We start from the raw sequence: 56,175 nt of genomic DNA, 5'->3' as shown, positions 1-56,175 counted from the left end.
TCGTGGACGACGCGGAGCTGACGCCCGAGTGGGTGCTGAACCAGATCCTCCCGGTGCTGTCCGACCCGCACCGTCTGTACGAGATGTCCCGTGCGGCCGGTGAGTTCGGCCGCCGCGACGCCGACGACCTGCTGGTCGGCATGGTGCACGAGGCGATTGCTGCACACCGGTCCCGCTGAGGCGGGAGAGCACAGACGCAGGAGGCAGGAGTGGCCGGAGCGACGACCGCACAGCGCGGCAGCCCGGGTTCCGACCGGTCTGCCCGCAAGGGCTCCGGCTCGCCCAAGCCGCCCAAGCCTCCGAAGTCGTCGAAGCCGTGGAGGAGATCCGGCCCGAAGGGGCCCGGCGCGCGGCTGCGCCGGGCCCCCGTGCTGGCCTCCCTGGCCGCGGGGGTGCTCCTCGCCGCGGGCGGCACCTGGGCGCTCTACGGCTCCTCCTGGCTCCGCATCGAGAAGGTCACCGCGACCGGCACCGAGGTGCTCATCCCCGAGCAGGTGCTCGCCGCGGCGGCCGTTCCGGTCGGCGCCCCTCTGGTGAGCGTCGACACCGACGAGATTGAGGAGCGCGTCCGGGGCCGCCTGCCGCGCATCGATTCGGTCGATGTGGTGCGTGCATGGCCGCACGGAATCGGGCTGAAAGTGACGGAACGCAAACCCGTCCTGCTCATCAAAAAGGACACCAACTTCGTCGAAGTGGACGCTTCAGGTGTGCGATTCGACACTGTCCCGAAAGCACCCGCCGGCGTTCCGGTCCTCGAATTGACCGAGGGACGCTCTCCGAGCGCCCGCCGCTTCGACGAGGAACGGCTGCTGCACGAGGCCGTTCTCGTCGCCGGCTCCCTCCCGGAGCCGGTCGCCAAGGAGACCGTGCAGGTCAAGGTGGGTTCGTACGATTCGGTCGTCCTGGAGCTCACGCGGGGCCGGACCGTGGTGTGGGGGAGCGGCGAACAGAGCGACGCGAAGGGGCGGGCGCTGATCGCTCTGCTGAAGGCCGCACCCAAGGCCGGACACTTCGACGTGAGCGTCCCCACCGCCCCTGCGGTGTCCGGGAGTTGACGTCGGGTCGAACAGCGGCGCACCCTGGTTGGCCAGCGATACGGGTGATCACATAGGGTGAAAAGAAAAACGGGAGGTTCGGCGTGTTCGTTGAACACGCACTACTTGTCGACTTAGTGTCCTGTTCGGAAGAGTCCAAGGAACAGACATACCCCTCACCCTAAACTTTAGGGTGAGGGTTCGGGTCGGCGCGTTCGGACCGTCCCCATTTCGGCATCAGTCGTCGCACCGCAGACCGCGAGGCGACGACACGTAATCGAGGCGAGAGGCCTTCGACGTGGCAGCACCGCAGAACTACCTCGCAGTCATCAAGGTCATCGGTGTCGGCGGCGGTGGTGTCAATGCCATCAACCGAATGATCGAGGTCGGTCTCAAGGGCGTCGAGTTCATCGCCATCAACACGGACGCCCAGGCGCTGTTGATGAGCGACGCCGACGTCAAGCTCGACGTCGGCCGTGAACTCACCCGGGGCCTCGGCGCCGGCGCCAACCCGGATGTCGGCCGCAAGGCGGCAGAGGACCACCGCGAGGAGATCGAGGAGGTCCTCAAGGGGGCCGACATGGTCTTCGTCACCGCCGGTGAGGGCGGCGGCACCGGAACGGGCGGCGCACCTGTCGTCGCCAACATCGCCCGCTCGCTGGGCGCCCTGACGATCGGTGTGGTCACCCGGCCGTTCACCTTCGAGGGCCGGCGCCGCGCGAACCAGGCCGAGGACGGCATCGCCCAGCTCCGCGAGCAGGTCGACACCCTCATCGTCATCCCCAACGACCGGCTGCTGTCCATCTCGGACCGCCAGGTCAGCGTGCTCGACGCCTTCAAGTCGGCCGACCAGGTCCTGCTCTCCGGCGTCCAGGGCATCACCGACCTCATCACCACCCCGGGTCTGATCAACCTCGACTTCGCCGACGTCAAGTCCGTGATGTCCGAGGCCGGCTCGGCCCTGATGGGCATCGGCTCGGCCCGCGGCGACGACCGCGCGGTGGCCGCCGCCGAGATGGCGATCTCCTCGCCGCTGCTGGAGGCGTCCATCGACGGCGCGCGCGGCGTGCTGCTCTCCATCTCCGGTGGCTCGGACCTCGGTCTCTTCGAGATCAACGAGGCCGCGCAGCTGGTGAGCGAGGCCGCGCACCCCGAGGCGAACATCATCTTCGGCGCCGTCATCGACGACGCCCTCGGCGACGAGGTGCGGGTCACCGTCATCGCGGCCGGGTTCGACGGCGGACAGCCCCCGGCCCGCCGGGACAACGTCATCGGCGCCGCGTCCACCAAGCGCGAGGAGCCGGCCCCGGCTCCGGTCCGCGCGCCGGAGCCGGTCCGGCCGGCCTTCGGCGGACTCGGCTCGGTCACCCCGCGCGAGGAGCCCCCGGCTCCCGTCGAGGCGGCCCCGGCCGAGGCCCAGGCCCCCGCGCCGCAGGTCCCGACGGCCCGGCCGTACCAGGACAGCCCGGCCGAAGAGCTGGATGTCCCGGACTTCTTGAAGTGACACCGGAGCAGCACCACGTGGGCGGCGCCCACTTCGCCTTCACCGACCGGTGGGGTGGAGTGAGCGCCGTTCCGTACGAAGAGCTCAACCTCGGCGGCGCGGTCGGAGACGACCCGGCCGCCGTTCGCGCGAACCGGGCGCTCGCGGCGGAGTCCCTGGGACTCGACCCGGACCTGGTGGTCTGGATGAACCAGGTGCACGGCCGGGACGTGGCGGCGGTCGACGGACCATGGCCGCTCGGTGACGAGGTTCCCGCGGTCGACGCGGTGGTGACCGCCCGCCGGGGGCTCGCCCTCGCCGTGCTCACCGCCGACTGCACGCCGGTCCTGCTCGCCGACCCCGCCGCCGGGATCGCCGGCGCCGCCCACGCCGGGCGGCCGGGGCTGGTGGCCGGAGTGGTCCCCGCGGCCGTCGAGGCGATGGTCGCCCTCGGGGCCGAGCCCGGGCGGATCGTCGCCCGGACCGGACCCGCGGTCTGCGGACGCTGTTACGAGGTGCCCGCCGAGATGCGGGAGGCGGTGGCCGAAGTGGTGCCGGCCGCCTGGGGCGAGACCGGCTGGGGGACACCGGCCGTCGACGTGGTCGCCGGGGTGCACGCGCAGCTCGCGGAGGCGGGGGTGGTGGAGGTTCACCGATCCCCGGTCTGCACACTGGAGTCGCGGGACCACTTCTCGTACCGCCGCGACCGGGTGACCGGGCGGCTTGCCGGATATGTCTGGTTGGAATAGGAAATGACGGACCGTAAGTCGGAAGTCGCGGCGAACCTGGCGCGGGTGGAGGAGCGTATCTCGTCCGCCTGCGCTGCCGCGGGACGCAAGCGGGAAGAGGTGACGCTCATCGTGGTCACCAAGACCTACCCCGCGAGCGACGTACGACTGCTGGCGGAGCTGGGTGTCCGTCATGTTGCGGAGAATCGCGACCAGGATGCCGCCCCCAAGGCGGCGGCCTGCGCGGATCTGCCCCTCAGCTGGCACTTCGTCGGCCAGTTGCAGACGAACAAAGTCCGTTCCGTGGCGGGATACGCGCATGTGGTGCAGTCGGTCGACCGCTCCAGGCTCGTGACCGCCCTCTCGGCCGCCGCCTCGAACGCCGGCCGGGAACTCGGCTGCCTCGTGCAGATCGCCCTCGACGCCGAGTCGGGCGGGCGGGGAGCCCGGGGCGGCGCGGCACCCGAGCAGCTCGCGGAGTTGGCGGACCTCGTCGCCGCGGCGCCCGGGCTGCGGATCGACGGGCTGATGACCGTGGCGCCGCTGGCCGGTCCCTACGCGGGACGCGAACAGGCCGCTTTCGAGCGGCTGGTGGAATTGTCATCCCGCCTGCGCGCGGACCATCCGGCTGCCACGATGGTGTCGGCCGGGATGAGCTCGGATCTGGAACAGGCCGTTGGGGCCGGTGCGACACATGTACGCGTCGGCACTGCGGTACTCGGCGCGAGACCCCGGCTCGGGTAACGTCGCGAAGAAAGTCGGACCACAGCAGAAAATATGGTCATTCCCGCTGATGAGCGGGCAGACCACGTGGATCGCGGGCAGTTGGTGACATTCGTGACACAGCGGCACCTGCGACAGGGCGATCCACCACAGAGCGGAGGACTCGGAGAATGGCCGGCGCGATGCGCAAGATGGCGGTCTACCTCGGCCTCGTGGAGGACGACCGGTACGACAACCCGGGGTACGACCCCGATGACGAGTTCGAGCCCGAGCCGGAACCGGAGCGGGCCCGGGACCGCCGACAGCAGCCCGTGCACCAATCGCCCGTATCGGACGAACCGGTACGAGTCGTACAGCCCCCGGCGCAGCGCGAACCCATCCCAATTCCGGTGGAAAACGGACGTCCTGCGCGAATCGCCCCCGTGGCATCCATCACACCTGACCGCACCAACCTGGAGAAGAACGCCCCCGTGATCATGCCCAAGGTCGTCTCCGAGCGGGAGCCGTACCGCATCACGACGCTGCACCCCCGGACCTACAACGAGGCCCGTACCATCGGGGAACACTTCCGTGAGGGCACTCCGGTGATCATGAATCTCACGGAGATGGACGACACGGACGCGAAGCGTCTCGTGGACTTCGCCGCCGGTCTCGTCTTCGGCCTGCACGGCAGCATTGAACGCGTGACGCAGAAGGTGTTCCTGCTGTCGCCTGCTAACGTCGATGTCACGGCGGAGGACAAGGCCCGCATCGCGGAGGGCGGGTTCTTCAACCAAAGCTAGACCGATCCGTCAGATACGGGACCGGGAACAGAGCGGGAAACGGGGAGAGGGAAGCGCGGGATGGGCGTCGCACTGGAAGTGGTCTACGTCGCGCTGATGTGCTTCCTGATCGTGCTGATCTTCCGACTGGTCATGGACTACGTGTTCCAGTTCGCACGTTCATGGGCGCCCGGCAAGGCGATGGTGGTCGTACTGGAGGCCACCTACACTGTCACCGATCCACCGCTCAAGCTTCTCCGGCGATTCATTCCGCCGTTGCGTCTCGGGGGCGTGGCACTCGACCTGTCCTTCTTCGTTCTGATGATCATCGTTTACATCCTCATCAGTTTCGTGAGCACCGCTGCGAGAAGCGTGTGAACGATGAGCTTCCCCGCAGGCGCGGGGACAGTCCCGATACGGTCTTGCCGACTGCCGACGACTACGTAGAGGTGAAGAAGACATGCCGCTGACTCCCGAGGACGTGCGGAACAAGCAGTTCACGACCGTCCGCCTGCGAGAAGGCTATGACGAGGACGAGGTCGATGCCTTCCTCGACGAGGTCGAGTCCGAGCTGACGCGCCTGCTGCGCGAGAACGAGGACCTGCGCGCCAAGCTGGCTGCCGCCACGCGTGCCGCCGCGCAGAACCAGCAGCAGCAGGGCATGCGCAAGCCGGAACCCCAGGACCAGCGCGGCCCCGGCGCCCCCGTGCCCGCGGCCATATCCGGCCCGCCGCAGCAGCAGCAGCCCCAGATGGGCCCGCCCCAGCTGCCGGGCGGAGCGCCGCAGCTGCCGCCGGGCCCCGGCGGACACGGACCGCAGGGTCCGGGCCCGATGGGCGGCCCCATGCAGCAGCACCCCATGGGTGGGCCGCAGGGCATGGGCCAGCAGCAGTCGATGGGCGGCCAGAACCCGCTCGGCCAGCAGATGCAGCCCATGGGCCAGCAGATGCAGCAGATGGGGCAGCAGATGCAGCCCATGGGCCAGCAGATGCAGCAGCACCAGCAGCACCAGCACCAGCAGCAGCAGCAGCTTCCGCAGCAGGGCCCCGGTGGGGACAGCGCCGCCCGCGTCCTGTCGCTGGCGCAGCAGACCGCCGACCAGGCGATCGCGGAGGCCCGCTCCGAGGCCAACAAGATCGTCGGCGAGGCCCGTTCGCGCGCCGAGGGCCTGGAGCGGGACGCCCGCGCCAAGGCCGACGCGCTGGAGCGGGACGCGCAGGAGAAGCACCGCGTCGCGATGGGCTCCCTGGAGTCCGCCCGCGCCACGCTGGAGCGCAAGGTCGAGGACCTGCGGGGCTTCGAGCGTGAGTACCGTACGCGCCTGAAGTCCTACCTGGAGTCGCAGCTGCGTCAGCTGGAGACCCAGGCCGACGACTCCCTGGCCCCGCCGCGCAACCCGGCCGGTCCGGCGCTCCCGCCGTCGCCGTCCCCCTCGATGTCTCCGGCCGGTGCGATGGGGCACTCCATGGGTGGTCCCTCGATGGGCGGCCCGTCGCCCATGGGCGGTCCCTCCCCGATGGGCGGCCCGTCGTACGGCGGTCAGCAGCAGATGTCTCCGGCGATGACCCAGCCGATGGCTCCGGTGCGGCCGGCTGCGCCGCAGCCGATGCAGCAGGCTCCGTCTCCCATGCGGGGCTTCCTGATCGACGAGGACGACAACTAGGCGCCGCCGTACTTGTCGGCAGTCGCTTTACGGGCCGGGCCCGGACCCCCTCAGGGGAGTCCGGGCCCGGCCCGTTTCCGTTGCCGTGTGCGGCGCCGCGGCGGGGGCTCCGCCCCCGAGCCCCCGCGCCTCAAACGCCGGCGGGGCTGAAAGACCCTGGGGCTCCGCCCCAGACCCCGCACCTCACATGTCAGCGGGGGTGCCCTCCCAGCCCCGCCGGCGTTTGAGGCGCGGGCGCGGAGCGCCGTGTAGTGAGCCGCGCCGGTGATTGAGGCGGGAACGGTGGAAGGGCGGGTGGGGGACAAGCGAAGAGGCCCGCACCCCCCGGTGAGGGGTACGGGCCTCTTCGGCCGGGCCGGCGGCGGTTACGCCTTGCGGAGGCGGAACGTCAGGGACAGGGACTCGTCCGTGAACGGGTCGCCGTACGCGGCGTCGGCCTCGCCGGAGGCGAAGTCCGTGGACAGCACCTCGTCCGCGATGAGCGCCGCGTGGTCCGTGAGGGCCGTGACGACCTCCGGGTCCGACGAGGACCAGCGCAGGGCGATGCGGTCGGCCACGTCGAGGCCGGAGTTCTTCCGGGCCTCCTGGATCAGGCGGATCGCGTCACGCGCCAGCCCCGCCAGCCGCAGCTCCGGGGTGATCTCCAGGTCCAGGGCGACCGTCGCGCCGGAGTCGGACGCAACCGACCAGCCCTCGCGCGGGGTCTCCGTGATGATGACCTCCTCCGGGGAGAGGGAGATCTCCTCACCGTTCAGCGAGATGACCGCGGAGCCCGAGCGCAGGGCCAGGGACAGCGCCGCCGCGTCGGCCGCGGCGACGGCCTTCGCCACGTCCTGCACGCCCTTGCCGAAGCGCTTGCCCAGCGCCCGGAAGTTCGCCTTGGCCGTCGTGTCCACCAGGGAACCGCCCACCTCCGAGAGGGAGGCCAGGGAGGAGACGTTCAGCTCCTCCGTGATCTGGGACTGGAGCTCCGGGGACAGGGCGTCAAAGCCCACCGCGCCGACCAAGGCCCGCGAGAGCGGCTGGCGGGTCTTGACGCCCGACTCCGCACGCGTGGCCCGGCCCAGCTCGACCAGACGGCGGACCAGCAGCATCTGCTGGGACAGGGTCCCGTCGATCTGGGACGCGTCCGCCTCCGGCCACGACGACAGGTGGACCGACTCCGGGGCGTCCGGGGTGACCGGGACGATCATGTCCTGCCAGACCCGCTCCGTGATGAAGGGCGTCAGCGGAGCCATGAGGCGGGTGACCGTCTCGACCACGTCGTGCAGGGTGCGCAGCGCGGCCGCGTCGCCCTGCCAGAAGCGGCGGCGCGAGCGGCGGACGTACCAGTTCGACAGGTCGTCCACGAAGGAGGACAGCAGCTTGCCGGCGCGCTGGGTGTCGTACGCCTCCATCGCCTCCGTGACCTCGGTCGTGAGGGTGTGGAGTTCCGAGAGGAGCCAGCGGTCGAGGACCGTGCGGTCCGCCGGGGCCGGGTCCGACGCGGAGGGGGCCCAGTTCGACGTACGGGCGTACAGGGCCTGGAAGGCGACCGTGTTCCAGTACGTCAGGAGGGTCTTGCGCACGACCTCCTGGATCGTGCCGTGGCCGACGCGCCGCGCCGCCCACGGGGAGCCGCCGGCCGCCATGAACCAGCGCACCGCGTCCGCGCCGTGCTGGTCCATGAGCGGGATCGGCTGGAGGATGTTGCCCAGGTGCTTGGACATCTTGCGGCCGTCCTCGGCGAGGATGTGGCCGAGGCAGACCACGTTCTCGTAGGAGGACTTGTCGAAGACGAGGGTGCCGACCGCCATCAGCGTGTAGAACCAGCCGCGCGTCTGGTCGATGGCCTCCGAGATGAACTGCGCCGGGTAGCGCTTCTCGAAGATCTCCTTGTTCTTGTACGGGTAGCCCCACTGCGCGAACGGCATCGAGCCCGAGTCGTACCAGGCGTCGATGACCTCCGGCACGCGGACGGCGGTCAACGAGCAGCCCTCGGCCGTGCACGTGAACGTGACGTCGTCGATGTACGGGCGGTGCGGGTCCAGAGCGGACTGGTCCGTGCCCGACAGCTCCGACAGCTCCGCGCGCGAGCCGACGCAGGTGAGGTGGTTCTCCTCGCAGCGCCAGATCGGCAGCGGGGTGCCCCAGTAGCGGTTGCGGGAGAGCGCCCAGTCGATGTTGTTGTTCAGCCAGTCGCCGAAGCGGCCCTGCTTGACCGAGTCGGGGAACCAGTTCGTCTTCTCGTTCTCCCGCAGCATCGCGTCCTTGACGGCGGTGGTGCGGATGTACCAGGACGGCTGCGCGTAGTAGAGCAGGGCCGTGTGGCAGCGCCAGCAGTGCGGGTAGCTGTGCTCGTAGGCGATGTGCTTGAAGAGCAGGCCGCGCGCGGCGAGGTCGGCGGTCAGCTTCTCGTCGGCCTTCTTGAAGAAGACGCCGCCGACCAGCGGGACCTCCTCCTCGAAGGTGCCGTCGGGGCGGACCGGGTTCACGACCGGCAGGCCGTAGGCACGGCAGACCGCGAGGTCGTCGGCGCCGAAGGCGGGCGACTGGTGGACCAGACCGGTGCCGTCCTCGGTCGTGACGTACTCGGCGTTCACGACGTAGTGCGCGGGCTCCGGGAATTCGACAAGGGAGAACGGGCGCTCGTACGTCCAGCGCTCCATCTCCTTGCCCGTGAAGGTCTCGCCGGTGGCCTCCCAGCCTTCGCCGAGGGCCTTCTCCAGCAGCGGCTGGGCGACGACGAGCTTCTCGGTGCCGTTCGTGGCGACGACGTACGTGACCTCGGGGTGCGCGGCGACGGCGGTGTTGGACACGAGGGTCCACGGGGTCGTCGTCCAGACGAGGAGGGCCGCCTCGCCGGCCAGCGGGCCGGAGGTCAGCGGGAACCGGACGAAGACCGACGGGTCGACGACCGTCTCGTAGCCCTGTGCCAGCTCGTGGTCCGAGAGGCCGGTGCCGCAGCGCGGGCACCAGGGGGCGACGCGGTGGTCCTGGGTCAGCAGGCCCTTGTTGAAGATCTCCTTCAGCGACCACCACACGGACTCGACGTACTCGGGGTCCATCGTCCGGTAGGCGTCGTCCAGATCGACCCAGTAGCCCATCCGGGTCGTGAGCTCGGCGAACGCGTCGGTGTGGCGGGTCACGGACTCGCGGCACTTGGCGTTGAACTCGGCGATGCCGTACGCCTCGATGTCCTGCTTGCCGTTGAAGCCGAGCTCCTTCTCGACGGCGAGCTCGACGGGCAGGCCGTGGCAGTCCCAGCCGGCCTTGCGGGCCACGTGGTAGCCGCGCATGGTGCGGAAGCGCGGGAAGACGTCCTTGAAGACGCGGGCCTCGATGTGGTGCGCGCCGGGCATGCCGTTCGCGGTCGGCGGGCCCTCGTAGAAGACCCACTCGGGGCGGCCCTCGGACTGCTCCAGGGTCTTGGCGAAGGTCTTGCTCTCGCGCCAGAAGTCGAGGACGGCGTGCTCGAGGGCAGGCAGGTCGACCTGGGCGGGGACCGGGCGGTACTGCGGCGGTGTGGTCATGAGGCTGAACTCTTCCTCCGGCGGGGTGTCACTTCCGTCCGGAGGGACGAGAGCCGACTGCTGCTCCCGCGGTACCACCCTCCTTGGCCTCCGGACTGGTCCGGCGGCCCCCTCATTGAGGTGCGAAGCCGGTTCTACTCGCCGTACGGGCGCCCGGGCGGGCTCCCTGCGGCTTTCTTCCGGCGGCTCCGGGGTGATCCTTCACATCGCGCTCGCCCCCGGGCTCTCACCGTCCCCGGGTCGCTCCTGGCTGCGTCCGACGCTACTCGTCCCCATCCATGCCTCTCGCTGGGCCCAGTGTACGGGCCCGGACGGTACGCGGCCGACCGGTTTGCGGCGGCCCTTGGCGGGCCCGCCGGCCCGGCGTGGCGGGGGGCGCTGGGCGGGCGGTGCGTGACCCGGATGGGCCGACGGGCCGGTACGGAATCCAGTGGGGCGGGTGAGGCGGATTACCGGGCCTCCGTATGGGCACAACGGATGCAGGTTGACCTCGTCGGATGCGTGCCCCGTTGCCGTGGGGCTGGAGGCGATTTATCGTTCCGGCACGATTCGCGAGCAATGATCACAGTATGTGAAGGGGCCGCGGCCATGGTGGCGAAAAAGACCGCCGGGAGTACTGCGCAGAAGGCCGTCAAGGCCGTCAAGGCCGTCAAGGCTGTCGGAAAGGTCGCAGCGAAGGCCGCGGAGAAGGCAGCCGGGAAGGCGGACGGGAAGGCGGACGGGAAGGCCATAGGGAAGGCCGCAGGGCCGGCGAGGGCGGCTGTGGACGCCACTCCGGCTCCGGACGCGGCCGGGGCACGGGCTCCGGCTCGGGCTCAGGCACCGGTACCGGCTGCGGCCGAGAAGGCGACCGCCGCCAAGAAGAAGGCCGCCGCGAGCAAGGCTCCGGCCAGGAAGGTGACCGCCGCGAAGGCTCCGGCCAAGAAGGCGACCGCGAGGAAGACCCCGGCCAAGAAGGCCGTGGCCGAGGGGGCGGCGCAGGCCGCGAAGAAGACGGGAGTCCGCAAAGTGGTTGCCAAGAAGAGCACCGGTACGGCGAGGAAGACGGCGGCGGCCGCCACCAGCGGGCTGCCCAAGGCGCGCGTCACAGCGGCCCTCACGCCCGGCGAGCTCGCCGTACGGCCCGGAGAGGACCCCTGGACGGCCGAGGAGGTCGAGGAGGCCCGTGCGGAGCTGTCCTCGGAGGTCCTGCGGCTGCGCATGGAGCTGGACGCCTCCGAGACGGCCATCACGGACCTGATGCGGGACTCCGGCGACGGCGCGGGCGACGACCAGGCCGATACGGGCACCAAGAACATCACCCGGGAGTCCGAGCTGGCCCTCGCGGCGAACGCCAGCTCGATGCTGGAGCAGAGCCAGCGGGCGCTGGAACGGCTGGAGGCGGGCACGTACGGGCTGTGCGAGAACTGCGGGCAGCCGATCGGCAAGGCGCGGATGCAGGCGTTCCCGCGGGCCACGCTGTGCGTGGACTGCAAGCAGAAGCAGGAACGCAGGCACTAGGCGGACCGGGCGCACCGGGCGGACATCCCCTGGGCGGGGACCCTGACGTACTCTCGTGTCTCGTCAGGGTCCAGGAGGAGCCTGGTTCGAGCGAGTTCGAGGGACTGACGTGGCAGAGGCGGAGCGCATCATCGGTACGCCGGAGGTCGGGGACGACGCCCAGCCGGAGTCCGCCGGGCCCAAGAGGCACCGGCGGATCGTGGCCCTGCTCGTCGTCGCGGCCCTCGCCTACCTGCTGGACCTCGGCAGCAAGATGCTGGTCGTCGCCAAGCTGGAGCACCAGCCGCCGATCGAGATCATCGGCGATCTGCTGAAGTTCGAGGCGGTCCGCAACGCCGGCGCCGCCTTCGGCATCGGCGAGGCCTTCACGATCATCTTCACGTGCATCGCGGCCACCGTGATCGTGGTGATCGTGCGGCTCGCCCGCAAGCTCTACAGCCTGCCGTGGGCCATCGCGCTGGGCCTGCTGCTGGGCGGTGCGCTGGGCAACCTGACGGACCGGATCTTCCGCTCGCCCGGCGTGTTCCGGGGGGCGGTCGTGGACTTCATCGCGCCGGCCCACTTCGCCGTCTTCAACCTGGCCGACTCGGCGATCGTGTGCGGCGGCATCCTGATCGTCCTGCTGTCGTTCAAGGGCCTGGACCCGGACGGGACCGTCCACAAGGACTGATCGCGGGAATGGTCTTCTGTCGTGTCCTGCATACTCGACAGGTGAGTACGATTCCCGAGATCCGCACCCTGCCCGTTCCCGATGGCCTCGAGGGCGAGCGCGTCGACGCCGTTATCGCCCGTATGTTCGGATTTTCCCGGACGAAGGCGGCCGATCTCGCGGCCGCGGGGAAGGTGTCGGTCGACGGCAGTGTCGTCGGGAAGTCCGAGCGTGTGCACGGTGGCGCCTGGCTCGAAGTCGAGATGCCCGAGCCGCCGCGGCCGGTCGAGCTCGTTGCCGAGCCCGTTCCCGGCATGGAGATCGTCCATGACGACGACGACATCGTCGTCATCATGAAGCCGGTGGGTGTCGCCGCCCACCCGAGCCCCGGCTGGACCGGGACCACCGTCATCGGCGGCCTCGCCGCCGCCGGCTACCGGATCTCGACCTCCGGGGCATCCGAGCGCCAGGGCATCGTGCACCGCCTCGACGTGGGCACGTCCGGCCTGATGGCCGTCGCGAAGTCGGAGCGCGCCTACACCTCGCTGAAGAACCAGTTCCGCGAGCGGGTCGTGGACAAGCGCTACCACTCGCTGGTGCAGGGCCACCCGGACCCGATGAGCGGCACGATCGACGCGCCGATCGGCCGGCACCCCAGCGCGGACTACAAGTGGGCCGTGACCCAGGACGGCAAGGCGTCCGTCACGCACTACGACCTGATCGAGGCCTTCCGCGCCGCCTCGCTGCTGGACATCAAGCTGGAGACCGGGCGGACGCACCAGATCCGCGTGCACATGGCCGCGCACCGGCACCCGTGCGTCGGCGACCTGACGTACGGCGCCGACCCGACGGTGGCGAAGCGGCTGGGGCTGACCCGGCAGTGGCTGCACGCGGTGCGGCTGGGCTTCGAGCACCCGTCGGACGGGCAGTGGGTGGAGTTCGAGAGCGGCTACCCGGCGGACCTTCAGCACGCGCTGGACGTGATCCGGGCCGAGAGCGAGTGACGGCCTTCGCCGTCCGGGTCGCCGACGGCGAGGCCGACCGGGAAGCCTGCTTCGCGGTGCGGTCCGAGGTCTTCGTGGTCGAGCAGTCCGTTCCGGAGTCGATCGAGTACGACGCGTACGACGCCGGCGCGTTGCACGTGCTGGCCGTGGGGCCGGACGGTTCCGCGCTGGGTACGGGCCGTCTGCTGCACGGCGCTGCCGCGCTGGCCAAGACGGGCGACCTGGCGGTCGGCTCGCTGGGGCGGCTGGCCGTACGGGCGGCTGCGCGCGGGCTGGGTGTGGGCGTGGCCCTCATCCACGCGATCGAGGCGGAGGCGCTGCGATTGGGCCTGGCCGCCGTGGACCTGGGCGCGCAGACGCACGCGCTCGGCTTCTACGAGCGGCTGGGGTACGCGGCCTACGGCCCGGAGTTCCAGGACGCGGGCATCCCGCACCGGGCGATGCGGCGCGCGCTGCCGTAGCCGGTGGGCGGTGGCCCTGCGGGGCTGGTCCCCTACCCGCCCTTCAACCGTTCCCCAGGCTCCGCCCGGACCCGGTCCTCAAACGCCGGACGGGATCAAGCGCCGTCCGCGTCACCCAGCCCGCACGTCATGAGCTTGGCGGGGCCAAATCCAGCCTCGCCGGCGTTTGAGGCGCGGGGTCTGGGGCGGAGCCCCAGAAGCCCGGGCGCAGCCCGGGGGCGCCTGCGCGGCGGCGGCGCGCCACGTGTCTCAGGGCCGAGCGCCGGCGGATACGGCAGGGTGGGGGCGTGGATCAGCTCGCTCTGCTTTTCGTACTGCTGCTCGGCGCCGTCGTCACCGTGCCGCTCGGCGATCGGCTCAGGCTGCCCGCGCCGGTGCTGATGACCATCGGGGGAATCGCGCTCGCGCTCGTGCCCGTCGTGCCGAATGTCGACATCCCGCCCGAGTACATCCTGCCGCTCGTGCTGCCGCCGCTGCTGTACGCCTCCGTGCAGCGCACCTCCTGGCGGCAGTTCGCCGCCAACGTCCGGCCGATCCTCCTGCTCGCCGTCGCGCTCGTGTTCGTCACGACCGCCGCCGTCGCCGCCGTCGCGCACGCCGTCGTGCCCGGGCTGCCGCTCGCCGCGGCCGTCGCGCTCGGCGCGCTCGTGGCCCCGCCCGACCCCGTCGCCGCCACCGCCGTGGCCGGTTCGCTCGGGCTGCCCCGCCGGATGGTGTCGATTCTGGAGGGTGAGGGGCTCTTCAACGACGTGACGGCGATCGTGCTCTACCACGTCGCCGTCGCCGCCGCCGTCAGCGGCAGCTTCTCCTGGCCCGACGCGCTCGGGGAGTTCGTGCTCTCCGCGGTGGTGGCCGTGGCCGTCGGGCTCGCGCTCGGCTGGGCCGCCCATCGGCTGATGGGGCGGCTGGGCGATGCCACGCTCCAGATCGGCCTGACGCTGCTGGTGCCGTTCGTCGCGTACGTGGGGGCCGAGGAGCTCCGGGGATCGGGGGTGCTGGCCGTCCTGACGACGGCCCTGTTCCTCGCCGAGTATGCGACCGACGCCGACGACGTGCTGGGGCGGCTGGCCGGGCACACCTTCTGGGAGGTCGTCGACATGCTCGTCACGGGGGTGGCGTTCGGGCTGATCGGGCTGGAGCTCCACAACGTCTTCGGTACGGCGGCGGGACGCGAGTGGGAGATGGCCGGGTGGGCCGTGGTCGTGATCGCGGTGGTGGTCGGGGTACGGCTGGCCTGGCTGCTGCCGGCCGGCTGGCTCGCCAAGAGGCTGCACAAGCGGCGCGACTACGACGAGGAGATCCCGCTGAGCTGGCGGGAGAGCGTGGTGATGTGGTGGGCCGGGATGCGGGGCGTGGCCTCGGTGGCCCTGGCCCTCGCCCTCCCCCTCCGGACGGAGGCGGGCGAGCCGTTCCCGGTGCGGGACCAGATCGTCTTCATCGCCTTTGCCGTGATCATGGCGACGCTGGTGCTCCAAGGGCTGACCCTGCCGTGGCTCGTACGGAGGCTGGGTGTGGAGGCGGACACGGACGCGGAGCGGGCGACGAAGCGGCAGCTGGCGATCCGCGCCGCGAAGGCGGCGAAGCGGCGGCTGAAGGAGATCGAGGAGGTGGAGCAGCTCCCGGAGGACCTGGTGGAGGTGCTGTACCGGCGCGCGTACGACGTGGGGGCCCGCATCAGCCCCGACATGGTCGACGAGGAACGGCGGGAGGCGTACGCGCAGCGGGTGGAACGGATCCGGGACGTCCAGCGGATCCAGCGCGAAATGATGTCGGCGGCCCGCCACGAGGTCCTCGCGGCCCGCAGCGAACCGGGCGCCGACCCGGAGATCGTGGACCGGGTGCTGCGGCACCTGGACGTCCGGAGCCTGCGCAGCACCTAGCGGCTCAGCGCCTGCAGCAGGCGGACGTACCGGGTGCGGCGGGCGCGGTGGGCGAGGGTGCCCGTGCAGGTGAGCTCGGCGCGGTCCAGGCTGTCCTCCAGCAGGGCGTCGTGGAGCGGGCGCCAGAGCAGGGGCCAGGTCAGGCGGGTCAGGCCGGTGGTCCGCATCGCGAGGGTGTGCCGCAGGACGGTGCGCTCCCCGTCCGCCGGCAGCGCGGTGAACTCGTGGAAGCCGTGGAATCCGCGCGGCCCGGTGAAGGTGAACCGGACCCAGGTGCCGGGCACGTACGCCCTGACCGTGTAGCGGATCGGGCCGTGGCCGCCGGCCGCACCCGTCGACAGCGCGCGGTCGAGCTTCATGGGGGGCCAGGGCTCGCCCGGCCAGAGGCCGTCCCCCTGCCCTGCGGACAGGCTGTCGACGAGCGCGCCCACCTCGCTCCCCTTCGCGGCCAGCAGGCGTTCGTGCACGTTGTAGACGGCCATGGGTCCTCCCCCTCCTCAGAATTAGAGGATCTCCTCCAATTCAATTGGAGGGTACTCTCTGATTCATGGCGAGACCACCCCGCTTCGACACCGACCAGATCCTCGACGCCGCGGTCCGGCTGGCCGCCTCCGCCGGGCCGTCCGGTGTGACCGTGTCCGCCGTCGCCCAGGCGATCGGCGCGCCGAGCGGCTCCATGTACCACCGCTTCGCCGGGCGTACGGCGCTGCTCGCCGAGGTGTGGCTGCGGACCGTCGAGCGGTTCCAGGCCGGCTACTTCGACGCGCTCCACAGCGACCCCGACCCGCGCCGGGCCGCCCGCGCGGCCGCCCGGCACGTCGTCTCCTGGAGCCGCGCGCACCCGCAGGAGGCCTCGCTGCTCCTCCACGGCGCCGGCGAGTTCGGCCGCGCCGACTGGTCCGAGGAGCATGTACGCCGTGCCGATTTCGGCCACGAGCGCGTGTACGCCTCCCTCGGCACCCTCGCCGCCTCCCTCGGCGTCACGGGCCGCCAGGGTCGGGAGCGCATCGCGCTGGCCCTCGTCGACCTGCCGCTCTCGGTGGTCCGGCGGCACCTGCGTGCCGGAGAGCCGCTGCCGCCGCACGCCGAGGACCTCGCCGAGGAGTGCACGGCCGCGCTGCTCTACACCGCGTAGCCGTCAGGGCGGAGCCGGAAGTCGGAGCCGGTTCCGGATCGCGGGCGGGTGGCGGCCTCGGACGTGGTGACGCGGGGCAGGGCGTAGGGGTGGTGGGTGACCAGCCAGCTGATCAGGCGTTCGCGGACCGCGCAGCGCGCCGTCCACAGGTCGTCCGCGTCCTTGGCCGTCACCAGCGCGCGGACCTCCACCGTGTGGGGTGTGGTGTCCGTCACCACCAGGCCGCTGCCGCGGCCGTCCCACTCCGGGACTTCCTTCAGGATCTCCTGGAGGCGGTCCCGCATCAGGTCGACGGGCGCGCTGTGGTCCAGGTGCCAGAAGACCGTGCCGGTCATCTGCGCACCGCCGCGCGACCAGTTCTCGTACGGCTTGCTCGTGAAGTACGACACCGGCATCGTGATCCGGCGCTCGTCCCAGGTCCGGACCGTGAGGAAGGTCAGGGTGATCTCCTCCACCGTGCCCCACTCCTTGTCGACCACCACCGTGTCGCCGATGCGGACGGTGTCGCCGAAGGCGATCTGGAGGCCGGCGAAGAGGTTGCCCAGCGAGGACTGGGCGGCGATGCCCGCCACGATGCCGAGGACGCCCGCGGAGGCCAGCATCGAGGCGCCGACCGTACGCATCGGCGGGAAGGTCAGGAGCATGGCCGCAGCGGCGACCACGACGACCACCGCCGTGACCACCCGCTGGATCAGCGTGACCTGCGTGCGGACCCGGCGGAGCCGGGCGTCGTCCCGGGCCACGGCGGCGTAGCGGGCGTACGTGGAGTCGACTATGGCCGTCGCGATGTGTACGGCCAGCCACGCCGCGGAGGCGATGAGCACCAGGGTGAGGATGCGGCCGACCACGAAGGCGTGGTGGGGGAAGATACGCGTCGCGCGGTAGGAGCCTCTGAGCAGCGAGGTGCACAGCACCACCTGGAACGGCAGGCGGCAGCGGCGCAACAGGCCCCACAGGGGGGTCTCGGGGTGCCGGGCGTCGGCCCGGCGCAGCAGCAGGTCCAGCAGCCACCCCGCGAGCAGGGTGACGACCAGCGAGCCACCGATCACCGCGGCGGGGCGCAGGACGGTCTCGATCTCCATGGGAATCAACGTAACCGGAAGCGGTCTGCCGAAACTGGCACGATGGGGGGCATGAACATCATGCTTTTCCATTCGACGTACGGGCTGCGACCTGCGGTGCACGCGGCGGCCGACCGGCTGCACGCGGCCGGGCACCAGGTCCAGGTACCGGATCTCTTCGAGGGACGCACCTTCGAGACCGTCGAGGAGGGCATGGCCCACCGGGACGAGATCGGCCGTGACGAATTGCTCAAGCGCGCGGTGCTGGCCTCCGCCCCCCACTCCGACCAGGGCCTGGTCTACGCGGGCTTCTCCTTCGGCGGCTCAGTCGCCCAGCACCTGGCGATGGCCGACGCCAAGGCGCGCGGGCTGCTGCTCCTGCACGGGACGGCGGACTTGGAGGACGGCGCCTCGGTGGACGACCTGCCCGTGCAGCTGCACATCGCCGACCCGGACCCCTTCGAGACGCAGGACTGGCTGACGGCCTGGTACCTGCGGATGCAGCGGGCCGGGGCCGACGTCGAGGTCCACACCTACCCGGGGGCCGGGCACCTGTTCACCGACCCGGATCTGGACGACTACGACGCCGAGGCCGCCGAGCAGGCATGGAAGGTCGCGATGGGCTTCCTCGACAGCCTTTAGGAACGCGGCCGCGGCGCCGGCTGCGGCGGCGGGCCGAAGCCGCCCCCAGAGGGGGCGGCTGATCCGGTCTGGGCGCGGGCCTCGCGCGCAGCACGCGTTCGCGCAGCCGCCGTGCGGCCTCGCCCGTTCGTGGCCGGCCGGCGGACCTCCTTGAGGGCCACATCGCCAAGCAGGGCACGGTCCAGCGCGCGCCAGACCGTGCCCATTCCTCCGCTGCCGAGCCGTTCAACCCGCTCGAACCGTCCGTCGATCAGTCCCCCGGCGCGCTCATGGCGCCAGGGTGAGCGGGAGGCGGTTCAGGCCGCGCGGTAAGCGGTCCAGCTGCTCGTCATACGAGCGACCTGGCCGGCGGTGAACTGGTACATGCAGGAGTCGTACGTGTAGTCCATGAAGTTGTGGATCGGGTCCACACCGGACTTGCTGGCGCAGCTGTCGCGGCCCGTCGGGCACTCGAAGGCGGCGCTCTTCTCGGCCGGGGTGTCGGAGACGTAGTCGCCGTTGCCGTTACAACCGCCCTGGAAGGTGTGGTAGAGGCCCATCCAGTGGCCGACCTCGTGGGTCGCGGTGTCGCCCTCGTTGTAGTTGGCGGCGGAGCCGCCGGGCAGCGAGGAGTCGAGCACGACCACGCCGTCCATCGTGGGGGTGGAGGCGTAGGAGGTGGGGAAGGTCGCCCAGCCGAGCAGCCCGCCGGAGAGGTTGGCGGTGTAGAAGTTCAGATCGCCGGCCCCGCCCTTGCGCAGGGTGTTCTTCATGTCCTTCTCGGCCTGCGAGCCGGAAGCCAGGTTGTACCAGGAGGCGTTGTCCGTGTAGTCGGTCGACGCCAGCGTGAACTGGTAGTTGGTGTTCACGTTGCCGGTGCCCTGGCCGCCGTAGGCCGCGTTGAGGACCGCCAGCTGGTTGTTGATCTGGGTGGACGTCAGCTTTCCGGTGGTGCCGGAGTGCACCACGTGGAAGTACACGGGGATGCTGGTGACGGCCTCGGCGGCGCGCAGGCTGCGCTGCGGCTGGTTCTTGAGGGCCTTGTCCAGCTTCGCCTTGAGGTCCGCGTCCATGGCCTTCGCCTGGGACTCGGTGATCTCGTTGGGCTCGCCCGCGTGCTGCTCCTGGGGGCGGGCGACACGGGCGTTGGCGGCTCCGTCGGCCCCTTCGGCGCAGATCTCGGCGGGGGTCTTGGCGGCGGCGATCGTCGTGGGGGCGGCGAGCGGCGTGAACGCCAGGGTTCCGGCCAGTACCGCTGTGCCCATGAGGCGGCGGCGAAGAAGGGGGGATATGCGGGCAATTGCGCGCACGTGTGCTCCTCGCGTGGGGGGTTATCGGCCGAAGGATCTCCTCGACTTGGCGCGAAGCTTATGGGTCCATGTCATATACAGGTCAAGCATCTGACGTAAAAGATTTGTTGCTTCTGATGCCGAAGGGGCGCCTGGTCTACCTCAGACGCCCCTGCGGGCAGCAGAATTGACGGTGTATCAGCGAACCGGCTGGTCGGCCCGTTCCACCTTCTGCGTGCCGTTCAGCGTGCGGTACGAGCGGATCCACGCGGCCGTGGCGTCCTGCCGCCGCTTGTCGGACACCGCGTAGTAGTCCATCTGCGAGCGCTCGGCCGTCATGTCGAGCACGCCGTAGCCGTGCGCGTCCATGTCCAGCCACTTCACGTGCCAGTTGGCGGCCTTGACGGCCGATTCGGCGACCAGCGAGGCGGTGTCCGCCGGCACGTGCAGGATGTCGTCGAGGTTGTCGGAGGTCACCGAGGTGACCACGAACTCGGTGGCCGCCGTGCCCGATCCCGGGTAGGTGGCCATGTTCACCGGGACCTCGTTCGCCCAGGCCATGTGGATGTCGCCGGTCAGGAACACGGTGTTCTCGATGTTCCGGTCCTTGAGGTGCCCCAGCAGCTCCTTGCGGTCGTCCGTGTACCCGTCCCACTGGTCCACGTTGACGGCTATGCCCCCCTCGGGCAGCCCGAGCAGCTTGGCGAGCGGTGCCAGCAGGTGCGCCGGCAGCGAGCCGAAGGCCACCGGCGAGATCATCACCGAGGTGCCGACCAGCTTCCAGGTCGCGTCCGAGTCCGCGAGGCCGGACTTGAGCCAGTCCAGTTGGGCGCGCCCGGTCATGGTGCGCTCCGGGTCGTCCACCGAGCCGCTGCCGACCTTGGCCTGCTGCGAGCGGAAGGAGCGCAGGTCGAGAAGGTGCAGGTCGGCGAGGGTGCCGAAGCGCAGCCGCCGGTAGACGGTCCCGGCGATGGAGGCGCGTACGGGCATCCACTCGAAGTAGGCCTGCTTGGCGGCGGCCGCGCGGGCCGCCCACTCGCCCTCGGCGCCGGGCGTGTGGTTCTCGGCGCCGGCCGCCCAGGCGTCGTTGGCGAACTCGTGGTCGTCCCAGATGGCGATGACCGGGTGCGCGTGGTGCAGCGCCTGGAGGTCGGCGTCCGTCTTGTACCTGCCGTGCCGGGTGCGGTAGTCGGCGAGCGAGAGGATCTCGTGCTTCGGCTCGTGCGGCCGTACGACGTACTTCGCCTCCGGGTAGCCCCCGGACTGGTACTCGTAGATGTAGTCGCCCAGGTGCAGGACGGCGTCGAGGTCGCTGCGGGCGGCCAGGTGACGGTAGGCCGAGAAGTAGCCGGACTCCCAGTTGGCGCAGGAAACCACGCCGAAGCGCACCCCGGCGGTGCTCGCCTCGTGGGCCGGGGTGGTCAGGGTCCGGCCGACGGGGGAGGTGGTGGCGCCGGCCGTGAACCGGTACCAGTACGGCGTGTGCGGCTGGAGTCCGCGCACGTCCACCTTGACGGTGTGGTCGGTGGCGGCGCTCGCGGTGACGGTGCCGCGGGCGACGACGCGGGAGAAGGCCTTGTCCCCGGCCACCTCCCAGTCCACCTGGACGGCGGGTCCGGCGCCGGAGCCGGGCACGGCCTCGGGGGTCGGGGTGACGCGGGTCCACAGCAGGACCCCGTCGGGCAGCGGGTCGCCGGAGGCGACGCCGTGCAGGAAGGCCGGCGGGCTGCCGGCGGCGTGGGCGGCCTGGCTGCCGAGTGCGGTCATCGGGGCGAGCGCGGCGGTGGCGGCCGCGGCCAGGACGACCGTACGGCGGCGCGGAGTTGCGGCGCCGTCGGAAGGCAAGGAGGAAGAAGAGAGATGACTGGTCACGGATGATCATATTACTGGCGGGTATGACCGTTGGTACATCCCTCGGAACGCAACAGGCGGGCGAACTCCGGGAGTTCGCCCGCCTGTCGACGGCACATGGCTGGAATCAGCCGGCGAGTGCCTTGTCGATCGCCGCCGTGAACTGCTCCGCCGTCTGCGGGGTGTCGATCTTCTTGCCGTCCATCTTCAGCGTCGGCGTGCCCGTCACACCGGACTTGTTGAAGGCCTTGGACATGTCCAGCGCCCACCGGTCGTAGGTGCCGTCCTCGACGGCCTTCTTGAACTCGGCATTGCCCTTGAGCGCCGGGACCGTGTCCGCGACCTTCAGCAGGTAGTCGTCCTTGGCGAAGCTGTCGACGGTCTCCTCGGGGTGCAGCTCCTTGGAGTACAGCGCGGCCTTGTAGTCGAGGAAGGCCTGCGGGCTGACGTTGAGGGCCGCGCCGAGCGCGCTCAGCGCGTTCTTCGAGCCCTCGCCCTTGGACATGTTGTCGATGAAGGTGGCACCGAAGTATTGGAGCTTGTACTTGCCCGCGTCCACGTCCTTCTTGACCTGCTCGCCCGCCGCCTGCTCGAACTGGGCGCAGGCGGGGCAGCGCGAGTCCTCGTAGAGCTCCAGGGTCTTCTTCGCCTCGGCCTTGCCGATGACGACGGTGAGGCCGTCCTCGCCCTCGGTGTTCTTCGGCTTGACCAGCTCGGCCTTGGCGGCCTTCTCCCAGTAGCCGGGCTGGTTGGCCTGGACGACCGCGTAGCCGACGACGCCGGCCAGTGCGAGGACGGCGACGACGGCGCCGCCCACGATCAGCTGGCGGCGTGCCTTGTCCTTCTTGGCCTGCTTCTCGCGCTCGATGCGCAGCTTCTCGCGGGCTGCCGCCTTGTTCTGCTGGCTGTTGCGTGCACTCATGGTGATCTCCGTGGGATGGGGAGGAGGGGAAGGGGGACTGCCGTACGTGCGTCAGGCGCGGGCGAGCGCGCCGAGCACGGGAGGTCCCCGCCGTCCCACGGAGTGCGCGGGGAATCGCGTACGGGCCCCCGTGCCCGGCAGAGCCGGCCGCGGCACCCGCCGCACCGGCCCCGCTGCCGCGGCCACCGCGGCCACGGCCAGCCGCAGCGGCCGGAAGGCGAAGGCGGCCACCGCCCGCAGCACCTGGCCCAGCGCCCGCTCGCCGTAGCCCAGCCACGCGGCGGCGACCAGCCCGATGCCGACGTGGGCGGCGAGCAGCAGCCAGGGCGCCCACGGCCCGGGCGAGGCGAGCAGCGCGGCCGGATCGGCGGCCGGCCCGGACACCTCGGTCAGCGGCCCGCCCACCGGAGCGCCGCCGCACAGCGCGTCCAGGCCCATCGCGCGCAGCGGACCCGAGACCGGGCCGCCCGCCGGGCCGTAGCAGACGTGCTGCCCGGCGGTGAAGACGGTGTCGGCGGCCAGCTCCAGCGGCACGAGCAGCCCGGCGATGGGGCCGAAACCCCGCTCCCGGACCGCCAGCGCGTAGGAGAGGGCGAACACGGCCGCGAAGGCCCCGCCCACCAGCGCGGGCGGCAGCGGCACGTGCGACATCAGGACGTGCGATCCGGTCGAGAGCAGCACGACGAGCGCGCTGAACAGCGCGGCCCGCAGCCCCCGAAGTCGCACCCCTGATATGTCCATCGCCGCGAGTGTGCCACGACTGCCTGTGAAGGAAGGCCCCCGGGCTCGACTACGGCGTGAGCCGGCCGTTGCGGAAGAGGTCCACGAAGATCTGGTGGTCGGCGCGCGCCCGCGCCCCGTAGGCGTGGGCGAAGTCCACCAGCAGTTTGCCGAAGCCCTCCTCGTCGGCCGCGATCGCCGCGTCGATGGCCCGCTCGGTGGAGAAGGGGACCAGCATCTGGCCGCTCTCGTCCGCGTCCGCCGCCCCGTGCATGGTCGCCGTGGCCCGGCCCAGGTCCGCGACGACTGCGGCGATCTCCTCCGGGTCGTCCAGGTCCGACCAGTCCAGGTCCACCGCGTACGGGGAGACCTCCGCCACCAGCTGTCCGGCGCCGTCCAGCTCGGTCCAGCCGAGCCACGGGTCGGCGTGGGCCTGGAGGGCGCGCTGGGAGATGACCGTGCGGTGCCCCTCGTGGTGGAAGTACTCCCGCACCGCCCGGTCGGTGATGTGCCGGGAGACCGCCGGGGTCTGCGCCTGCTTGAGGTAGATCACGACGTCGTTCTCCAGGGCGTCGCTGTGGCCCTCCAGCAGGATGTTGTAGGAGGGCAGGCCGGCGGAGCCGATGCCGACGCCCCGGCGGCCCACGACGTCCTTGACCCGGTAGGAGTCGGGCCGGACGAGGGACTCGTCGGGCAGGGTCTCCAGGTACCCGTCGAAGGCGGCCAGCACCTTGTAGCGGGTGGCCGCGTCCAGCTCGATGGTCCCGGGCCCGGGCGCGAAGCGGCGCTCGAACTCGCGGATCTCCGTCATCGAGTCCAGGAGCGAGAAGCGGGTGCGGGAGCGGGCCGCGCGCAGGGCGCCCAGCAGCGGGCCCTCGGCGGTGTCCAGGGTGAAGGAGGACAGCTCCGGCATGTCACAGGTCTTCGCCCCGGTGGCCAGGGCGTGGATCCGCTCGCGGTAGGCGGCGGCGAAGATCCGGACCAGTTCGCCGATCTGGTCGTCGCTGAGCGCCTTGGTGTAGCCGATCAGGGCGACGGAGGCGGCGAAGCGCTTCAGGTCCCAGGTGAAGGGGCCGACGTAGGCCTCGTCGAAGTCGTTGACGTTGAAGATCAGCCGGCCGTTGGAGTCCATGTACGTGCCGAAGTTCTCCGCGTGGAGATCGCCGTGGATCCACACCCGGCCCGTCCGCTCGTCCAGGTACGGGCCGCCGTGCCGGTCGCGCTCCAGGTCCGCGTAGAAGAGGCAGGCCGTGCCCCGGTAGAAGGCGAAGGCCGAAGCCGCCATCTTCCGGAATTTGACCTGGAAGGCGGCGGGGTCGGCGGCGAGCAGCTCACCGAAAGCGGTGTCGAACACGTCGAGTATCTGCTCGGCGCGCTGTTCGTCGGTCGTCTCGGAAACCGCCATGGCGGATGCCTCCTGGTGGTGCGGGGCCGATCTGGGACAGATCGCTTTTCGGACAGTCGTCCTTGGTTCTGCAACGCATGACCGTACCGGTCGGTGCCCGTGATCTGTCACCCGGCCGACGTAGGATTCGTAGCTGCCGCCCCTCTCTCCCCGCCCACCCGTCACCCGGCCACCGCCCCTCACCGAGGCGCCGCGCGCCACCGTGATCTTCAGGAGACTCCCACCGTGACCAAACCGCCGTTCACGCACCTGCACGTCCACACCCAGTACTCGCTGCTGGACGGTGCCGCGCGGCTGAAGGACATGTTCAACGCGTGCAACGAGATGGGCATGACGCACATCGCCATGTCCGACCACGGCAACCTCCACGGGGCCTACGACTTCTTCCACACCGCCCAGAAGGCCGGGATCACCCCGATCATCGGCATCGAGGCGTACGTGGCCCCCGAGTCCCGGCGCAACAAGCGGCGCATCCAGTGGGGGCAGCCGCACCAGAAGCGCGACGACGTCTCCGGTTCCGGCGGCTACACCCACAAGACGATCTGGGCGGCGAACGCCACCGGCCTGCACAACCTCTTCCGGCTGTCCTCCGACGCGTACGCCGAGGGCTGGCTCACGAAGTGGCCGCGCATGGACAAGGAGACCATCTCCAAGTGGTCGGAGGGCCTGATCGCCTCCACCGGCTGCCCCTCCGGCGAGCTGCAGACCCGGCTGCGCCTCGGCCAGTTCGACGAGGCCCTCAAGGCCGCCTCCGAGTACCAGGACATCTTCGGCAAGGACCGCTACTTCCTGGAGCTGATGGACCACGGCATCGAGATCGAGCGCCGGGTCCGCGACGGGCTGCTGGAGATCGGCAAGAAGCTCGGCATCCCGCCGCTGGTCACGAACGACTCGCACTACACGTACGCCAGCGAGGCCGTCGCCCACGACGCCCTGCTCTGCATCCAGACCGGCAAGAACCTCTCGGACCCGGACCGCTTCCGCTTCGACGGCACCGGCTACTACCTGAAGTCCACGGACGAGATGTACGCCATCGACTCCTCGGACGCCTGGCAGCAGGGCTGCGCCAACACCAAGCTGGTCGCGGACCAGATCGAGACCGAGGGCATGTTCCAGTTCCGGAACCTGATGCCGAAGTTCGACATCCCGGAGGGCTACACCGAGGTCACCTGGTTCCGCGAGGAGACCATGCGCGGCATGCACCGCCGCTACCCCGGGGGCATTCCCGAGGACCGGATGAAGCAGGCCGAGTACGAGATGGACACGATCATCTCGATGGGCTTCCCGGGCTACTTCCTCGTGGTCGCCGACTTCATCATGTGGGCCAAGAACCAGGGCATCGCGGTCGGCCCCGGCCGAGGCTCCGCGGCCGGCTCGATCGTCGCGTACGCCATGGGCATCACCGACCTCGACCCGCTCACCCACGGCCTGATCTTCGAGCGCTTCCTGAACCCCGAGCGCGTCTCCATGCCCGATGTCGACATCGACTTCGACGAGCGCCGGCGCGTCGAGGTGATCCGGTACGTGACCGAGAAGTACGGCGCCGACAAGGTCGCCATGATCGGCACCTACGGCACGATCAAGGCCAAGAACGCGATCAAGGACTCCGCGCGCGTCCTGGGCTACCCGTACGCCATGGGCGACCGGCTCACCAAGGCCATGCCCGCCGACGTCCTCGGCAAGGGCATCCCGCTCTCCGGCATCCTCGACCCCAAGCACCCGCGCTACGGCGAGGCCGGCGAGATCCGCGGGATGTACGAGAACGAGCCGGACGTGAAGAAGGTCATCGACACGGCCATGGGCGTCGAGGGCCTGGTCCGCCAGATGGGCGTGCACGCCGCCGGCGTGATCATGTCCAGCGAGACGATCACCGACCACGTACCCGTCTGGGTGCGGCACACCGACGGCGTCACCATCACCCAGTGGGACTACCCGAGCTGCGAGTCGCTCGGCCTGCTGAAGATGGACTTCCTCGGCCTGCGCAACCTCACGATCATGGACGACGCCGTCAAGATGGTGAAGGCCAACAAGGGGATCGACATCGATCTCCTGGCCCTCCCGCTCGACGACCCCAAGACCTTCGAACTGCTCGGCCGCGGCGACACCCTCGGCGTCTTCCAGTTCGACGGCGGGCCCATGCGCTCCCTGCTGCGCCTGATGAAGCCCGACAACTTCGAGGACATCTCCGCTGTCTCGGCCCTGTACCGGCCGGGCCCGATGGGCATGAACTCGCACACGAACTACGCCCTGCGCAAGAACAAGCAGCAGGAGATCACCCCGATCCACCCGGAGCTGGAGGAGCCCCTCGAAGAGGTGCTCGCGGTCACCTACGGCCTGATCGTCTACCAGGAGCAGGTGCAGAAGGCCGCCCAGATCATCGCCGGGTACTCGCTCGGCGAGGCCGACATCCTGCGCCGCGTGATGGGCAAGAAGAAGCCCGAGGAGCTGGCGAAGAACTTCGTCATCTTCGAGGAGGGAGCCAGGAGGAAGGGCTTCAGCGACCAGGCGATCAAGGCCCTGTGGGACGTCCTGGTCCCCTTCGCCGGCTACGCCTTCAACAAGGCACACTCGGCCGCGTACGGCCTGGTCTCCTACTGGACCGCCTACCTCAAGGCGAACTTCCCGGCCGAGTACATGGCGGGGCTCCTCACCTCGGTCAAGGACGACAAGGACAAGTCCGCGATCTACCTGAACGAGTGCCGGCGCATGGGCATCAAGGTCCTGCCGCCGAACGTGAACGAGTCGGAGCCGAACTTCGCCGCCCAGGGCGACGACGTGATCCTCTTCGGCCTCACCGCCGTGCGCAACGTCGGCAGCAACGTCGTCGAGTCGATCATCAAGACCAGGAAGGCCAAGGGGAAGTTCTCCTCCTTCCCCGACTTCCTGGACAAGGTCGAGGCCGTCGTCTGCAACAAGCGGACCGTCGAGTCGCTGATCAAGGCCGGGGCCTTCGACGAGATGGGCCACACCCGCAAGGGCCTGGTCGCCCACCACGAGTCGATGATCGACAACGTGGTCGCCGTCAAGCGCAAGGAGGCCGAGGGACAGTTCGACCTCTTCGGCGGAATGGGCGACGAGGGCGCGAGCGAGGAGCCCGGCTTCGGGCTCGACGTGGAGTTCTCCGATGTCGAGTGGGAGAAGTCCTACCTGCTCGCCCAGGAGCGCGAGATGCTCGGCCTGTACGTATCCGACCACCCGCTCTTCGGCTTGGAGCACGTGCTCTCCGACAAGACGGACGCCGGCATCTCCCAGCTGACCGGCGGCGAGCACTCCGACGGCGCCGTCGTCACCATCGGCGGCATCATCTCGGGCCTCCAGCGCAAGATGACCAAGCAGGGCAACGCCTGGGCCATCGCCACCGTCGAGGACCTGGCCGGCTCCATCGAGTGCATGTTCTTCCCGGCCACCTACCAGCTCGTCTCCACCCAGCTGGTCGAGGACACCGTCGTCTTCGTCAAGGGCCGCCTCGACAAGCGCGAGGACGTCCCCCGCCTGGTCGCCATGGAGATGATGGTCCCCGACCTCTCCTCCGCCGGGACGAACGCACCCGTCGTCCTCACCATCCCGACCGTCAAGGTGACCCCGCCGATGGTCACCCGGTTGGGCGAGATCCTGCGCCACCACAAGGGCAACACCGAGGTGCGCATCAAGCTCCAGGGGCCGCGGACCACCACCGTGCTGCGCCTCGACAAGCACCGCGTACAGCCCGACCCGGCCCTCTTCGGCGACCTGAAGGTGCTGCTCGGCCCGTCCTGCCTGGCCGGATAGCGCCGGTAGGGATGCGTACGGAAGGGCCTGCCGGGCATCGCCGGGCAGGCCCTTCCGTCACTCGACGCGGTGGGGTCAGTTGTGGCCGAACCGCTTCGTCTTGCTCTTGTGGGCCAGATCCATGGGACTCGGCGCATGCGAGGCGTGCTCGGGAGAGGATTCCGACGAGCTCCGCGACACGTCCTGTCCGGACTGGCGGGCCTGCTGCTTCGGCTGCTTCTGCTGCTTGTTCTTGGCCATGGTGGAGCCTCCGTGAGGGTCTAGGGGCCAGGACCGCCTTCACACTCACACAGCACCAGAAACCACGCATTTTGGATCATTACTGCGCGTAGCCGGTAGAACCGAAGGATCCGCCACGCCGATGATCGAGTTCCGGCCGTCAACACCCTTGCGGTCGGGCAGACTCGGGGGACCCGCCGCATCACACAGAGGATCCCCAGGGAAGAGGGTGGAACGCGTGGACCGCTGCGTCGTCCTGGTGGACGCCGGCTATCTGCTGGGCGCCGCCGCGAGCCTCCTCGCAGGGGAGCCCTCCCGCTCCCGCATCACCGTCGACCATGCCGCCCTCATCCAGGGCCTGCGCGAGCGGGCCGAGGCCGACACCGAGCAGCCCCTGCTGCGCATCTACTGGTTCGACGGCGCACCCGACCGGGTGCCCCAGCCCGAACACCGGCGGCTGCGCGTCATGCCCCGCGTGACCGTTCGCCTCGGCGCCCTGACCCGCAGCGACGGCCGCTGGGCGCAGAAGGGCGTCGACGCCGCCATGCACGCGGAACTCACCGAGCTGGCCCGCAACCGCGCCTGCTCCGACGTGGTCCTCGTGACCGGCGACGGCGACCTGCTGCCCGGCCTGATGTCCGCCAAGGAGCACGGGGTCGCCGTCCACCTGTGGGCCGTCCAGGCCGCCGACGGGGACTACAACCAGTCCGAGGACCTCGTCGCCGAAGCCGACGAGCGCCGCGTCCTGGACCGCGCCTGGATCACCCGGGCCGTCCGCGCCAAGGACCTCACCGGGCTGTGCTCCCCGCCGCCCGCGCCGCGCCCGGACATCGCCGCGATCCTCTCCGCGCCGCTGCCCGAGGCCGCGCTCGCCGAGGCCGCCCGCAACGGCGCGTCCAGCGACGGGGAGCAGGAGGGGGACGGCGTCCCCGTACCCGCTCCGGCCGCCGGCGGGGGCCGCAGCGTCCCCACGCCCAAGGACCTCGCCGGCGCGCTGCGGGCCCCCGGCCAGCAGGCCGGACCTTCCGCCGGGCAGAACGGCGGCCAGCCCCCGGCCGGCAGCGCCCTGCGATGGTCCTCCGACAAGGGATGGATCGACCGGGCCGGACCGCTCGGCGAGCCCGCCGAGACCGCCTCCCTGCCCACCCTCGCCCAGCTCACCAGCGCCGAGCAGCGCTGGGCCGACCGCGAGGAGGACATCACCACCGTCGGCGGGGACCCGTTCGAGGTGGGACAGGTGTTCGCCCGGCGCTGGATGGAGCGGCTCCCCGAGACCGTGCACCTGCAGAAGCTGGCCACCATGTACCCGCGCATCCCGCACCGGATCGACGGCGAGCTGCTGCGCTACGCCGCCCGGTTCGGGCTGCTCGCGCACAAGGACGACCAGATCGACGAGCACGACCGCTACGCCATCCGGGCCGGATTCTGGCGGGAGATCGACGTCCGCGCAGCCGCCGAGCACGTGGCCGCCGTACCGGCCGCGGCGCCGGGAGCGGCGCCCCTGACGCCCGCGGCCCCGGCGACCCCGGCGGCCGAGTAGGGGCGGACGCCGCGTAGGCTGCTCCCTCGTGAGTACGGGCACAGCACAGGGGCAGAGCAGTACGGCGGCAGCCGCGGAAGCGGCCTCCGACGTGGTCTGCGAGGTGCGTGACCTGGTCAAGACCTACCCCGCCGTCCGAGGCCGGCGCGGGGTTCCCGCCCTGCCCGAGACCCGCGCCAACGACGGGATCCGCCTGGACGTGCGGCGCGGCGAGATCTTCGGCCTGCTCGGCCCCAACGGCGCCGGCAAATCCACCCTGGTCCGCCAGCTCACCGGGCTGATGCGGCCCGACGCGGGCTCCGTGACCCTGCTCGGCCACGACCTCGTACGCCACCCCGAGCGGGCAGCGCGCCTGCTCGCCTACCTCGGGCAGGAGTCCACCGCGCTGGACGAGCTCACGGTGGCGCTGGCCGCCGAGACCACCGGGCGGCTGCGCGGGCTCGGCGTACGGGAGGCACGGGCCGCGCGGGACGCCGTACTGGAGGAGCTCGGGCTCACCGCGCTCGCCGGGCGGCCCCTGAAGAAACTCTCCGGCGGCCAGCGGCGGCTGGCCTGCTTCGCCGCCGCGCTGGTGGGGGAGCGGCCCGTCCTGGTCCTCGACGAACCCACCACCGGCATGGACCCCGTGGCCCGGCGGGCGGTGTGGTCGGCCGTGGACCGGCGCCGCGCACGGCACGGAGCCACCGTCCTGCTCGTCACGCACAACGTCATCGAGGCCGAGACCGTCCTCGACCGGGTCGCTGTCATCGACCAGGGCAAGGTCATCGCCTGCGACACCCCGGCGGGACTGAAGGCCAGGGTCTCGGGCGAGGTCCGGCTGGAACTGGTGTGGCGCGAGGCCGCCCCGACGGGTGTGCCGGAGGTCGACGCGCTGCGTGCGACCGCGGTCGAGTCCGGGCGCCGCTGGGTGCTGCGGATGGGACCGGACGAGGCGCGGGCGGCGGTCGCGGCGGTGACGGGCGGGCCTGCCTTCGCCGCCCTCGACGACTTCACGCTGGCCACGCCGAGCCTGGAGGACGTGTACCTCGCGCTCGGCGGCAAGACGATCGGGCTGGTGAAGTCGTGAGCACTCTGTCCACGGGCGCTGCCGCGCCGCTCGCACCCCGGGCCCGGCTCTTCCCCGCGCTCGCCGCCGTCTACCGGGCACAGCTGTCCCGGGCGCGGGTGGCGCGGATCCCGCTGCTGTTCGTGGCCACCTTCCAGTCCGTCGGGATCATGATCCTGATGCGGGGGGTGGTGGACGGGGGCTCCGAGGCCCGCGCCGTCGTGGCCGGCTCCTCCGTCCTCGTCGTGGCCTTCGTCGCGCTGAACCTGCTCGCGCAGTACTTCGGGCAGCTGCGGGCGGGCGGCGGGCTCGACCACTACGCCACCCTGCCGGTGCCGCCGGCGTCGGTGGTGCTGGGCACGGCCGCCGCGTACGCCTCCTTCACGCTGCCGGGGACGCTGGTGACGGCGGTCTTCGGGTGCGTGCTGTTCGGGCTGCCGATGGGCGGGCTGTGGATCCTGGCCGCGGTGGTGCCGCTGGCCGGGGCCGCGCTCGCCGGGCTGGGGGCGGCGCTGGGCCTGCTGGCGCCGCGGCAGGAACTGGCCACGCTGGCCGGGCAGCTCGGCATGTCGGCGGCGCTGCTGCTGGGGGTGCTGCCGCCCGAGCGGATGCCGGACGTGATCGTGTGGACGCGGGAGCTGCTGCCCTCCACGTACGGGGTGGAGGCCTTCGCGCGGACCTTCGCGCCGGATCCGGACTGGGCGGCCGTGGCGTTCGACCTCGGGGTGTGCGGGGCGGTGGGGGTCCTCTCGCTGGCCGTCGCCACCTGGGCGTACCGGCGGGCGGCGGTCCGCTGACGCCCGTGCCGTTCGCACCTGGCACGATGTGGGGGTGACCGAAGCCGTGACCCCGCCGATCCCGCCGTCTCCCCTCGACCCTCTTGGTCCTCCGCCGGAGAAGACCACCGCGGCGGACTTCCGTGACGGGGCCGCCGTCACCCTGGCCGTGGGGGTGGCCGGTCTGCTCCTCGGGGCGCTGTGGGTGTGGCTGGCGCCGCGGGTGCAGTACGTCTCCAACGGGGAGGCGGTCTTCCTGCGCAACAGCGAGAGCGAGGCCCGGATCGGGTCCGACGGGACCTTCTTCCTGCTGGCTGCGGGGCTGGGGCTGCTGAGCGCGGTCGGTACGTTCCTGTGGCGCCGGCGCGGTGGCGTGCCGCTGGTCATCGGGCTGGCCGTCGGGTCGGGCTTCGCCGCGCTCGTGGGGTGGCGGTTCGGGCTGTGGCTGGGGCCGTCCTCGGACCTGGCGGCCGCCGCGCAGAAGGCGGGCAAGGGGGTCCCGTTCGACGCGCCGCTGCAACTGCTGGCGCACGGCGCCCTGCTGGCCTGGCCGATGGTCGCCGTCCTGGCCCACCTGGGCCTGACCGCCCTGTGGACCCCCGGGGACCCCGCCCCGGCCGCGGACCGGCCGGGCGTCTACCCGCCGCCGCACGTCCACGCCACTCCGGCCCCGCCGGAAACCCCGCGCCCCTGACCCTGCGGGCCCGCATGGCCCAGAGCCGGGGCTCCGCCCCGTACCCCGCGCCTCAAACGCCGGCAGGGCTGGATTTGGCCTGGCTGGGTGGTTTGGTGCGGCTTACAGCCCGGGGCTCCGCCCCGTACCCCGCGCCTCAAACACCGGCGGGGCTGGAGTGTGGTCCGGCTGAGAGGGCTCGCGCGGCTCAAGCCCGCGGCGGAGCCCCGGCAGTGGAGCTGTGGGTTCTAGGGGCGGGCCACCGGGGCGAGGACGGCGGCGGTGAGGGTGGCCAGGTCCGACGGGGCGAGTTCGACCTCCAGGCCGCGACGGCCGGCCGAGACGCAGACCGTGGCGTGGGCAGCGGCAGACGCGTCCAGGACCGTGCGCAGGCGCTTGCGCTGCCCCAGCGGGGAGATGCCGCCCCGGACGTAGCCCGTGGTGCGTTCCGCTGCGGCGGGGTCCGCCATCGATGCCCGCTTGCCGCCCACCGCCGTCGCCAGGGCCTTCAGGTCCAGTGAGCCGGAGACCGGGACCACCGCCACCGTCAGGGTTCCGTCCACGTCCGCGACCAGGGTTTTGAAGATCCGGGCCGGCGGGATGCCGAGGGCCTGCGCCGCCTCCTCGCCGTAGGAGGGGTGGGACGGATCGTGTTCGTATGCGTGGGTGGTGAAGGGGACGGCCGCCGCCGTGAGGGCGACGATCGCCGGGGTGCCCGCCGCCTGCTTCGGTTTCTTCGCCATCAGTTCGGGCTCGTCGGGGCTCGGGTCAGCTCCACCGCCGGCAGCGACGGGAGGTGGCGGATCACCGCGGTCTCCGCGCGGAGCAGTTTCAGCTCCTCCGCCAGACGCGTCGCCGTGTCCGGGGCCTGGAGCAGCCGCTGCTTCGCCGGGATGTCCAGCATCGTCGCCGCTGCCACCAGGTACGAGACCACCGACGGCTCGTCGGGGAGTTCCGCGGCCGTCAGCGACCGCTCACGCGCCCCGGCCAGCCGCTTCTGGTACGTGCGGAAAGCCCGCAGCACCCCCTCGGCCAGCGCCCCCGCGCCCTCGCCCGCGTCCTCCGGGAGTTCCTCCAGCTCCGCCGTGAGGAAGGGGCCCGAGGCGTCGACCGACAGCAGCCGGACCCGCGTCGTGCCGGTCGCCAGGACCTCGAAGCTGCCGTCCTCCCGCTCCCGGATCGTCGCCGCGTCCGCGATGCAGCCCACCCGGTGGAAGGCCTGTACCGGGTCCGCGCCGAAGCCCGCGGCCGGGCCGCGCTCGGGCAGGGCCGTCTGGTCCGGCAGGCCGGGCGCCGTCGGCGCGACCTCCCGGCCGTCGCGGATGGCGACGACCGCGAAGCGGCGCGGCTCGTCCTCACCCGTCTTCAGCAGCTCGCGCATCATGGCGCGATAACGCTCCTCGAAGATGTTCAGCGGGAGGACGAGTCCCGGGAACAGCACCGAGTTCAGCGGGAAGAGGGGCAGGCGAACGGTGGTCACGAGGCAAAGGGTAGTGGCCCGGCGGCCGGCCCCGTCACCCCCGCCTCAGCAGCCGCGACGCGCCCGCCGCCACCGTCGTGGCCAGGATCCACCCCAGGACGACCAGGGTCGCCGCACCCCACTGCCAGCCGCCCGCCACCTTCCACTGGCCTTCCTGGCCGAGGTCGATCACCGGGAGCAGGAGGTCCAGGGCGTACAGGGCGGCGTTCCAGTGCGGGTGCTCGTCTCCCTTGATCGGCGGCGGCTTGTGCTGGGAGAACAGAAGCGCGCCCGCCGCCCACAGCACCGCCATCCACAGCGCGGCCCGGCCCGGCCGGTACCCGTAGACCACCGTCCAGTCCTGGAGGTAGCCCCACGCCTTGGCGGCCGGCGGCAGGGTGGTCCGGCGGCGCCGCTGCTTGGCGAGGAGGACCTCGCGGGCGTCCGCGTCCTCACCGCTGGCCCGCAGGACGGCGGCGAGGCGCTCGTAGGGCTCCGGGGAGTACTCCACGGCGGCCGCCTCGACCCAGGCCAGCCGCCGGTCCAGCGGGAAATGGCCGCGGGGTGCGAGGTTCTCGTAGACGAAGCCCTCGATCGACACCCCGCCGGGGCCCGGCCAGCTGGTGGAGGTGTCCACCAGCTTGACCACCTTGGCCCCGGACACCACGACCCGCCCCCGCTCAGGCCGCTCGCCCACGAAACGGAACTCGGGGGTCTGGATCCGGCGCAGGGAGATCTCCTGCTCGTCGGTGAGCACGAACCGCGCCCCGTAGAAGTCGATGGCGTCGCCGAAGCGGCCGTCGTCCAGCCGCATCCCGCCCCGGCACTCGAAGCGCTGCGCCCGCTGTCCGCGCGTCGGCGTCAGCCCCAGCCCGTAAGGGGGAGTGGAGGAGCCCGAGCCGCCGGGGCCGTAGTCCATCGCGATCGAGGTCAGGTACAGGGTCCGCTCGACGGTCAACTGCGGCGCGTTCAGCGCGTACCGCCCATACGGGTTGCGCAGGCGGGCCCCGCGCAGGTTCATCGACACGCCCACCTTCGCGCCGCGCAGGCTCAGCTCCCCGTACGTCTCCAGCAGCTCGGCCTGGAAGTCCTGCGCCACCGACATCCCGTCGGCGGTGATGGCCCGGCCCTTGCTGTCCCGCTGCACCACGGCCTGGCTGATCAGCAGGTCGGTGCCGATCTGCGCGTCGGTCAGCCGGATGCCCCGGGCCACCCGGCAGCGCGGCATGTGCAGATCGCCCTCGGTGTGCAGGCGGGCTGCCTCCAGCCGGGGTATCGCGCAGTTGATCAGGCGCAGCGTGCCGAAGCGGGCCTCGGAGAGCTGCACCTCGCTGTCGAAGCGGCAGGACTGGAGCTCCACGTACGGGCCGACCGTGCCGCCGGACAGGTCGAGCCGCCCGGTGATCCGTACGCCGCGCATCTTGAGCGAGGCCACCTTGCCCGGCACCGGGGCCGGCCCGTGGAGCAGCAGCAGGGCCACCACACCCGCGCGGACGCCGCGCTCGGGGCCCCAGACGTGCTCGCCGTGCGGATCGTCCCGGTCGGCGGCGCCTGGGGGCACCTCCCGGCGGTAGCCGGGGGAGCTCAGATCGCAGACGCTGCCCGTGCGGTATGCCTCCCACATGCGGTGCTCGGCGGCGGTGAGATCCGCCGGTTCCTCACCCGCGCGTGCCTCGGTCATGGCGGCCCCCCTCCGCTGTCACGTACGTCACGTACATACCTGGGAAAATACGTGTGTGGGGAACGCTATCGGGGGCCTGTGACATCCGGGGCGTGTATCAGCCAGTGATACAGGCGAACGGTGGCGGTGGGCGGTCTGAGAGAATTGGGAGGTGATCTCTCGTATCGACCTGCGCGGTGACGCCCTTCCCGAGGGCGGCGCCCTGCGCGATCTGCTGCCCCGTGCCGAGTTCGACGTAGAAGCTGCCCTGGAGAAAGTGCGGCCCATCTGCGAGGACGTCCATCATCGTGGCACGGCGGCGCTGATCGAGTACGCGCAGAAGTTCGACGGGGTCGAACTCTCGCAGGTCCGGGTACCCGCGGAGGCCGTCAAGGCCGCCCTGGAGCAACTGGACCCCGCCGTCCGCGCCGCCCTGGAGGAGTCGATCCGGCGCGCCCGGATCGTGCACCGGGGCCAGCGCCGCACCGAGCACACCACCCAGGTGGTCCCCGGCGGCACCGTGACCGAGAAGTGGGTTCCGGTGGAGCGCGTGGGGCTGTACGCCCCGGGCGGCCGCTCGGTGTACCCGTCCTCCGTCGTCATGAACGTCGTACCGGCGCAGGAGGCGGGCGTCGAGTCGATCGCGCTCGCGTCGCCGCCCCAGAAGCCCCGTTTTGAAGGAGACCCAGCCGGCGGGCTGCCGCACCCGACGATCCTCGCCGCGTGCGCGCTCCTCGGCGTGGACGAGGTGTACGCGGTCGGCGGCGCCGTGGCCGTCGCGATGTTCGCGTACGGCACGGAGGACTGCCTGCCGGTGAACATGGTGACCGGCCCCGGCAACATCTGGGTCGCCGCCGCCAAGCGCTACTTCACCGGGAAGATCGGCATCGACACCGAGGCCGGCCCGACCGAGATCGCGGTCCTCGCGGACTCCACGGCCGACCCGGTGCACGTGGCCGCCGACCTGATCAGCCAGGCCGAGCACGACCCGCTCGCCGCCGCCGTCCTCGTCACGGACTGCGCGGAGCTCGCGGACGCCGTGGAGAAGGAGCTGGAGCCGCAGGTCGCGGCCAGCAAGCACGTCGAGGACCGGATCAAGCCGGCGCTCGCGGGCAAGCAGTCCGCGATCGTGCTGGTCGACAGCCTGGAGGACGGCCTGAAGGTCGTCGACGCGTACGGCGCCGAGCACCTGGAGATCCAGACCGCCGGCGCCGCCGCCTGGGCCGCCCGCGTGCGCAACGCCGGCGCGATCTTCGTCGGCCCGTGGGCCCCGGTCTCGCTCGGCGACTACTGCGCCGGGTCGAACCACGTGCTGCCCACCGGCGGCTGCGCCTGCCACTCCTCGGGCCTGTCCGTGCAGTCCTTCCTGCGCGGCATCCACATCGTCGACTACACGCGCGACGCCCTCGCCGAGGTCACCCACCACGTGGTGACGCTGGCCGAGGCCGAGGACCTGCCCGCCCACGGCGCCGCCCTCAAGGCGCGCTTCGGATGGAAGGTGCCGACCGTATGACCGGCATCGGCATCGACGACCTCCCCATCCGGGACGAACTGCGCGGCAAGACCCCGTACGGCGCCCCGCAGCTCGACGTGCCCGTCCAGCTGAACACCAACGAGAACCCGTACGAGCTCCCCGCCGAGCTCGTCGCGCGGATCGCCGAGCGCGTCGCCGAGGCCGCCCGCACCCTCAACCGCTACCCCGACCGGGACGCGGTCGAGCTGCGCACCGAGCTGGCCGCCTACCTCACCCGTACCGGCAAGCACCCGGTCGCCAAGGAGAACGTCTGGGCCGCCAACGGCTCCAACGAGGTGCTCCAGCAGCTGCTCCAGACCTTCGGCGGGCCGGGCCGCACCGCGATCGGCTTCGAGCCCTCGTACTCGATGCACGCGCTGATCGCCCGCGGCACCGGGACGGGGTGGATCTCCGGCCCGCGCCGGGAGGATTTCACGATCGACGTGGCGGGGGCCGAGCAGGCCATCGCGGAGAGCGCCCCCGACGTCGTCTTCATCACCTCGCCCAACAACCCCACGGGCACCGCGGTCGAGGCGGAGACCGTCCTCGCCCTCTACGAGGCCGCGCAGGCGGCCAAGCCCTCGCTGGTCGTCGTGGACGAGGCGTACGTGGAGTTCAGCCACCGGGACTCGCTGCTGCCCCTCATCGAGGGCCGGCCGAACCTGGTGATCTCCCGGACCATGTCCAAGGCCTTCGGCGCCGCCGGTCTGCGCCTGGGCTACCTGGCCGCGCACCCCGCCGTGGTCGACGCCGTCCAGCTGGTGCGCCTGCCGTACCACCTGTCGGCCGTCACCCAGGCGACCGCGCTGGCCGCCCTGGAGCACACCGACACCCTGCTCGGCTACGTCGAGCAGCTCAAGGCCGAACGGGACCGCCTCGTCACCGAGCTGCGGGCCGCCGGCTACGAGGTCACCGAGTCCGACGCGAACTTCATCCAGTTCGGGAAGTTCGAGGACTCGCACACCGCCTGGCAGAAGATCCTCGACCAGGGCGTCCTGGTCCGGGACAACGGCGTACCGGGCCGGCTGCGGGTCACCGCCGGCACCCCGGCAGAGAACGACGCGTTCCTGGAAGCGGTTCGCGCACTGAAGAAGGAGCAGCACGCATGAGCCGCATCGGACGGGTCGAACGGACCACGAAGGAGACCTCTGTCCTCGTCGAGATAAACCTCGACGGCACCGGCAAGGTCGACGTCTCGACGGGCGTGGGCTTCTACGACCACATGCTCGACCAGCTCGGCCGCCACGGCCTCTTCGACCTCACGGTCAAGACGGACGGCGACCTGCACATCGACAGCCACCACACCATCGAGGACACCGCCCTCGCGCTCGGCGCCGCCTTCAAGCAGGCCCTCGGCGACAAGGTCGGCATCTACCGCTTCGGCAACTGCACCGTGCCGCTCGACGAGTCCCTCGCCCAGGTGACTGTCGACCTGTCCGGCCGCCCCTACCTCGTGCACACCGAGCCCGAGAACATGGCGCCGATGATCGGCGAGTACGACACGACGATGACCCGGCACATCTTCGAGTCCTTCGTCGCGCAGGCCCAGATCGCGCTGCACATCCACGTCCCGTACGGCCGCAACGCCCACCACATCGTGGAGTGCCAGTTCAAGGCCCTCGCCCGCGCCCTGCGGTACGCCGCGGAGTTCGACCCGCGCGCGGCCGGGATCCTGCCCTCCACGAAGGGCGCCCTCTAGCCGTGAACGGCCTCAACACCATCCTGATCGTCGTCGGCCTCTTCCTGGCCGGCGGTGTCTACTCCTTCCAGAAGCAGAAGATGCCCCTGTCGGTCGTCATCCTGCTCGCCATCGGCTCCGCGATGTGTCTGGTCGCCGGGGTCCTGCGGATCCAAGGAATCTGGGAATGAGCGCAGCCACCAAGACGGTCGTGGTCTTCGACTACGGCTTCGGGAACGTCCGCTCCGCCGAGCGCGCCCTCGCGCGCGTCGGCGCGAACGTCGAGATCACCCGCGACTACGACAAGGCCATGGACGCCGACGGGCTCCTCGTCCCCGGTGTCGGCGCCTTCTCCGCCTGCATGCAGGGCCTGCGGGACGCCCGCGGCGACTGGATCATCGGCCGCCGGCTCTCCGGCGGACGCCCGGTCATGGGCATCTGCGTCGGCATGCAGATCCTCTTCGAGCGCGGCATCGAGCACGGCGTCGAGACCGAGGGCCTGGACGAGTGGCCCGGCACGGTCGGCCCCCTCAAGGCCCCCGTCGTCCCCCACATGGGCTGGAACACCGTCGAGGCCCCCGCCGACAGCCAGGCCTTCGCCGGCCTGGACGCCGACGCCCGGTTCTACTTCGTGCACTCGTACGCCGCGAAGGACTGGAGCCTGGAGGTCACCAACCCGGCGATCCGCGCCCCCAAGGTCACCTGGGCCACCCACGGCGAGCGCTTCGTCGCGGCGGTGGAGAACAGGGCCCTGTGGGCCACCCAGTTCCACCCGGAGAAGTCCGGCGACGCCGGAGCGCAGCTCCTCACCAACTGGATCGAGACCCTCTGATGACTGCGACGCAGAAGACGCTTGAGCTCCTCCCCGCGGTCGACGTCCGCGACGGGCAGGCCGTCCGCCTCGTGCACGGGGTGTCCGGCAGCGAGACCTCCTACGGCTCCCCGCTGGACGCGGCCCTCGCCTGGCAGCGCTCCGGCGCCGAATGGCTGCACCTGGTCGACTTGGACGCCGCCTTCGGCACCGGCGACAACCGCGCCCTGGTCGCCGAGATCACCGGCGCCATGGACATCAAGGTCGAGCTCTCCGGCGGCATCCGCGACGACGCCTCCCTGGCCGCGGCCCTCGCCACCGGCTGCACCCGCGTCAACCTCGGCACCGCCGCCCTGGAGACCCCCGAGTGGGCCGCCAGGGCCATCGCCGAGCACGGCGACAGGATCGCGGTCGGCCTCGACGTACGCGGCACCACCCTCAAGGGCCGCGGCTGGACCAGCGAGGGCGGCGACCTGTACGAGACGCTCGCCCGCCTGGACTCCGAGGGCTGCGCCCGCTACGTCGTCACCGACATCGGCAAGGACGGCACGCTCACCGGCCCCAACCTGGAGCTGCTGAAGAACGTCTGCGCCGCCACCGACCGGCCCGTCGTCGCCTCCGGCGGCATCTCCTCCCTCGACGACCTGCGGGCGCTGTCCGAGCTGGTCCCGCTGGGCGTCGAGGGCGCGATCGTCGGCAAGGCCCTGTACGCCAAGGCCTTCACCCTGGAAGAAGCCCTGAAGGTGGTCTCCGCATGAGCTCCGACGCAGTACGCCGCATCTCCTCCGGCGGCGCCTACGAGGACGTCATCGGCTACTCCCGCGCCGTCCAGCTCCCGAACGGCCTCGTCCTGGTCTCCGGCTGCACCGCCGCCGACGCCAACGGCCCGTACGACCAGGCCATCGGCGCCTTCGGCGTCGCCTTCAAGGCCCTCGCCCAGGCGGGCCTCGGCCCCGAGCACGTGGTCCGCACCCGGATGTACCTCACCCACGCCCGGGACGTGGAGGACGTGGGCCGCGCCCACAAGGAGCTGTTCGACGCCGTCCGCCCCGCCGCATCCATGATCATCGTCTCCGGCTTCGTCGACCCCAGCATGGTCGTCGAGGTCGAGGTCGAGGCGTACGGAGGTGCGGCGGCATGACCCTCGCCGTACGAGTGATCCCCTGCCTGGACGTGGACAACGGCCGGGTCGTCAAGGGCGTCAACTTCCAGAACCTGCGCGACGCCGGCGACCCGGTGGAGATGGCCAAGCTGTACGACGCCGAGGGCGCCGACGAGCTGACCTTCCTCGACATCACCGCGTCCTCCGGGAACCGCGAGACCACCTACGACGTGGTGCGCAGGACCGCCGAGCAGGTCTTCATCCCGCTGACCGTGGGCGGCGGCGTCCGCACCGCGGACGACGTGGACAAGCTGCTGCGGGCCGGCGCGGACAAGGTGGGCGTGAACACGGCCGCCATCGCCCGCCCCGAGCTGATCCAGGAGATCGCGGAGCGCTTCGGGCGCCAGGTGCTGGTGCTGTCGGTCGACGCGCGCCGGACCGCCTCCGGATCGTTCGAGGTCACCACGCACGGCGGCCGCAAGGGCACCGGCATCGACGCGGTCGCGTGGGCGCACCGGGCGGCCGATCTGGGCGCCGGGGAGATCCTGCTGAACTCGATGGATGCCGACGGCACGAAGGACGGCTACGACACGGAGATGATCGCGGCCGTACGCAAGCACGTGACGGTCCCGGTGATCGCGTCGGGCGGTGCGGGGCGGCTGGAGCACTTCCCGCCGGCGATCGCGGCCGGTGCCGATGCGGTGCTCGCGGCGTCGGTGTTCCACTTCGGCGACCTGCGGATCTCCGAGGTCAAGGCCGCCCTGAGCGAAGCGGGCCACCCGGTCCGCTGACCGGCTGCCGACTGGGGCCGGCCCGCCGCTGCCGGGGGTCGGCCCCCGGCAGCGGCGCCGCCCGTGCGGTCAGATGCCGAGCTTGGCGGCCGTCAGCCGGGCCACGGCCGCCTTCTCACCCTCCAGCGAGACATCGGCGGCCTCCTGCCGCCCGAAGCAGAACAGCGTCAGTTCTCCCGGCTCGCCCGACACCGTCACCACCGGCGTGCCCTTGTGGGCCACCGCCGTCTGGCCGTTCGGGCGGCGCAGGACCAGGCCCACCGGGGCGCGGCGGCCCGTCAGGCGGGCCAGTTTCTCCAGCCGGGACCACAGCGCGTCCGAGAACACCGGGTCCAGCTCCCGCGGGGACCAGTCCGGCTGGGCCCGACGCACGTCCTCCGCGTGGACGTAGAACTCCACCGCGTTCGCGGCCTCGTCGATCTGCTTGAGGGAGTAGACCGACATCTTCGGCGGCCCCGTGCGGATCAACTGGATGAGTTCCTCGTACGGCTTTGCCGTGTACTCCTCCATCGCCTTGTCCAGGCGGCCCTTCAGTACGTTCAGCAGCAGGCCCCCCGCCGCGTCCGGGCGTCGCTCCCGGACCACCAGGTGCGCCGCCAGTACCCGGCAGGTCCAGCCGTCGCACAGCGTCGGCGCCTCCGGCCCGGCCGCCTCCAACAGGTCCGCCAGCAGCAGTCGTTCGCGCTTCGCATGGGTAGACATGCGGGTCAGCCTACGGCTGGATCACGCCGCGTGCCTGCTCATCAGGCGGACAGTGATCCGTATCCGGCATTCCCGCCCGGCACAATGGCCGCATGAGTACGTCCCCCCGCCCCGGCAACCTCGATCCCGCCGTTGCCGCGCGCCTCAAGCGCTCCGCCGACGGCCTGGTACCGGCCATCGCCCAGCAGTACGACACCGGTGAGGTGCTCATGCTCGGCTGGATGGACGACGAGGCCCTGTACCGCACCCTGACCACCGGCCGCTGCACGTACTGGTCCCGCAGCCGCCAGGAATACTGGGTGAAGGGGGATACTTCCGGCCACTTCCAGCACGTGAAGTCCGTCGCCCTCGACTGTGATGCCGACACCGTGCTCGTCAAGGTCGACCAGGTCGGAGCCGCCTGCCACACCGGTGCCCGCACCTGCTTCGACGACGATGTCCTCCTCCGCCGCGACGCCGACTAGGTAGGGTCCCACGCAATGGATCTTGAGACGTTCCGCAAGCTCGCGGCCGACCGCCGCGTCATCCCCGTGAGCCGCAAGCTGCTCGCCGACGGGGACACCCCCGTGGGGCTCTACCGGAAGCTGGCCGCAGAACGCCCCGGCACCTTCCTGCTGGAGTCCGCCGAGAACGGCCGCTCCTGGTCCCGGTACTCCTTCGTCGGCGTACGCAGCGACTCGACGCTGACCGTCAAGGACGGCCAGGCGCACTGGATCGGCACCCCGCCCGTCGGCGTACCCACCGAAGGCGACCCGCTCGACGCCCTGCGCGCCACCGTCGAGGCCCTGCACACTCCCCGCGACCTCGCGGGCGGCATGCCCCCCTTCACCGGCGGCATGGTCGGCTACCTCGGCTACGACATCGTGCGCCGCCTGGAGCGCATCGGCGAGCACACCGCCGACGACCTCGAACTGCCCGAGCTGACCATGCTCCTCACCTCCGACCTGGCGGTCCTCGACCACTGGGACGGCACCGTCCAGCTCATCGCCAACGCCATCAACCACAACGACCTCGACTCCGGGGTCGACGAGGCCTACGCCGACGCCGTCGCGCGCCTCGACGCCATGGAGGCCGACCTCGGGCGGGCCGCCCCGTATGCCCCGTCCCCGCTGCCCGCCTCCGAGCTGCCGCAGTTCTCCGCGCTCTGGGGCGGCGAGCAGTACCAGGCCGCCGTCGAGGACATCAAGGAGCGGATCCGGGCCGGCGAGGCCTTCCAGGTGGTGCCCTCGCAGCGGTTCGAGACCCCCTGCGAGGCCTCCGCGCTGGACGTGTACCGGGTGCTGCGGGCCACCAACCCGTCCCCGTACATGTACCTCTTCCGCTTCGAGAACGGCTTCGACGTGGTCGGCTCCAGCCCCGAGGCGCTGGTCAAGGTCGAGGACGGGCGGGCCATGGTCCACCCCATCGCCGGCACCCGGCACCGCGGGGCCACCCCGCAGGAGGACAACGACCTCGCCGAGGAGCTGCTGGCCGACCCCAAGGAGCGCGCCGAGCACCTGATGCTCGTCGACCTGGGCCGCAACGACCTGGGCCGGGTCTGCGAGCCGGGCTCCGTTGAGGTCGTCGACTTCATGAGCATCGAGCGGTACTCGCACGTCATGCACATCGTGTCCACCGTCACCGGGCGGGTCGCCGAGGGCAGGACCGCCTTCGACGTGCTCACCGCCTGCTTCCCGGCCGGCACCCTGTCCGGTGCGCCCAAGCCGCGCGCCATGCAGATCATCGAGGAGCTGGAGCCCTCCCGCCGCGGCCTGTACGGCGGCTGCGTGGGCTACCTGGACTTCGCCGGGGACTCCGACACGGCCATCGCCATCCGCACCGCGCTGCTGCGTGACGGGACGGCGTACGTCCAGGCCGGAGCCGGGGTCGTCGCCGACTCGGTGCCCGAGCTGGAGGACCAGGAGTGCCGCAACAAGGCGGCCGCCGTGCTGCGCGCGGTGGGAGCGGCGAACCGCCTCCACCGCTCCTGAGGGCGTAGGGGATAGTGGGGTGCGTGAGTGCCGTACCCCCGCCCCGAACCCCTGCCGAGGCCCCCGAGAGCAAAGGCGGCCGCCGCAGCGTGGCCGTCGCCCTGCTGCTCGGCACGCTCGGCGCCACCGTCGTCCTGCTCGCCTCCGGCCGGATCTGGGCCCGGGGCACCACCGTCTTCGGCGGCGATTCGCTCGCTCTGACCGCGGACGGGCGGGCCGTCACCGGACTTCCCGCGGCCCTGGCCATCGTGGGGCTCGCCGCCCTGGTCGCCGTCTTCGCCGTACGCGGCAAGGGCCGGCTGCTCGTGTCCGGGCTGCTGGCGCTCAGCGGCCTGGGCGCGGCCCTGACCGCGGTCCTCGCCGCCGACGGCCGCCGGGCCCTGGACGCGGCGGCCGCCCGTACGACCGCGGACACCGCGGCCCGGGCGGCGGGGCTGACCCAGACGGCGTGGCCGTACGTCACCGCCGTCGGCGCGGTCCTGATCCTGGCCGCCGGGCTGCTGGCCCTGCGCTTCGGCCGGAGCTGGCCGGCGATGGGCGGCCGCTACGAGCGCGACGGCAGCCCGCGGACCCGTAAGGCCCCGGCGGTGGATCCGGACCGGCCGGAGGATCTGTGGAAGGCTCTGGACCGGGGCGAGGACCCGACCCACTGAGCCGACCCGCTGACCGGACCCACTGAGCCGACCCGCTGACCGGACCCGCGGACCGGACCCGCTGAGCCGACCCGCTGACCGGACCCGCTGAGCCGACCCGCTGACCGGACCCGCTGACCGGACCCGCTGAGCCGACCCGCTGAGCCGGCCTGCGGACCGGCCCCCCGGGCCGGACAGCCGGCCGGCCCCGCAGATCCGGCCGCGATGACCGGCCGACTGGCCGACCCCCGTGGACGGCGACCCCGCCCCGTGCGGGACAATGACCCCGAGCGTTCGACACAGACCGCACGTTCGACACAGCAGCGCGACAGAGCAAACGAGGAGCAACTCATGGCGGGCACTAGCCACGGACACACCCCGGCCGCCTGGACCGGTGTCATCATCGCCTTCATCGGTTTCTGCATCTCCGGCGCCTTCATGGTGATCGCGAACCCGCTGGGCTTCTGGGCCGGTCTCGTCGTCGTCGCGATCGGCGGTGTCGTCGGCATGGCCATGAAGGCCGCGGGCATGGGTGCGCCGAAGGCCTCCCACAAGGACCTCGCCGAGGTCATCGCCGCCGCCAAGGTGCCCGCCAAGGTCTGAGCGGTACCGAGGTTCCGAAAGGCGCGGCCCCGCGGGGCTGCGCCTTTTGCCATGACCGGAGAGAATCAGCCCGTGGACGCCTCCAGCACTCCTGATGTCGCGCCGCCGCCGGCGGCGCCCCCGGCCTCCCGCCCCCGGCGGCTGGCCGCCCCGACGCTCACCCTGGCCGCGGCCGTTGCCGCCTTCGCGTACGTCGGGGCCGTGGACCCCAATGAGCCGGGCCACTATCCGGTCTGCCCGCTGTTCCGGCTGACCGGAATCCTGTGCCCCGGATGTGGCGGCCTGCGCAGCGCGCACGCGTTCGCCCACGGCGATCTGACCACCGCTTTCGGGGCAAATGCCCTCGCCGTCCTCGGCTACTTCGCCTTCGCCGGATTCCTGGCCCTGTGGCTGGTTCGAGCCGTCCGGGGCGGGCCCGCGCCCCAGATCGTGCTGCGGGCGCCTTACTGGTGGGCGATCGGCGCCGTGGCCCTCGTTTTCGCCGTTGTCCGGAATCTTTCTTTCGGTTCCGCGCTCGCCCCCTGAGGCCCGTATCCAGGCCGAATGAAGCCCCGATTCCGAATGTCCAGTTACTGGGACGGCGTCAACCGCGTGCGGAGTGCAAGGCCACCTGCGGATACCATTTGATTGCTGACCTTGCAGTGGTACGTGTCTGCAAGGCGGCCGACCGTCATCGACCCGGAAGGGGGCCGCTCGCGTGAGTGTGCTCGACGAGATCATCGAAGGGGTCCGCGAAGACCTTGCCGAACGGCAGGCCCGCGTGAGCCTCGACGAGCTCAAGGAGCGTGCCGCCAAGGCGCCCCAGGCCAAGGACGGCGTCGCCGCACTGCGCGGTGACAGCGTCAAGGTGATCTGCGAGGTCAAGCGCTCCAGCCCGTCCAAGGGCGCGCTGGCCGCGATCGCCGATCCGGCCGGGCTCGCCGCCGACTACGAGGCGGGCGGTGCGGCAGTCATCTCCGTCCTCACCGAACAGCGCCGCTTCGGCGGCTCGCTGGCCGACCTGGAGGCCGTCCGCGCCCGCGTGGACATCCCGATCCTGCGCAAGGACTTCATCGTCACGGCGTACCAGCTCTGGGAGGCCCGCGCCTACGGCGCCGACCTCGCGCTGCTGATCGTCGCGGCCCTGGAACAGGAGGCGCTCGTCTCCCTCATCGAGCGGGCCGAGACCATCGGTCTCACCCCGCTCGTCGAGGTCCACGACGAGGAAGAGGTCGAGCGTGCGGTTGCGGCCGGCGCCAAGATCATCGGCGTCAACGCCCGCAACCTCAAGGACCTCAAGGTCGACCGCTCCACCTTCGAGCGCGTCGTCGGCGAGATCCCGGCCCACATCGTCAAGGTCGCCGAGTCCGGCATCCGCGGGCCGCACGACCTGATCGCCTACGCCAACGAGGGCGCCGACGCCGTCCTGGTAGGGGAGTCCCTGGTCACCGGCCGCGACCCGAAGGCGGCCGTGGCCGACCTCGTCGCCGCCGGGGCCCACCCCGCCCTGCGCCACGGACGGAGCTGACCCGTCCCATGGCCCACGACCGCCCCTCCGTCCGCACCCGACCCGGCCGCCGCGGCCCGGTCGGCGTGCCGACGGCGCACGCGCCCCTGGCGCGCGGCTGCCGCCCTCGCGGCTGCCGCGCCCCGGCCCGGCGCGTGCACGGGCGGCGGGTCCGGTACGTGATCGGCTCCGAGCCCGGCCAGGTCAACGGCATGCGATGGCGCCGCGGAAGCGCGCCGTAACGAGGAATCGCGCGGTCAGCACCGCGCGGGTCCGCTACGGTCTGTCGCCCCGGGCCGCCGGCCCCGGGCACGGGCCGCTCCGCAGCGTTTTCAGGCACGCCGAAAGGTGTGTGTGTCACGGGCGGGCGGCGCAATACGGTGAAGAGCACTTCCGCCGCATCTCGCACCCGTAGGAGCACTGGCACATGTCCAGCGAGTTCTTCATTCCGGACCCGGAGGGTCACGTTCCGAACGCCGAGGGCTACTTCGGCGACTTCGGCGGCAAGTTCATCCCGGAGGCGCTCGTCGCCGCCGTGGACGAGGTCGCCGTCGAATACGAGAAGGCCAAGAGCGACCCCGCCTTCACGGCCGAGCTCAACGAGCTGATGGTCAACTACACGGGCCGCCCCAGCGCCCTCACCGAGGTGCCCCGGTTCGCCGAGCACGCCGGCGGCGCGCGGATCTTCCTCAAGCGCGAGGACCTCAACCACACCGGCTCGCACAAGATCAACAACGTGCTGGGCCAGGCGCTGCTCACCAAGCGCATGGGCAAGACCCGCGTCATCGCCGAGACCGGTGCGGGCCAGCACGGTGTCGCGACCGCCACCGCCTGCGCCCTCTTCGGCCTCGAATGCGTCATCTACATGGGCGAGATCGACACCCAGCGCCAGGCGCTGAACGTCGCCCGCATGCGGATGCTGGGCGCCGAGGTCATCGCGGTGAAGTCCGGCTCGCGGACGCTCAAGGACGCCATCAACGAGGCGTTCCGCGACTGGGTCGCCAACGTGGACCGCACCCACTACCTCTTCGGCACGGTCGCCGGACCGCACCCCTTCCCGGCGATGGTCCGCGACTTCCACCGGGTCATCGGCGTCGAAGCCCGCCGCCAGATCCTGGAGCGCGCCGGCCGGCTGCCCGATGCCGTCGCGGCCTGCGTCGGCGGCGGCTCCAACGCCATCGGCCTCTTCCACGCCTTCATCCCGGACGCCGATGTCCGCCTGGTCGGCTTCGAGCCCGCCGGGCACGGCGTGGAGACCGGCGAGCACGCGGCCACACTGACCGCCGGCGAGCCCGGCATCCTGCACGGCTCCCGCTCCTACGTCCTCCAGGACGAGGAGGGCCAGATCACCGAGCCGTACTCCATCTCGGCCGGTCTGGACTACCCGGGCATCGGCCCGGAGCACTCCTACCTCAAGGACAGCGGGCGCGGCGAGTACCGCGCGGTCACCGACGACGCCGCGATGCAGGCCCTGCGCCTGCTCTCCCGTACGGAGGGCATCATCCCGGCGATCGAGTCGGCGCACGCCCTCGCGGGCGCCCTCGACCTGGGCAAGGAGCTGGGCAAGGACGGCCTGCTGGTCGTCAACCTGTCCGGCCGCGGTGACAAGGACATGGACACGGCCGCCCGCTACTTCGGGCTGTACGACGGCGCCGAGGGGGAGACGAAGTGAGCACCGCCAGTGACAAGACCGGGCGCATCCAGCTGCTGAGCGACACCCTCGCGAAGGCCAAGTCCGAGGACCGCGCGGCCCTGGTCGCCTACCTCCCGGCGGGCTTCCCGACCGTCGAGGGCGGCATCGAGGCGGTCAAGGCCGTCATCGCGGGCGGCGCGGACGTGGTCGAGGTCGGCCTCCCGCACAGCGACCCGGTTCTGGACGGCGCGATCATCCAGACCGCCGACGACATCGCCCTGCGCGGCGGCGTCAAGATCGCCGACGTGATGCGCACGGTCCGCGAGGCGCACGAGGCCACCGGGGCCCCGGTCCTGGTGATGACGTACTGGAACCCCATCGACCGCTACGGCGTCGAGCGGTTCACCGCCGAGCTGGCGGCGGCGGGCGGCGCGGGCTGCATCCTGCCCGACCTGCCGGTCCAGGAGTCCGCGCTGTGGCGCGAGCACGCGGAGAAGCACGGTCTGGCGACCGTCTTCGTCGTGGCCCCCAGCAGCAAGGACGAGCGCCTGGCCACCATCACGGCGGCCGGCTCCGGCTTCGTCTACGCGGCCTCCCTCATGGGCGTCACCGGTACCCGCGAGTCGGTCGGAAACCAGGCGCAGGACCTGGTCCGGCGCACCCGCGCCACTGCTGGTGCCCGTCGTGGCCTCCCTGTCTGCGTCGGCCTCGGGGTCTCCAACGCCGTCCAGGCCAAGGAGGTCGCCGGCTTCGCCGACGGGGTGATCGTCGGCTCGGCCTTCGTGAAGCTCCTGCTGGACGCGCCGGACCTGCCCGCGGGGCTGGCCGCCGTACGGGCGCTGGCGGCCGAGCTTGCGGAAGGCGTACGCAGGTCCTGACGCCGGGCGGGTTGCGGAAGGGTTCTGTAGCCCGATCGGGTGGAAGTGGGAGCAGGGGGGCACGCGAGTGCCTCCCTGCTTCGTTTGGCCGAACGTGAGCGAGAAGAACGACGGTGCGAACCGCGATGCGACGAAACGATCGGCCCGCGAGCGACTCCAGATGGAGCGCGAGCGGCAGAAGAGCCGGGACAAGCGGCGGCGGACCCTCATCGTGGCGGCGGCGGTGGTCGGCGTACTGGGCCTGGCCGCCGTCGTCGGCTTGATCGCGGCCAACACCGGCAAGGGCGACAAGACCGCCAAGGCGGGCCCGGTGGTCGCCCCCTCCGGGGCCACGGGCAAGGACGCGCTCGCCATCCGGACGGGCAAGGAGGAGGCCAAGTCCACCCTGACCGTGTGGGAGGACTTCCGCTGTCCCGCCTGCAAGGCCTTCGAGGAGAACTACCGGGCCACCATCCACGACCTGGAGGCCAAGGGGCTGCTCAAGGTCGACTACCACCTGGTCACGCTCATCGACGGCAACATGGGCGGCAGCGGATCGCTGAAGGGCGCGAACGCGGCGGCCTGCGCGCAGGACGCCGACAAGTTCTCCGCGTACCACGACGTCCTCTTCCAGAACCAGCCGCAGGAGACCGACGACGCCTACGGCAAGAACGCCAAGCTGCTGGAACTGGCCGGCAAGGTGGAGGGGCTCGACACCCCCGCGTTCCGGTCGTGCGTCGAGGACGGCACCCACAACAGCTGGGTCGGCACATCCCAGGAGGCCTTCCGCGCCGGGAAGTTCCGGGGCACGCCGACCGTACTGCTCGACGGCAAGGACATCTTCTCCGACCAGGCCAATCCGGTGACCCCGCAGAAGCTGAAGGAGCAGGTGGAGGCCGCGGCCAAGGGCGCCTCCGGCGCCCCGGCGGTGAAGGGTACGGCCAAGGCCTCAGCGTCGGCCTCACCGTCGGCGACTCCCTCGGCGCGGGGTTCGAAGTCACCGTCGAAGAGCGGATCGGCGGGCGCGGGGGAGGGCTGACAGCCCCAGGCAGGGCGGTGCGCGCCCCTGTCTGTCCGTCTGTATCCGTGCGTGTCCGTGTGCATTTCGTACGTGTCCGTGTGTGGATTTGGTTTCGGCTTGCCGGGCGGGTTGCGGTCTGCACCGCCCGGCAGGGTAGCGTCGGGTCTGCCATGGACCTTGCTTACATCCCCAGTCCGTCGACCGGCGTGATCCATCTCGGACCGATCCCGCTCCGCGGCTACGCGTTCTGCATCATCATCGGCGTCTTCGTCGCAGTCTGGCTCGGCAACAAGCGCTGGATCGCGCGCGGCGGAAAGCCGGGCACGGTCGCCGACATCGCCGTGTGGGCGGTGCCGTTCGGCCTTGTCGGCGGTCGCCTCTACCACGTGATCACCGACTACCAGCTCTACTTCGGCGAGGGCCGCAACTGGGTCGACGCCTTCAAGATCTGGGAGGGCGGCCTCGGCATCTGGGGCGCGATCGCGCTGGGCGCGGTGGGCGCCTGGATCGGCTGCCGGCTGCGGGGCATCCCGCTCCCGGCCTGGGCGGACGCCCTGGCCCCCGGCATCGCGCTGGCCCAGGCCTGCGGGCGCTGGGGCAACTGGTTCAACCAGGAGCTGTACGGCCGTCCCACCGAGCTGCCGTGGGCGCTGGAGATCAGCGAGGGCCCGAACCGGGTCGCGGGCACCTACCACCCGACGTTCCTGTACGAGTCGCTGTGGTGCATCGGTGTCGCGGTGCTGGTCATCTGGGCCGACCGCCGCTTCAAGCTCGGGCACGGGCGGGCGTTCGCCCTGTACGTGGCCGCGTACTGCGCCGGGCGCGTCTGGACCGAGTACCTTCGGGTCGACGAGGCGCACCACGTCCTGGGGCTGCGGCTCAACGTCTGGACCGCGATCGTGGTCTTCGTGCTGGCCGTGGTCTACCTGGTCCTGTCGGCGAAGCTGAGGCCGGGCCGCGAGGAGGTCGTGGAACCGGACCCGGACCCGGCCGATTCCCCCGAGGCCGACGCCGAGGCCAAGTCCTCGGACGGCGCTGACCCTGCGGGCGCGGAGGCCGAGGACCCGAAGCCCGACGCGGCCGAAACCGCGCAGGCCCCGGAGAAGACCCCGGTCCTGACGAAGCCCGAGCCGGCCGACACGACCCCGTCACCGAAGCCGGAAGGGGCAGACGCCCCGGAGGCCAAGAAGCTCTGACAAGGCTCCGCACAAGGGGGCGCCGCGCACGCCGCGGCGCCCCCTTCTGCGCGCCGGCCGATCCAGCCCCGCCGGCGTTTGAGGCGCGGGGTCCGGGGGCCGGCCCCCGGCGATGGCGCCGCACCCGCCGGACGGCCGGGCACCTCCAGCCCCGCCGGCGTTTGAGGCGCGGGGTCCGGGGGCCGGCCCCCGGCGATGGCGCCGCACCGCCGGCCGGCCGGGCACATCCAGCCCCGCCGGCGTTTGAGGCGCGGGGTCTGGGGCGGAGCCCCGGGAAGCGGCCCGCAGGCACCCACCTCACCCTCACCCCCTGGCACCTTCGGGCCGGCCGGGCACATCCAGCCCCGCCGGCGTTTGAGGGGCGGGGTCTGGGGCGGAGCCCCGGGAAGCGGCGCGGCAGCCGGCCGTGGCGGGGCGGTCACCGGGTGGCCATCCGCGCGGCGAGCGCAAGGGTGCGGTGCGCCGCAGCCACCACCGCCGGGTCCACGAAGCGCCCGTCCGGCAGCGCCAGCGCCCCCGGCGTGGCGCGGGCCGCCGTCAGGATCTCCGCCGCCGCCGCCACCTCCGCGGGAGCGGGCAGGTACGCCCGCTCGATCACCGGCAGCTGGCGCGGGTGGATCGCCGCCCGGCCGAAGAAGCCCAGCGAGCGCCCGCGCGCGCAGGAGACGGCCAGCGCCTCCAGGTCCCGGATGTCCGGGAACACGGACTGCGCGGGCGGCGCCAGCCCCGCCGCACGGGCCGCGACCACCACCCGCGAGCGGCACCAGTCCAGGCCCGCCTCCGCGCTGACCGCCAGGTCGGCCCGCAGGTCCGCCTCTCCGAGCGACAGCCCGCGCAGGGCGCCATGCGCGCGGGCGATCTCGTACGCGCGCTCCACCCCCAGCGCCGACTCCAGCAGCGCGTGCAGACAGACCCCGCCCGTGCGTTCGGCGGCGGCGACCACCTGCTCCGGCGCGCTGATCTTCGGCAGCCGCAGCCCCGCCAGCCCGTGCAGTCCCGCGAGGGCGGTGAGGTCGGCGCCGCCCCAGGGCGAGTCGAGCGGGTTGACGCGTACGTGGACGGGCACCGGCTGCCGCTCGCCGAGGCGCTCGGCCGTGGCGGCGCGGGCGTACTCCTTGCGGGAGACCGGAACGGCGTCCTCCAGGTCCACGATGACGGCGTCCGCCCCGCAGCCGATGGCCTTGCCGACCACCTCAGGGCGGTCGCCCGGCGCGTACAGCCAGGTCAGGATCACAGCGCCCCCTCCCTCCGCAGAGCGCTGATCTCGGCCCCGGTCAGGCCGAGCTCCGTCAGCACCTCGTCGGTGTCCGCCCCGTGCGGGCGGCCCGCCCAGCGGATCCCGCCGGGGGTCTCGGAGAGCCGGAAGAGGACGTTCTGCATCCGGAGCGGTCCGAGCTCCGGATCCTCGACCTCGGTGACCGTGTCCAGCGCCGTGAACTGGGGATCGGCCATCACGTCCCGGACGTCGTAGATCCGGGCGACGGCGGCCTCGGCGTCCTCGAAGGCGGCGATGACCTCCTCCGCCTTGTGTCGGGCGATCCAGCCGCCGACCGCCTCGTCCAGGACCTGCGCGTGGGCCGCCCGCCCGGAGCCGGTCGCGAACCAGGGCTCCGCGATCAGCTCGGGCCGGCCCACCAGCCGCATCACCCGCTCGGCGACGGACTGGGCGGAGGTGGACACCGCCAGCCAGCGGTCGTCGGCGCTGCGGTAGGTGTTGCGGGGGGCGTTGTTCGTGGAGCGGTTGCCGGTGCGCGGCTGGACGTAGCCGAGCTGGTCGTACCAGAGCGGGTGCGGGCCGAGCACGGTGAGGATCGGCTCGATGATGGCCAGGTCGACGATCTGGCCGTGCCCGGTGCGGTCGCGGCCCGCGAGCGCGGTCATCACGGCGTAGGCGGTGGTCAGTGCGGCGATGGAGTCCGCGAGACCGAAGGGGGGCAGGGTCGGCGGCCCGTCCGGCTCCCCGGTGATCGCGGCGAAGCCGCTCATCGCCTCGGCGAGGGTGCCGAAACCGGGGCGGTGGGCGTACGGGCCCTGCTGGCCGAAGGCCGTGACGCGGGTCAGGACCAGCCGCGGGTTGGCGGCGGACAGCTCGGGCCAGCCCAGCCCCCACCTCTCCAGGGTGCCGGGGCGGAAGTTCTCGATGACGACGTCGGCGGTGGCGGCGAGGCGCAGCAGGATGTCCCGGCCGCCGGGGGTGGACAGATCGAGGGTCATCGTCCGCTTGTTCCGACCGAGCAGCTTCCACCACAGGCCGACGCCGTCCTTGGCCGGGCCGTGCCCGCGCGAGGGGTCGGGGCGGCCGGGGTGCTCGACCTTGACCACCTCGGCACCGAAGTCCCCGAGCAGGGTGGCGGCCAGCGGCCCGGCGAACAGGGTGGCGAGGTCGAGGACGCGCATTCCTTGCAGGGGCCCTGCGGTTCCCCGGCTCGGGGCGCGAGCGGGGGCCGGTCCGGCTCCGGCGGGCGTCATGACGAGGCTCCGGTTCCGGCGGTCCGCGCGGCCAGGGCAGCGGCGTCGGTTTCGGCGCGGCTCGGCATCGAGTCCTGGGCGCCGGGGCGCTGGACGGACAGGGCGGCGGCGCAGGAGGCCCAGACGAGGGCGTCGGCCATCGCGCGGCCCTCGCCCAGGGCCACCGCGAGGGCGCCGACGAAGGTGTCCCCGGCCGCGGTGGTGTCCACGGCCCGGACCCGGGGCGCGGGCACGGTCAGCGGTTCCCGGCCGCGGGCGGCGTACAGGGCCCCGGCCGCACCGAGGGTGACCACCACCTCGGGGACGTCCTGCAGGAGGGCCCCGGCCGCCTGGCGGGGGTCGGTGAGCCCGGTGAGGGCGGCGGCCTCGTGCTCGTTCGGGACCAGCAGGTCGGTGGCGGCGAGGAGGTCGGCCGGCAGCGGTTGCGCGGGGGCCGGGGTGAGGACCGTACGGACGCCGTGGGCGCGGGCGGCCAGGGCTCCGGCGAGGACGGCGTCCAGGGGGAGTTCGAGCTGGAGGAGCAGGGCGTCGCAGGCGGCGATCCGGGAGTCGTCGCCCGCCTCCAGGCCGGTGACGTGGGCGTTGGCGCCGGGGATGACGATGATGCTGTTGCCGCCCTCGTCGTCCACGGTGATGTGGGCGGTGCCGCTGGGACCCTCGACGGTGCGCAGGGCCGCCGTCTCGACCCCGGCCGCGGTGAGCGCGGAGCGCAGCCGTACGCCGAACTCGTCGGCGCCTACCGCGCCGATCATCACCACCTCCCCGCCGAGGCGGGCCGCGGCGACGGCCTGGTTGGCGCCCTTGCCGCCGGGGACCGTGCGGAAGGCGCGGCCGGTGACGGTCTCCCCCAGGCGGGGGGCCTTGGGGACGTAGGCGACGAGGTCCATGTTCGTACTGCCGAGCACGGCGATGGCCGTCATGAGTGTGCTGCCTCCTGTGCTGCGAGGTGGTGGGTGAGGTGGGCGAGGGTGTCGAAGCCGACGCCGTCGAAGCCGGGGACGGTGGTGGCGAGGCGGTTCTTGAGCGGTGCGGTCCAGCGGTGCGGGATGTTCTGCGGTGACCCGGCCAGGATCCCGGCGAGGGCGCCGGCGGTGGCACCGTTCGAGTCGGTGTCCCAACCGCCGGACACGGCACGGCAGATGGACCCGGTGAAATCGCCGTCCGCGTGGGTGAGGGCCGCGGTGATCAGGGCGGTGTTGGGCAGGGCGTGCACCCAGTGGTGGTGGCCGTAGCGGGCGTGCAGCCGGTCCGCGACGCGGTCGAAGTCGGCCTCCCGCTCCGCCGCCGTGATCCCGAAGCGGACGGCCTCGGCGAGGCGGGAGTGGGGCGGCACGACGGCCAGGCCGGCCCGGAGCGCGGTGTGGACGTCGGCGCTGCCGGTGGCGGCCTCGGCGGTGGCGGCGGCGACGAAGAGCGCGGCGTAGACGCCGTTGGCGGTGTGGGTGAGGACGGCGTCGCGGTGGGCCTGGGCCGCGGCCGCGGCCGGATCGCCCGGGTTGGTCCAGCCGTGGACGTCGGCGCGGATGAGGGCGCCGATCCACTCGCGGAAGGGGTTGTGGCGGGTGGCGGTGAGCGGGGGCTCCAGGCCGTGCAGCAGATTGCGGTAGGCGACGCGCTCGGCGGTGAAGGTCCGGCCGGCGGGGAGTTCGTCGAGCCAGAGGCGGCCGACGTCGGCGGTGGTGAAGCCTTTGCCGTGCCGCTGGAGGAGGAGCAGGCCGAGGAGGGGGTAGTTGAGGTCGTCGTCCTCGGGCATGCCGTCGATGTTCTCTGCGAGTGAGGTGGGGGCGGAGCGGCGGTTCCAGGGGTGTGCGGCCAGGACCTCCGGTGGGACGCCGCACTCGGTGAACCAGTCGTCCAGCGGCCAGTTGCCGGCGGCCCGGGCCAGGGCCCGGATCCCGTCGAGCGGCAGCTTCTCGACGGGTTTGCCGAGCAGACATCCGACGGCCCGCCCGAGCCAGGCGGCTTCCAGCCGGGTCGGCGGGGTGGGGGCCGGGCCCGCCGGGGCGGGCTCCCGTGCCGTGGCGTGTGCTGCGCCGGGCGGGGGCGGCGGGGCGGGTTCCTGCCGTGGGGCGGTGTGGGCTGCGCCCGGGGGGGGGGGATGGTGGCCGACGGGGTGCGGGGTGGGCCGGCGGGCCGGGGGCGGCCAGGTGGCGCGGATGGCCTGCCAGG

At 71.9% G+C, this 56,175-nt stretch carries 56 protein-coding genes (1 of these 56 only partly in view); 39 read left to right on the top strand and 17 right to left on the bottom strand.

The features are described 5' to 3' along the window. The 8 genes from murG to J7E94_RS12605 form a co-directional block, all read left to right on the top strand. Positions 1–179, top strand: the 3' end of a protein-coding gene (murG, locus tag J7E94_RS12640) for an undecaprenyldiphospho-muramoylpentapeptide beta-N-acetylglucosaminyltransferase (protein ID WP_215015024.1). The gene continues 916 nt to the left of window position 1, outside the view; the window shows 179 of its 1,095 coding nt (coding positions 917–1,095); the start codon falls outside the window, past its left edge; it ends in the stop codon at positions 177–179. A 30-nt stretch (positions 180–209) separates the two neighbouring features. Further along, complete coding sequence (locus J7E94_RS12635; RefSeq protein WP_215015022.1) at positions 210–1,055, top strand: FtsQ-type POTRA domain-containing protein; 846 nt, start codon at positions 210–212, stop codon at positions 1,053–1,055. 277 nt (positions 1,056–1,332) lie between these two features. Further along, positions 1,333–2,538: a cell division protein FtsZ gene (gene ftsZ / locus J7E94_RS12630; RefSeq protein ID WP_215015020.1), complete on the top strand. Its 1,206-nt coding sequence runs from the start codon at positions 1,333–1,335 to the stop codon at positions 2,536–2,538. 17 nt (positions 2,539–2,555) lie between these two features. Next, positions 2,556–3,266, top strand: coding sequence for a peptidoglycan editing factor PgeF (pgeF, locus tag J7E94_RS12625; protein ID WP_215015113.1), 711 nt, complete (start codon positions 2,556–2,558; stop codon positions 3,264–3,266). 3 nt (positions 3,267–3,269) lie between these two features. Then, a complete protein-coding gene (locus J7E94_RS12620; RefSeq protein WP_215015018.1) occupies positions 3,270–3,989 on the top strand; it encodes a YggS family pyridoxal phosphate-dependent enzyme in 720 nt (239 codons plus the stop codon). 149 nt (positions 3,990–4,138) lie between these two features. Then, positions 4,139–4,750: a cell division protein SepF gene (locus J7E94_RS12615; protein WP_215015017.1), complete on the top strand. Its 612-nt coding sequence runs from the start codon at positions 4,139–4,141 to the stop codon at positions 4,748–4,750. A gap of 60 nt (positions 4,751–4,810) precedes the next feature. Continuing rightward, on the top strand, positions 4,811–5,107 hold the full coding sequence (locus tag J7E94_RS12610; protein WP_215015015.1) for a YggT family protein: 297 nt from the start codon (positions 4,811–4,813) through the stop codon (positions 5,105–5,107). An 82-nt stretch (positions 5,108–5,189) separates the two neighbouring features. Beyond that, positions 5,190–6,392, top strand: a complete 1,203-nt coding sequence (locus tag J7E94_RS12605) for a DivIVA domain-containing protein (RefSeq protein ID WP_215015014.1) — start codon at positions 5,190–5,192, stop codon at positions 6,390–6,392. A gap of 365 nt (positions 6,393–6,757) precedes the next feature. Here the strand turns inward: J7E94_RS12605 and ileS are convergent, their stop codons facing one another. Next, a complete protein-coding gene (gene ileS, locus J7E94_RS12600) occupies positions 6,758–9,904 on the bottom strand; it encodes an isoleucine--tRNA ligase (protein ID WP_215015013.1) in 3,147 nt (1,048 codons plus the stop codon). 588 nt (positions 9,905–10,492) lie between these two features. Here ileS and J7E94_RS12595 point away from each other — a divergent pair. The 5 genes from J7E94_RS12595 to J7E94_RS12575 all read left to right on the top strand — a co-directional run bounded on the left by J7E94_RS12595 (position 10,493) and on the right by J7E94_RS12575 (position 15,398). After that, positions 10,493–11,404 (top strand): TraR/DksA family transcriptional regulator, encoded by a 912-nt coding sequence (locus tag J7E94_RS12595; protein WP_251056567.1) that lies wholly within the window; start codon positions 10,493–10,495, stop codon positions 11,402–11,404. A 109-nt stretch (positions 11,405–11,513) separates the two neighbouring features. After that, positions 11,514–12,074 carry a signal peptidase II gene (gene lspA / locus J7E94_RS12590; RefSeq protein ID WP_215015012.1) on the top strand — a complete coding sequence of 187 codons (561 nt, stop codon included), beginning with the start codon at positions 11,514–11,516 and terminating at the stop codon, positions 12,072–12,074. Positions 12,075–12,115: 41 nt separating this feature from the next. Then, a complete protein-coding gene (locus tag J7E94_RS12585) occupies positions 12,116–13,057 on the top strand; it encodes an RluA family pseudouridine synthase (RefSeq protein ID WP_215015011.1) in 942 nt (313 codons plus the stop codon). Continuing rightward, positions 13,054–13,518, top strand: coding sequence for a GNAT family N-acetyltransferase (locus J7E94_RS12580; RefSeq protein ID WP_215015010.1), 465 nt, complete (start codon positions 13,054–13,056; stop codon positions 13,516–13,518). Before J7E94_RS12585 ends, J7E94_RS12580 begins: the two co-directional genes overlap by 4 nt. A 287-nt stretch (positions 13,519–13,805) precedes the next feature. Next, positions 13,806–15,398, top strand: coding sequence for a Na+/H+ antiporter (locus J7E94_RS12575; RefSeq protein ID WP_215015009.1), 1,593 nt, complete (start codon positions 13,806–13,808; stop codon positions 15,396–15,398). Here J7E94_RS12575 and J7E94_RS12570 read toward each other — a convergent pair. Then, positions 15,395–15,880, bottom strand: coding sequence for an SRPBCC family protein (locus J7E94_RS12570; RefSeq protein ID WP_215015008.1), 486 nt, complete (start codon positions 15,878–15,880; stop codon positions 15,395–15,397). The two genes, J7E94_RS12575 and J7E94_RS12570, sit on opposite strands and share 4 nt — an antisense overlap. Positions 15,881–15,945: 65 nt before the next feature. Between J7E94_RS12570 and J7E94_RS12565 the strand changes: the two genes are divergently transcribed. Then, positions 15,946–16,533, top strand: a complete 588-nt coding sequence (locus tag J7E94_RS12565) for a TetR/AcrR family transcriptional regulator (protein WP_215015007.1) — start codon at positions 15,946–15,948, stop codon at positions 16,531–16,533. On the opposite strand, the gene J7E94_RS12560 is transcribed toward J7E94_RS12565, so the two are convergent. Further along, complete coding sequence (locus tag J7E94_RS12560) at positions 16,521–17,609, bottom strand: mechanosensitive ion channel family protein (protein WP_215015109.1); 1,089 nt, start codon at positions 17,607–17,609, stop codon at positions 16,521–16,523. The genes J7E94_RS12565 and J7E94_RS12560 overlap by 13 nt on opposite strands. 48 nt (positions 17,610–17,657) lie before the next feature. Here J7E94_RS12560 and J7E94_RS12555 point away from each other — a divergent pair, with 48 nt between their 5' ends. Further along, positions 17,658–18,236 (top strand): dienelactone hydrolase family protein, encoded by a 579-nt coding sequence (locus J7E94_RS12555; protein WP_215015004.1) that lies wholly within the window; start codon positions 17,658–17,660, stop codon positions 18,234–18,236. Between the two features lie 296 nt (positions 18,237–18,532). Here the strand turns inward: J7E94_RS12555 and J7E94_RS12550 are convergent, their stop codons facing one another. From J7E94_RS12550 to J7E94_RS12530, 5 genes are all read right to left on the bottom strand, one after another. Next, entirely contained in the window at positions 18,533–19,480 is a 948-nt protein-coding gene (locus J7E94_RS12550) for a zinc metalloprotease (protein WP_215015107.1), read from the bottom strand. 222 nt (positions 19,481–19,702) lie between these two features. Continuing rightward, positions 19,703–21,349 (bottom strand): alkaline phosphatase, encoded by a 1,647-nt coding sequence (locus J7E94_RS12545; RefSeq protein WP_251056565.1) that lies wholly within the window; start codon positions 21,347–21,349, stop codon positions 19,703–19,705. 133 nt (positions 21,350–21,482) lie between these two features. Next, positions 21,483–22,277 carry a DsbA family protein gene (locus J7E94_RS12540; RefSeq protein WP_215015001.1) on the bottom strand — a complete coding sequence of 265 codons (795 nt, stop codon included), beginning with the start codon at positions 22,275–22,277 and terminating at the stop codon, positions 21,483–21,485. Between the two features lie 51 nt (positions 22,278–22,328). Beyond that, positions 22,329–23,018, bottom strand: coding sequence for a hypothetical protein (locus tag J7E94_RS12535; RefSeq protein ID WP_215014998.1), 690 nt, complete (start codon positions 23,016–23,018; stop codon positions 22,329–22,331). Positions 23,019–23,067: 49 nt separating this feature from the next. Beyond that, a complete protein-coding gene (locus J7E94_RS12530) occupies positions 23,068–24,402 on the bottom strand; it encodes a DUF2252 domain-containing protein (protein ID WP_215014995.1) in 1,335 nt (444 codons plus the stop codon). A gap of 225 nt (positions 24,403–24,627) precedes the next feature. On the opposite strand from J7E94_RS12530, the gene dnaE reads away from it, so the two are divergent. Then, positions 24,628–28,170, top strand: a complete 3,543-nt coding sequence (gene dnaE / locus J7E94_RS12525; protein ID WP_215014992.1) for a DNA polymerase III subunit alpha — start codon at positions 24,628–24,630, stop codon at positions 28,168–28,170. Positions 28,171–28,245: 75 nt separating this feature from the next. On the opposite strand, the gene J7E94_RS12520 is transcribed toward dnaE, so the two are convergent. Further along, entirely contained in the window at positions 28,246–28,410 is a 165-nt protein-coding gene (locus tag J7E94_RS12520; RefSeq protein WP_215014990.1) for a hypothetical protein, read from the bottom strand. 208 nt (positions 28,411–28,618) lie between these two features. On the opposite strand from J7E94_RS12520, the gene J7E94_RS12515 reads away from it, so the two are divergent. The 4 genes from J7E94_RS12515 to J7E94_RS12500 are packed head-to-tail and all read left to right on the top strand — an operon-like array spanning position 28,619 to position 32,444. Next, positions 28,619–29,929 (top strand): NYN domain-containing protein, encoded by a 1,311-nt coding sequence (locus tag J7E94_RS12515; protein ID WP_308344952.1) that lies wholly within the window; start codon positions 28,619–28,621, stop codon positions 29,927–29,929. A gap of 28 nt (positions 29,930–29,957) precedes the next feature. Then, on the top strand, positions 29,958–30,995 hold the full coding sequence (locus J7E94_RS12510) for an ABC transporter ATP-binding protein (RefSeq protein ID WP_215014986.1): 1,038 nt from the start codon (positions 29,958–29,960) through the stop codon (positions 30,993–30,995). Beyond that, positions 30,992–31,771 (top strand): ABC transporter permease, encoded by a 780-nt coding sequence (locus J7E94_RS12505; RefSeq protein WP_215014984.1) that lies wholly within the window; start codon positions 30,992–30,994, stop codon positions 31,769–31,771. The genes J7E94_RS12510 and J7E94_RS12505 overlap by 4 nt, the downstream gene beginning before the upstream one ends. A 34-nt stretch (positions 31,772–31,805) precedes the next feature. Then, the gene (locus tag J7E94_RS12500) at positions 31,806–32,444 is read left to right on the top strand and encodes a hypothetical protein (RefSeq protein ID WP_251056564.1); all 639 of its coding nucleotides are present in this window, start codon (positions 31,806–31,808) and stop codon (positions 32,442–32,444) included. A gap of 227 nt (positions 32,445–32,671) precedes the next feature. On the opposite strand, the gene ybaK is transcribed toward J7E94_RS12500, so the two are convergent. Genes ybaK through J7E94_RS12485 form a run of 3 tightly spaced genes read right to left on the bottom strand, consistent with a single transcriptional unit; the run spans position 32,672 to position 35,563 of the window. Next, positions 32,672–33,166: a Cys-tRNA(Pro) deacylase gene (gene ybaK / locus J7E94_RS12495; RefSeq protein ID WP_215014983.1), complete on the bottom strand. Its 495-nt coding sequence runs from the start codon at positions 33,164–33,166 to the stop codon at positions 32,672–32,674. Next, positions 33,166–33,903 (bottom strand): LON peptidase substrate-binding domain-containing protein, encoded by a 738-nt coding sequence (locus J7E94_RS12490; protein ID WP_215014982.1) that lies wholly within the window; start codon positions 33,901–33,903, stop codon positions 33,166–33,168. Before J7E94_RS12490 ends, ybaK begins: the two co-directional genes overlap by 1 nt. 34 nt (positions 33,904–33,937) lie before the next feature. Then, the gene (locus J7E94_RS12485; RefSeq protein WP_215014981.1) at positions 33,938–35,563 is read right to left on the bottom strand and encodes an oxidoreductase; all 1,626 of its coding nucleotides are present in this window, start codon (positions 35,561–35,563) and stop codon (positions 33,938–33,940) included. 151 nt (positions 35,564–35,714) lie between these two features. Between J7E94_RS12485 and hisD the strand changes: the two genes are divergently transcribed. From hisD to hisF, 8 genes are read left to right on the top strand one after another with little or no spacing between them, the layout of a single operon-like run. Further along, positions 35,715–37,055 carry a histidinol dehydrogenase gene (gene hisD, locus J7E94_RS12480; protein WP_215014980.1) on the top strand — a complete coding sequence of 447 codons (1,341 nt, stop codon included), beginning with the start codon at positions 35,715–35,717 and terminating at the stop codon, positions 37,053–37,055. Further along, positions 37,052–38,164 carry a histidinol-phosphate transaminase gene (locus tag J7E94_RS12475; RefSeq protein ID WP_215014979.1) on the top strand — a complete coding sequence of 371 codons (1,113 nt, stop codon included), beginning with the start codon at positions 37,052–37,054 and terminating at the stop codon, positions 38,162–38,164. Before hisD ends, J7E94_RS12475 begins: the two co-directional genes overlap by 4 nt. Continuing rightward, complete coding sequence (gene hisB / locus J7E94_RS12470; RefSeq protein ID WP_030155936.1) at positions 38,161–38,754, top strand: imidazoleglycerol-phosphate dehydratase HisB; 594 nt, start codon at positions 38,161–38,163, stop codon at positions 38,752–38,754. The genes J7E94_RS12475 and hisB overlap by 4 nt, the downstream gene beginning before the upstream one ends. A 2-nt stretch (positions 38,755–38,756) precedes the next feature. After that, a complete protein-coding gene (locus J7E94_RS12465) occupies positions 38,757–38,924 on the top strand; it encodes a hypothetical protein (RefSeq protein ID WP_215014978.1) in 168 nt (55 codons plus the stop codon). Next, positions 38,921–39,565 carry an imidazole glycerol phosphate synthase subunit HisH gene (gene hisH, locus J7E94_RS12460; protein WP_215014976.1) on the top strand — a complete coding sequence of 215 codons (645 nt, stop codon included), beginning with the start codon at positions 38,921–38,923 and terminating at the stop codon, positions 39,563–39,565. Before J7E94_RS12465 ends, hisH begins: the two co-directional genes overlap by 4 nt. Continuing rightward, complete coding sequence (gene priA / locus J7E94_RS12455) at positions 39,565–40,302, top strand: bifunctional 1-(5-phosphoribosyl)-5-((5-phosphoribosylamino)methylideneamino)imidazole-4-carboxamide isomerase/phosphoribosylanthranilate isomerase PriA (protein ID WP_215014974.1); 738 nt, start codon at positions 39,565–39,567, stop codon at positions 40,300–40,302. Before hisH ends, priA begins: the two co-directional genes overlap by 1 nt. Next, complete coding sequence (locus J7E94_RS12450; RefSeq protein WP_215014972.1) at positions 40,299–40,685, top strand: RidA family protein; 387 nt, start codon at positions 40,299–40,301, stop codon at positions 40,683–40,685. Before priA ends, J7E94_RS12450 begins: the two co-directional genes overlap by 4 nt. Then, positions 40,682–41,437 (top strand): imidazole glycerol phosphate synthase subunit HisF, encoded by a 756-nt coding sequence (gene hisF / locus J7E94_RS12445; RefSeq protein ID WP_215014970.1) that lies wholly within the window; start codon positions 40,682–40,684, stop codon positions 41,435–41,437. Before J7E94_RS12450 ends, hisF begins: the two co-directional genes overlap by 4 nt. A gap of 69 nt (positions 41,438–41,506) precedes the next feature. On the opposite strand, the gene J7E94_RS12440 is transcribed toward hisF, so the two are convergent. After that, complete coding sequence (locus J7E94_RS12440) at positions 41,507–42,139, bottom strand: TIGR03085 family metal-binding protein (protein WP_215014968.1); 633 nt, start codon at positions 42,137–42,139, stop codon at positions 41,507–41,509. 92 nt (positions 42,140–42,231) lie between these two features. Between J7E94_RS12440 and hisI the strand changes: the two genes are divergently transcribed. From hisI to lgt, 11 genes are all read left to right on the top strand, one after another. After that, positions 42,232–42,603: a phosphoribosyl-AMP cyclohydrolase gene (gene hisI / locus J7E94_RS12435; protein ID WP_215014967.1), complete on the top strand. Its 372-nt coding sequence runs from the start codon at positions 42,232–42,234 to the stop codon at positions 42,601–42,603. Positions 42,604–42,618: 15 nt separating this feature from the next. Beyond that, on the top strand, positions 42,619–44,109 hold the full coding sequence (locus tag J7E94_RS12430; protein ID WP_215014965.1) for an anthranilate synthase component I: 1,491 nt from the start codon (positions 42,619–42,621) through the stop codon (positions 44,107–44,109). Positions 44,110–44,123: 14 nt separating this feature from the next. Next, positions 44,124–44,762 (top strand): TIGR02234 family membrane protein, encoded by a 639-nt coding sequence (locus J7E94_RS12425; protein ID WP_215014964.1) that lies wholly within the window; start codon positions 44,124–44,126, stop codon positions 44,760–44,762. Between the two features lie 330 nt (positions 44,763–45,092). After that, positions 45,093–45,344, top strand: a complete 252-nt coding sequence (locus J7E94_RS12420) for an HGxxPAAW family protein (protein ID WP_215014962.1) — start codon at positions 45,093–45,095, stop codon at positions 45,342–45,344. A 51-nt stretch (positions 45,345–45,395) separates the two neighbouring features. After that, positions 45,396–45,869 (top strand): DUF2752 domain-containing protein, encoded by a 474-nt coding sequence (locus J7E94_RS12415; RefSeq protein WP_215014960.1) that lies wholly within the window; start codon positions 45,396–45,398, stop codon positions 45,867–45,869. 172 nt (positions 45,870–46,041) lie between these two features. Beyond that, on the top strand, positions 46,042–46,851 hold the full coding sequence (gene trpC / locus J7E94_RS12410) for an indole-3-glycerol phosphate synthase TrpC (RefSeq protein WP_215014959.1): 810 nt from the start codon (positions 46,042–46,044) through the stop codon (positions 46,849–46,851). Positions 46,852–46,859: 8 nt separating this feature from the next. Then, positions 46,860–47,072, top strand: a complete 213-nt coding sequence (gene trpM / locus J7E94_RS34475) for a tryptophan biosynthesis modulator TrpM (protein ID WP_251056563.1) — start codon at positions 46,860–46,862, stop codon at positions 47,070–47,072. 185 nt (positions 47,073–47,257) lie between these two features. Next, positions 47,258–48,502: a tryptophan synthase subunit beta gene (gene trpB, locus J7E94_RS12405; protein ID WP_215014957.1), complete on the top strand. Its 1,245-nt coding sequence runs from the start codon at positions 47,258–47,260 to the stop codon at positions 48,500–48,502. After that, entirely contained in the window at positions 48,499–49,341 is an 843-nt protein-coding gene (gene trpA / locus J7E94_RS12400) for a tryptophan synthase subunit alpha (RefSeq protein WP_215014954.1), read from the top strand. Before trpB ends, trpA begins: the two co-directional genes overlap by 4 nt. A 94-nt stretch (positions 49,342–49,435) precedes the next feature. After that, the gene (locus tag J7E94_RS12395) at positions 49,436–50,359 is read left to right on the top strand and encodes a thioredoxin domain-containing protein (protein WP_215014952.1); all 924 of its coding nucleotides are present in this window, start codon (positions 49,436–49,438) and stop codon (positions 50,357–50,359) included. A gap of 152 nt (positions 50,360–50,511) precedes the next feature. Further along, positions 50,512–51,537, top strand: coding sequence for a prolipoprotein diacylglyceryl transferase (lgt, locus tag J7E94_RS12390; protein WP_215014950.1), 1,026 nt, complete (start codon positions 50,512–50,514; stop codon positions 51,535–51,537). A gap of 418 nt (positions 51,538–51,955) precedes the next feature. Here lgt and J7E94_RS12385 read toward each other — a convergent pair whose 3' ends face one another. The 4 genes from J7E94_RS12385 to J7E94_RS12370 all read right to left on the bottom strand — a co-directional run. Then, a complete protein-coding gene (locus J7E94_RS12385) occupies positions 51,956–52,771 on the bottom strand; it encodes a CoA ester lyase (RefSeq protein WP_215014949.1) in 816 nt (271 codons plus the stop codon). Next, positions 52,768–54,006: a CaiB/BaiF CoA-transferase family protein gene (locus J7E94_RS12380; RefSeq protein WP_215014948.1), complete on the bottom strand. Its 1,239-nt coding sequence runs from the start codon at positions 54,004–54,006 to the stop codon at positions 52,768–52,770. Before J7E94_RS12380 ends, J7E94_RS12385 begins: the two co-directional genes overlap by 4 nt. Beyond that, positions 54,003–54,926, bottom strand: a complete 924-nt coding sequence (rbsK, locus tag J7E94_RS12375) for a ribokinase (RefSeq protein ID WP_215014947.1) — start codon at positions 54,924–54,926, stop codon at positions 54,003–54,005. The genes J7E94_RS12380 and rbsK overlap by 4 nt, the downstream gene beginning before the upstream one ends. After that, a partial coding sequence (locus J7E94_RS12370; protein ID WP_251056562.1) for an ADP-ribosylglycohydrolase family protein occupies positions 54,923–56,175 on the bottom strand: 1,253 nt, incomplete at its 5' end. The genes rbsK and J7E94_RS12370, both read right to left, overlap by 4 nt.

It is taken from the genome of Streptomyces sp. ISL-94, assembly GCF_018614075.1.
Lineage (GTDB): Bacteria > Actinomycetota > Actinomycetes > Streptomycetales > Streptomycetaceae > Streptomyces.
Note: the sequence above shows the minus strand (reverse complement) of the source record. Positions and strands in the feature narration are given on the sequence as shown.

What these genes read in the sequence shown, in the direction of transcription:
- J7E94_RS12620 (WP_215015018.1), top strand. Translation starts at nt 3,270, where the DNA reads ATGACGGACCGTAAGTCGGAAGTCGCGGCGAACCTGGCGCGGGTGGAG.
- J7E94_RS12615 (WP_215015017.1), top strand. Translation starts at nt 4,139, where the DNA reads ATGGCCGGCGCGATGCGCAAGATGGCGGTCTACCTCGGCCTCGTGGAG.
- J7E94_RS12610 (WP_215015015.1), top strand. Translation starts at nt 4,811, where the DNA reads ATGGGCGTCGCACTGGAAGTGGTCTACGTCGCGCTGATGTGCTTCCTG.
- J7E94_RS12605 (WP_215015014.1), top strand. Translation starts at nt 5,190, where the DNA reads ATGCCGCTGACTCCCGAGGACGTGCGGAACAAGCAGTTCACGACCGTC.
- ileS (WP_215015013.1), bottom strand. Translation starts at nt 9,904, where the DNA reads ATGACCACACCGCCGCAGTACCGCCCGGTCCCCGCCCAGGTCGACCTG.
- J7E94_RS12595 (WP_251056567.1), top strand. Translation starts at nt 10,493, where the DNA reads ATGGTGGCGAAAAAGACCGCCGGGAGTACTGCGCAGAAGGCCGTCAAG.
- J7E94_RS12570 (WP_215015008.1), bottom strand. Translation starts at nt 15,880, where the DNA reads ATGGCCGTCTACAACGTGCACGAACGCCTGCTGGCCGCGAAGGGGAGC.
- J7E94_RS12565 (WP_215015007.1), top strand. Translation starts at nt 15,946, where the DNA reads ATGGCGAGACCACCCCGCTTCGACACCGACCAGATCCTCGACGCCGCG.
- J7E94_RS12555 (WP_215015004.1), top strand. Translation starts at nt 17,658, where the DNA reads ATGGGGGGCATGAACATCATGCTTTTCCATTCGACGTACGGGCTGCGA.
- J7E94_RS12550 (WP_215015107.1), bottom strand. Translation starts at nt 19,480, where the DNA reads ATGGGCACAGCGGTACTGGCCGGAACCCTGGCGTTCACGCCGCTCGCC.
- J7E94_RS12540 (WP_215015001.1), bottom strand. Translation starts at nt 22,277, where the DNA reads ATGAGTGCACGCAACAGCCAGCAGAACAAGGCGGCAGCCCGCGAGAAG.
- J7E94_RS12535 (WP_215014998.1), bottom strand. Translation starts at nt 23,018, where the DNA reads ATGGACATATCAGGGGTGCGACTTCGGGGGCTGCGGGCCGCGCTGTTC.
- J7E94_RS12530 (WP_215014995.1), bottom strand. Translation starts at nt 24,402, where the DNA reads ATGGCGGTTTCCGAGACGACCGACGAACAGCGCGCCGAGCAGATACTC.
- J7E94_RS12520 (WP_215014990.1), bottom strand. Translation starts at nt 28,410, where the DNA reads ATGGCCAAGAACAAGCAGCAGAAGCAGCCGAAGCAGCAGGCCCGCCAG.
- ybaK (WP_215014983.1), bottom strand. Translation starts at nt 33,166, where the DNA reads ATGGCGAAGAAACCGAAGCAGGCGGCGGGCACCCCGGCGATCGTCGCC.
- J7E94_RS12485 (WP_215014981.1), bottom strand. Translation starts at nt 35,563, where the DNA reads ATGACCGAGGCACGCGCGGGTGAGGAACCGGCGGATCTCACCGCCGCC.
- J7E94_RS12475 (WP_215014979.1), top strand. Translation starts at nt 37,052, where the DNA reads ATGACCGGCATCGGCATCGACGACCTCCCCATCCGGGACGAACTGCGC.
- hisB (WP_030155936.1), top strand. Translation starts at nt 38,161, where the DNA reads ATGAGCCGCATCGGACGGGTCGAACGGACCACGAAGGAGACCTCTGTC.
- hisH (WP_215014976.1), top strand. Translation starts at nt 38,921, where the DNA reads ATGAGCGCAGCCACCAAGACGGTCGTGGTCTTCGACTACGGCTTCGGG.
- priA (WP_215014974.1), top strand. Translation starts at nt 39,565, where the DNA reads ATGACTGCGACGCAGAAGACGCTTGAGCTCCTCCCCGCGGTCGACGTC.
- J7E94_RS12450 (WP_215014972.1), top strand. Translation starts at nt 40,299, where the DNA reads ATGAGCTCCGACGCAGTACGCCGCATCTCCTCCGGCGGCGCCTACGAG.
- hisF (WP_215014970.1), top strand. Translation starts at nt 40,682, where the DNA reads ATGACCCTCGCCGTACGAGTGATCCCCTGCCTGGACGTGGACAACGGC.
- J7E94_RS12440 (WP_215014968.1), bottom strand. Translation starts at nt 42,139, where the DNA reads ATGTCTACCCATGCGAAGCGCGAACGACTGCTGCTGGCGGACCTGTTG.
- hisI (WP_215014967.1), top strand. Translation starts at nt 42,232, where the DNA reads ATGAGTACGTCCCCCCGCCCCGGCAACCTCGATCCCGCCGTTGCCGCG.
- J7E94_RS12430 (WP_215014965.1), top strand. Translation starts at nt 42,619, where the DNA reads ATGGATCTTGAGACGTTCCGCAAGCTCGCGGCCGACCGCCGCGTCATC.
- J7E94_RS12420 (WP_215014962.1), top strand. Translation starts at nt 45,093, where the DNA reads ATGGCGGGCACTAGCCACGGACACACCCCGGCCGCCTGGACCGGTGTC.
- J7E94_RS12415 (WP_215014960.1), top strand. Translation starts at nt 45,396, where the DNA reads ATGACCGGAGAGAATCAGCCCGTGGACGCCTCCAGCACTCCTGATGTC.
- trpM (WP_251056563.1), top strand. Translation starts at nt 46,860, where the DNA reads ATGGCCCACGACCGCCCCTCCGTCCGCACCCGACCCGGCCGCCGCGGC.
- trpB (WP_215014957.1), top strand. Translation starts at nt 47,258, where the DNA reads ATGTCCAGCGAGTTCTTCATTCCGGACCCGGAGGGTCACGTTCCGAAC.
- lgt (WP_215014950.1), top strand. Translation starts at nt 50,512, where the DNA reads ATGGACCTTGCTTACATCCCCAGTCCGTCGACCGGCGTGATCCATCTC.
- J7E94_RS12380 (WP_215014948.1), bottom strand. Translation starts at nt 54,006, where the DNA reads ATGACGCCCGCCGGAGCCGGACCGGCCCCCGCTCGCGCCCCGAGCCGG.
- rbsK (WP_215014947.1), bottom strand. Translation starts at nt 54,926, where the DNA reads ATGACGGCCATCGCCGTGCTCGGCAGTACGAACATGGACCTCGTCGCC.